This is a genomic window from Streptosporangium sp. NPDC049078 (assembly GCF_040648855.1).
Classification (GTDB): Bacteria; Actinomycetota; Actinomycetes; order Streptosporangiales; family Streptosporangiaceae; genus Streptosporangium.
Genome location: NZ_JBEZEL010000004.1, coordinates 57672 through 115342 on the forward strand (window position 1 = coordinate 57672; position 57671 = coordinate 115342).

Annotated in this window: 51 protein-coding genes (2 of these 51 cut by a window edge); 18 read left to right on the forward strand and 33 right to left on the reverse strand. The window is 70.6% G+C overall.

The window, feature by feature from the left end; translation table 11 throughout:
* Both AB0B90_RS07415 and AB0B90_RS07420 read right to left on the reverse strand, forming a co-directional pair.
* Positions 1-918, reverse strand: the 5' portion of a protein-coding gene (locus tag AB0B90_RS07415) for an ABC transporter permease subunit (RefSeq protein WP_362921416.1). 75 nt of this gene lie to the left of the window's left edge; the window shows 918 of its 993 coding nt (coding positions 1-918); the start codon lies at positions 916-918; the stop codon falls past the left edge of the window.
* A 482-nt stretch (positions 919-1400) separates the two neighbouring features.
* Positions 1401-2384 carry a LacI family DNA-binding transcriptional regulator gene (locus AB0B90_RS07420; RefSeq protein ID WP_350946378.1) on the reverse strand — a complete coding sequence of 328 codons (984 nt, stop codon included), beginning with the start codon at positions 2382-2384 and terminating at the stop codon, positions 1401-1403.
* Between the two features lie 294 nt (positions 2385-2678).
* On the opposite strand from AB0B90_RS07420, the gene AB0B90_RS07425 reads away from it, so the two are divergent.
* The gene (locus AB0B90_RS07425; protein WP_350946161.1) at positions 2679-3386 is read left to right on the forward strand and encodes a hypothetical protein; all 708 of its coding nucleotides are present in this window, start codon (positions 2679-2681) and stop codon (positions 3384-3386) included.
* Positions 3387-3789: 403 nt separating this feature from the next.
* A complete protein-coding gene (locus tag AB0B90_RS07430; protein ID WP_350946162.1) occupies positions 3790-6105 on the forward strand; it encodes an RICIN domain-containing protein in 2316 nt (771 codons plus the stop codon).
* Positions 6106-6319: 214 nt separating this feature from the next.
* Here AB0B90_RS07430 and AB0B90_RS07435 read toward each other — a convergent pair whose 3' ends face one another.
* The 8 genes from AB0B90_RS07435 to AB0B90_RS07470 form a co-directional block, all read right to left on the reverse strand.
* The gene (locus AB0B90_RS07435; protein ID WP_350946163.1) at positions 6320-6940 is read right to left on the reverse strand and encodes an L-threonylcarbamoyladenylate synthase; all 621 of its coding nucleotides are present in this window, start codon (positions 6938-6940) and stop codon (positions 6320-6322) included.
* 174 nt (positions 6941-7114) lie between these two features.
* Positions 7115-8242, reverse strand: coding sequence for an NlpC/P60 family protein (locus AB0B90_RS07440; RefSeq protein ID WP_362921419.1), 1128 nt, complete (start codon positions 8240-8242; stop codon positions 7115-7117).
* A 5-nt stretch (positions 8243-8247) separates the two neighbouring features.
* The gene (locus AB0B90_RS07445) at positions 8248-8556 is read right to left on the reverse strand and encodes a hypothetical protein (RefSeq protein WP_350946165.1); all 309 of its coding nucleotides are present in this window, start codon (positions 8554-8556) and stop codon (positions 8248-8250) included.
* 234 nt (positions 8557-8790) lie between these two features.
* A complete protein-coding gene (locus AB0B90_RS07450; RefSeq protein WP_350946166.1) occupies positions 8791-14274 on the reverse strand; it encodes a carboxyl transferase domain-containing protein in 5484 nt (1827 codons plus the stop codon).
* Positions 14275-14734: 460 nt separating this feature from the next.
* On the reverse strand, positions 14735-16684 hold the full coding sequence (locus tag AB0B90_RS07455; protein WP_362921422.1) for a DUF6807 family protein: 1950 nt from the start codon (positions 16682-16684) through the stop codon (positions 14735-14737).
* Positions 16681-17724, reverse strand: coding sequence for a mandelate racemase/muconate lactonizing enzyme family protein (locus tag AB0B90_RS07460; protein ID WP_362921424.1), 1044 nt, complete (start codon positions 17722-17724; stop codon positions 16681-16683). Before AB0B90_RS07460 ends, AB0B90_RS07455 begins: the two co-directional genes overlap by 4 nt.
* A complete protein-coding gene (locus tag AB0B90_RS07465) occupies positions 17721-18587 on the reverse strand; it encodes a 5-dehydro-4-deoxyglucarate dehydratase (RefSeq protein ID WP_362921426.1) in 867 nt (288 codons plus the stop codon). Before AB0B90_RS07465 ends, AB0B90_RS07460 begins: the two co-directional genes overlap by 4 nt.
* Before the next feature lie 23 nt (positions 18588-18610).
* Positions 18611-19498, reverse strand: coding sequence for an NAD(P)-dependent oxidoreductase (locus AB0B90_RS07470; RefSeq protein WP_350946170.1), 888 nt, complete (start codon positions 19496-19498; stop codon positions 18611-18613).
* A 146-nt stretch (positions 19499-19644) separates the two neighbouring features.
* On the opposite strand from AB0B90_RS07470, the gene AB0B90_RS07475 reads away from it, so the two are divergent.
* The 10 genes from AB0B90_RS07475 to AB0B90_RS07520 all read left to right on the forward strand — a co-directional run bounded on the left by AB0B90_RS07475 (position 19645) and on the right by AB0B90_RS07520 (position 30940).
* Positions 19645-20607, forward strand: a complete 963-nt coding sequence (locus AB0B90_RS07475; protein WP_350946171.1) for a LacI family DNA-binding transcriptional regulator — start codon at positions 19645-19647, stop codon at positions 20605-20607.
* 457 nt (positions 20608-21064) lie between these two features.
* Positions 21065-22045 (forward strand): sugar ABC transporter permease, encoded by a 981-nt coding sequence (locus AB0B90_RS07480; protein WP_350946172.1) that lies wholly within the window; start codon positions 21065-21067, stop codon positions 22043-22045.
* Complete coding sequence (locus AB0B90_RS07485; protein WP_350946173.1) at positions 22029-22889, forward strand: carbohydrate ABC transporter permease; 861 nt, start codon at positions 22029-22031, stop codon at positions 22887-22889. Before AB0B90_RS07480 ends, AB0B90_RS07485 begins: the two co-directional genes overlap by 17 nt.
* A gap of 33 nt (positions 22890-22922) precedes the next feature.
* Positions 22923-24185, forward strand: a complete 1263-nt coding sequence (locus AB0B90_RS07490) for an extracellular solute-binding protein (RefSeq protein WP_362921430.1) — start codon at positions 22923-22925, stop codon at positions 24183-24185.
* A gap of 74 nt (positions 24186-24259) precedes the next feature.
* Entirely contained in the window at positions 24260-25555 is a 1296-nt protein-coding gene (locus tag AB0B90_RS07495) for a Gfo/Idh/MocA family oxidoreductase (protein ID WP_362921432.1), read from the forward strand.
* A gap of 97 nt (positions 25556-25652) precedes the next feature.
* The gene (locus tag AB0B90_RS07500; protein ID WP_362921434.1) at positions 25653-27347 is read left to right on the forward strand and encodes a serine hydrolase domain-containing protein; all 1695 of its coding nucleotides are present in this window, start codon (positions 25653-25655) and stop codon (positions 27345-27347) included.
* 6 nt (positions 27348-27353) lie between these two features.
* Positions 27354-28028 (forward strand): response regulator transcription factor, encoded by a 675-nt coding sequence (locus AB0B90_RS07505; protein ID WP_350946177.1) that lies wholly within the window; start codon positions 27354-27356, stop codon positions 28026-28028.
* Complete coding sequence (locus AB0B90_RS07510) at positions 28025-29086, forward strand: HAMP domain-containing sensor histidine kinase (RefSeq protein WP_362921437.1); 1062 nt, start codon at positions 28025-28027, stop codon at positions 29084-29086. The genes AB0B90_RS07505 and AB0B90_RS07510 overlap by 4 nt, the downstream gene beginning before the upstream one ends.
* 19 nt (positions 29087-29105) lie before the next feature.
* Entirely contained in the window at positions 29106-29612 is a 507-nt protein-coding gene (locus tag AB0B90_RS07515; protein WP_362921439.1) for a MarR family transcriptional regulator, read from the forward strand.
* On the forward strand, positions 29609-30940 hold the full coding sequence (locus AB0B90_RS07520) for an MFS transporter (protein ID WP_362921441.1): 1332 nt from the start codon (positions 29609-29611) through the stop codon (positions 30938-30940). The genes AB0B90_RS07515 and AB0B90_RS07520 overlap by 4 nt, the downstream gene beginning before the upstream one ends.
* Positions 30941-31043: 103 nt before the next feature.
* Here AB0B90_RS07520 and AB0B90_RS07525 read toward each other — a convergent pair whose 3' ends face one another.
* The 7 genes from AB0B90_RS07525 to argG form a co-directional block, all read right to left on the reverse strand.
* Positions 31044-31790 (reverse strand): hypothetical protein, encoded by a 747-nt coding sequence (locus AB0B90_RS07525; RefSeq protein ID WP_362921444.1) that lies wholly within the window; start codon positions 31788-31790, stop codon positions 31044-31046.
* A 64-nt stretch (positions 31791-31854) separates the two neighbouring features.
* A complete protein-coding gene (locus AB0B90_RS07530) occupies positions 31855-32628 on the reverse strand; it encodes a hypothetical protein (RefSeq protein ID WP_362921446.1) in 774 nt (257 codons plus the stop codon).
* Positions 32625-33425, reverse strand: coding sequence for an ABC transporter permease (locus tag AB0B90_RS07535; RefSeq protein WP_350946183.1), 801 nt, complete (start codon positions 33423-33425; stop codon positions 32625-32627). Before AB0B90_RS07535 ends, AB0B90_RS07530 begins: the two co-directional genes overlap by 4 nt.
* Positions 33422-34135: an ATP-binding cassette domain-containing protein gene (locus tag AB0B90_RS07540; RefSeq protein WP_350946184.1), complete on the reverse strand. Its 714-nt coding sequence runs from the start codon at positions 34133-34135 to the stop codon at positions 33422-33424. The genes AB0B90_RS07535 and AB0B90_RS07540 overlap by 4 nt, the downstream gene beginning before the upstream one ends.
* An 85-nt stretch (positions 34136-34220) precedes the next feature.
* Positions 34221-34880: a response regulator transcription factor gene (locus tag AB0B90_RS07545; RefSeq protein ID WP_350946185.1), complete on the reverse strand. Its 660-nt coding sequence runs from the start codon at positions 34878-34880 to the stop codon at positions 34221-34223.
* On the reverse strand, positions 34877-36064 hold the full coding sequence (locus AB0B90_RS07550; RefSeq protein ID WP_350946186.1) for a sensor histidine kinase: 1188 nt from the start codon (positions 36062-36064) through the stop codon (positions 34877-34879). Before AB0B90_RS07550 ends, AB0B90_RS07545 begins: the two co-directional genes overlap by 4 nt.
* Before the next feature lie 182 nt (positions 36065-36246).
* Positions 36247-37695, reverse strand: a complete 1449-nt coding sequence (gene argG, locus AB0B90_RS07555; RefSeq protein ID WP_350946187.1) for an argininosuccinate synthase — start codon at positions 37693-37695, stop codon at positions 36247-36249.
* Positions 37696-37827: 132 nt separating this feature from the next.
* Here argG and AB0B90_RS07560 point away from each other — a divergent pair, with 132 nt between their 5' ends.
* Both AB0B90_RS07560 and AB0B90_RS07565 read left to right on the forward strand, forming a co-directional pair.
* On the forward strand, positions 37828-38325 hold the full coding sequence (locus tag AB0B90_RS07560; RefSeq protein ID WP_350946188.1) for a DUF2975 domain-containing protein: 498 nt from the start codon (positions 37828-37830) through the stop codon (positions 38323-38325).
* Complete coding sequence (locus AB0B90_RS07565) at positions 38325-38546, forward strand: helix-turn-helix transcriptional regulator (RefSeq protein ID WP_350946189.1); 222 nt, start codon at positions 38325-38327, stop codon at positions 38544-38546. The genes AB0B90_RS07560 and AB0B90_RS07565 overlap by 1 nt, the downstream gene beginning before the upstream one ends.
* Positions 38547-38628: 82 nt before the next feature.
* Here AB0B90_RS07565 and AB0B90_RS07570 read toward each other — a convergent pair whose 3' ends face one another.
* Positions 38629-40068 (reverse strand): PLP-dependent aminotransferase family protein, encoded by a 1440-nt coding sequence (locus AB0B90_RS07570; protein ID WP_350946190.1) that lies wholly within the window; start codon positions 40066-40068, stop codon positions 38629-38631.
* A gap of 139 nt (positions 40069-40207) precedes the next feature.
* Between AB0B90_RS07570 and AB0B90_RS07575 the strand changes: the two genes are divergently transcribed.
* Entirely contained in the window at positions 40208-41443 is a 1236-nt protein-coding gene (locus AB0B90_RS07575) for an MFS transporter (RefSeq protein ID WP_362921450.1), read from the forward strand.
* A gap of 131 nt (positions 41444-41574) precedes the next feature.
* Positions 41575-42063 (forward strand): GNAT family N-acetyltransferase, encoded by a 489-nt coding sequence (locus tag AB0B90_RS07580; RefSeq protein ID WP_350946192.1) that lies wholly within the window; start codon positions 41575-41577, stop codon positions 42061-42063.
* A gap of 189 nt (positions 42064-42252) precedes the next feature.
* On the opposite strand, the gene pcaG is transcribed toward AB0B90_RS07580, so the two are convergent.
* From pcaG to AB0B90_RS07615, 7 genes are all read right to left on the reverse strand, one after another.
* A complete protein-coding gene (pcaG, locus tag AB0B90_RS07585) occupies positions 42253-42777 on the reverse strand; it encodes a protocatechuate 3,4-dioxygenase subunit alpha (RefSeq protein ID WP_350946193.1) in 525 nt (174 codons plus the stop codon).
* A 49-nt stretch (positions 42778-42826) separates the two neighbouring features.
* A complete protein-coding gene (pcaH, locus tag AB0B90_RS07590) occupies positions 42827-43588 on the reverse strand; it encodes a protocatechuate 3,4-dioxygenase subunit beta (RefSeq protein ID WP_362921453.1) in 762 nt (253 codons plus the stop codon).
* Positions 43589-43594: 6 nt separating this feature from the next.
* Positions 43595-43729 carry a hypothetical protein gene (locus AB0B90_RS07595; protein WP_362921455.1) on the reverse strand — a complete coding sequence of 45 codons (135 nt, stop codon included), beginning with the start codon at positions 43727-43729 and terminating at the stop codon, positions 43595-43597.
* Entirely contained in the window at positions 43726-44355 is a 630-nt protein-coding gene (locus AB0B90_RS07600; protein WP_362921457.1) for a CoA transferase subunit B, read from the reverse strand. Before AB0B90_RS07600 ends, AB0B90_RS07595 begins: the two co-directional genes overlap by 4 nt.
* On the reverse strand, positions 44352-45131 hold the full coding sequence (locus AB0B90_RS07605) for a CoA transferase subunit A (protein WP_350946197.1): 780 nt from the start codon (positions 45129-45131) through the stop codon (positions 44352-44354). Before AB0B90_RS07605 ends, AB0B90_RS07600 begins: the two co-directional genes overlap by 4 nt.
* A 165-nt stretch (positions 45132-45296) precedes the next feature.
* Positions 45297-46199: a serine hydrolase gene (locus tag AB0B90_RS07610; RefSeq protein ID WP_362921460.1), complete on the reverse strand. Its 903-nt coding sequence runs from the start codon at positions 46197-46199 to the stop codon at positions 45297-45299.
* Positions 46196-47089 (reverse strand): LysR family transcriptional regulator, encoded by an 894-nt coding sequence (locus AB0B90_RS07615; protein WP_350946199.1) that lies wholly within the window; start codon positions 47087-47089, stop codon positions 46196-46198. The genes AB0B90_RS07610 and AB0B90_RS07615 overlap by 4 nt, the downstream gene beginning before the upstream one ends.
* A 173-nt stretch (positions 47090-47262) precedes the next feature.
* Here AB0B90_RS07615 and bla point away from each other — a divergent pair, with 173 nt between their 5' ends.
* Positions 47263-48132 carry a class A beta-lactamase gene (gene bla / locus AB0B90_RS07620; RefSeq protein WP_362921463.1) on the forward strand — a complete coding sequence of 290 codons (870 nt, stop codon included), beginning with the start codon at positions 47263-47265 and terminating at the stop codon, positions 48130-48132.
* Positions 48133-48228: 96 nt separating this feature from the next.
* On the opposite strand, the gene yjfF is transcribed toward bla, so the two are convergent.
* The 5 genes from yjfF to AB0B90_RS07645 all read right to left on the reverse strand — a co-directional run bounded on the left by yjfF (position 48229) and on the right by AB0B90_RS07645 (position 54542).
* The gene (gene yjfF / locus AB0B90_RS07625; protein ID WP_350946201.1) at positions 48229-49224 is read right to left on the reverse strand and encodes a galactofuranose ABC transporter, permease protein YjfF; all 996 of its coding nucleotides are present in this window, start codon (positions 49222-49224) and stop codon (positions 48229-48231) included.
* Complete coding sequence (locus AB0B90_RS07630) at positions 49221-50369, reverse strand: ABC transporter permease (protein ID WP_362921465.1); 1149 nt, start codon at positions 50367-50369, stop codon at positions 49221-49223. Before AB0B90_RS07630 ends, yjfF begins: the two co-directional genes overlap by 4 nt.
* Positions 50366-51877 carry a sugar ABC transporter ATP-binding protein gene (locus tag AB0B90_RS07635; protein WP_350946203.1) on the reverse strand — a complete coding sequence of 504 codons (1512 nt, stop codon included), beginning with the start codon at positions 51875-51877 and terminating at the stop codon, positions 50366-50368. Before AB0B90_RS07635 ends, AB0B90_RS07630 begins: the two co-directional genes overlap by 4 nt.
* Before the next feature lie 33 nt (positions 51878-51910).
* The gene (locus AB0B90_RS07640; RefSeq protein WP_350946204.1) at positions 51911-52909 is read right to left on the reverse strand and encodes an ABC transporter substrate-binding protein; all 999 of its coding nucleotides are present in this window, start codon (positions 52907-52909) and stop codon (positions 51911-51913) included.
* Positions 52910-53963: 1054 nt separating this feature from the next.
* A complete protein-coding gene (locus AB0B90_RS07645; RefSeq protein WP_350946205.1) occupies positions 53964-54542 on the reverse strand; it encodes an XRE family transcriptional regulator in 579 nt (192 codons plus the stop codon).
* 86 nt (positions 54543-54628) lie between these two features.
* On the opposite strand from AB0B90_RS07645, the gene AB0B90_RS07650 reads away from it, so the two are divergent.
* Positions 54629-55063, forward strand: coding sequence for a DUF1801 domain-containing protein (locus AB0B90_RS07650; protein ID WP_350946206.1), 435 nt, complete (start codon positions 54629-54631; stop codon positions 55061-55063).
* Positions 55064-55189: 126 nt separating this feature from the next.
* Here the strand turns inward: AB0B90_RS07650 and AB0B90_RS07655 are convergent, their stop codons facing one another.
* The 3 genes from AB0B90_RS07655 to AB0B90_RS07665 form a co-directional block, all read right to left on the reverse strand.
* On the reverse strand, positions 55190-56182 hold the full coding sequence (locus AB0B90_RS07655; RefSeq protein WP_362921468.1) for a nitroreductase family protein: 993 nt from the start codon (positions 56180-56182) through the stop codon (positions 55190-55192).
* A 31-nt stretch (positions 56183-56213) separates the two neighbouring features.
* Positions 56214-56876, reverse strand: a complete 663-nt coding sequence (locus AB0B90_RS07660; RefSeq protein WP_362921470.1) for a CBS domain-containing protein — start codon at positions 56874-56876, stop codon at positions 56214-56216.
* A gap of 168 nt (positions 56877-57044) precedes the next feature.
* Positions 57045-57671 carry the 3' portion of a phosphoketolase family protein gene (locus AB0B90_RS07665; protein ID WP_350946209.1) on the reverse strand. Its footprint extends 1689 nt past the window's final position, so the window shows 627 of its 2316 coding nt (coding positions 1690-2316); the start codon falls outside the window, past its right edge; its stop codon occupies positions 57045-57047.

The following is a 57671-nucleotide window of genomic DNA, read 5'->3' on the forward strand; positions in this document are numbered from 1 at the left end:
CTCGAACAGGCCGATCGCCGTGGCGTAGCTGAAGTTGTTGGAAACGACGCCCATGCGGTACAGGTACGTGGAGATCACGTCCGCCGTCGGGTACGTCAGCGGGTTGTAGAGCAGCAGGACCTTCTCGAACCCGACCGCCATGAACGCGCCGATGTTCAAGATCAGCAAGGTGACCGCGGTCGGCCGGATGCCGGGGAGGGTCACGTGCCAGGTCTGCCGCCACCGGCCCGCGCCGTCGATCCTCGCCGCCTCGTACAACTGGTCGTCGATGGTGGTGAGCGCGGCGAGATAGAGGATCGTCCCCCACCCGACGGTCTGCCACATCTCCGAGGAGACGTAGATCGTCCGAAACCACTCCGGCTGCTGCAGGAACGAGATGGGATCGTCGCCCGCCGCGCGCAGGATCTGGTTCACCGGCCCGTCGACCGAGAGCAGCTCTATGACGAGACCGGCCACGACCACGATCGACAGGAAGTGCGGCAGGTAGGAGATCGACTGGACGAACCGCTTGAGGCGCCGCTGCCGCACCTCGTTGATCAGCAGGGCGAGCACGATCGGCATCGGGAAGCAGAACAGCAGGGTCAGGGCGCCGAGCACCAGTGTGTTGGTGAACACCTGCCAGAACGTCGGATCGTTCAGGAACATCCGCACGTAGCGCAGGCCCGCCCACTCCTCGCCCAGCACGCTGCCACCGGGCTCGAACTTCCGGAAGGCGATCACGTTGCCGATCATCGGCAGGTACCGGAATATCGCGAAGAACAGCAGTGGGAGGATCGCCAGCGAGTACAGCTGCCAGTCGTGACGCAACGCCTGCCGCCAGGTGCGGCCCGAAGTGCGCTTCCGGCGGACGGGGCCGGGACTCGCCTCGCGCGGATCCTGATCGCCGGGCGAGGCGTCGATCGTCCTGGTCGCGCTCATTCGCGAGTCCCCGGCCTCATCCGGCATCCTTGGCGGCTCGGCCCGCCCGGCAGGAGAGGTCTGCGCTCCCCGGGGCCCCCTTCACCGGACGAACCCACTCGACGCGGAATCCAGGTCGTGGAGTTCCCTTTCTCGCATGCCATCCTTTCGGCCTGCGACGGCGTCACCTGACGCTGCCGGACAGAAGCATCGGAGATCCGGAGACTGAAACTTTCAAGATTTTTTATTAATATTGCGGAAATATAAGCGCCTTACAAAGGCTCGTCAAGGGACCAGTCAGATGACCCTGTCACCTGTGAAGGTCGCGCACGCCTTACCCGCAGCTCAGACGTGAGCGATTTGACGACGCCGTCGCGCCCGAAATGTTTCAGCCCGATCAGCGAGCCGGTCTTTTCGCCGGTACACGCCCCGACATCGCGGCGGTCAGAAAGATCGCGGCCCCCGCGCCGACCGCGTCCGGCCGAGGACGACCGGGCGGCACGTCAGCCCCGTGAGGGTCCGGTGCTCTCCCTCACGATGAGTTCGGGCTCCACCAGCCGCCGTACCTGGCTCGACCTGCCCGCCATCTGGTCGAGCAACACGTGGAAGGCGTGACTGCCGACCTCTTCGAAATCCTGCCGGACCGTCGTGAGCGGAGGCCAGAAATAGGCGGACTCCGGCACATCGTCGAAACCCACCACGCTGACGTCCTCGGGAACGCGCCGCCCGGCCTCGCGCAACGCCCGCAGCACCCCCAACGCCATCTGGTCGTTGCCCACGAAGACGGCCGTGACCTCGGGGTCCTGCGCCAGACGCCGGCCGAGCTGGTAACCGGAGCGCGAACTCCAGTCCCCGCGCGACACCTCGGGAACCCGATGCCCCCCGGCCTCCAGCACCTCGCGCCAGCCCTCGACCCGGCCGTTGGCGTCGATCCAGCTCGCCGGGCCCGCCAGATGCCACACCGTCTCATGGCCGAGGCTGAGCAGGTGCCTGGTCGCCCGCGCGGCTCCCGCCCGCTGATCCACCGTGACGACGGGAACGGAAAGGCCCGCCCCGGCGTCGACCGCGACCACCGGAATCTTCGACGACAGGTGACGTAGGCCGTCGGCCGCCGACTCGTGCGGCGCGACGATGATGACGCCGTCCACCGACTGGGACTGAAACTGGCGCAGGCTTTCCTCGATCGAGCGACGGGTGAGCATGCTCAGGCTCGCGATGCTCACGGAGTAGTCGTTGAGCCTGGCGGCGCGTTCGATGCTGTAGAGGGTCGAGGCCGGACCGTACAGGGTGGTGTCGATGCTGACCACGCCCAGCACCCCGGAGCGGCCGGTGGCGAGCTGACGTGCGGCGGTGTTGGGCCGGTAGTCCAGCTCCCGCACCGCGGCCAGCACCCGCTCCCGGGTTTTCGCCTGCACCCGCTCGGGCGCGTTCAGGGTCCGCGACACGGTCATCGCCGACACCCCGGCGAGCGCGGCGACGTCTTCCAGCACAGCGGGCCTGGAACGTGGCAGGCCGTCATTCGATTTCGCCTTCAAAGCAGCTCAACCCCCATGCGGTAACGCTAACAGGACTTCGAGCCTCGCTCCGCTCCGGGCGATACCGTTCACGCGCCGTCGGCGGTGATGTTCTCCCCCGCTCACCGGCCTTTCGCCGTCTCGGCGGCGAAGGCGCTGGATGATACGCCCAAAAATGGACGGAGATCCTGGAAAACAGTAATCTCGGCGTCAGCTGTCCACCGGGTTCCCGGAGGAGAGCGAGCAGATCAGGGAAAGGAGTCGTCAGTGGCTCAGAAGGTGGCTCGAAAGACGGGCGGGCCGGCGGCGGCCCGATCCCAGACCGACACCCGCCGGTCGAAAGCGACCGGCTACGTCGCCGCCGTCCTCGCCACCACCCTGATAGCCGGATCCCTCGGAGCCCTGATCGGCTACAACAGCGGCCGCCCCGACGCCACCCAGAACGCCATCGCCGAGATGCGAGAGGCGGAGTCCAAGCGAGACGTCCAGCAGATCACCGAGCTGACCACCCTGGCGCGCACGACCGCCGACGACCTGAACAAGATCCTGGCCGGGCTCGCCGAGGCACTCCCGGTGGAAGGAAACTCCGACGCGCCACCGGCGGCGCGCGAGCGGGTCGAGGAATGGCAGCGGATCCTCCGCGAGACCGCGGAGAAGCACGCCCCCACCCCCTCGGGAGCGACCGGGACCAACGTGGCGCGCGGCGGACTCCGCACCGCGGTGACCGCTCTGGTCACCGCGGTCGACACCTACGCGGCCGGCCTGCGGCTCCCCGAGGGGTCCCGCAAGGACCTCCTCGACCTCGCCGCACGCCAGCGCTCCACCGCCGTCACGATGTGGTCCGTCGCGGCCACCCAGCTCGACCAGCTCAACGTCGACGCCGGCAACGGCCACCAGCACACCTACCTGACGAGCACGCCGGGAGACGGCGCCATCACCTCCGACGGCGTCCCGGAGGGCCACCACGACGACTGAGCGCCCGAACTCCTTTGAGCCGTCCAGGACGGGACGGCTCAAAGGAGTCACGCTCCCGGCCGGGCCGCACTGAAACTTTCAGTACCGAGCCGACTCCGCCGCGAAGCGGGAGGACGACGTCGGCCCGCGGCTCCGGCCGCCGGGGAAGCGCAGGTGACGCGCAGGTGACGCGCGCAGTGGCCACCGGCCGACGATGACCGCGAGAGCCGTGCGGAACACCGGCCGCGCGTCAGGGACTCCGGGAATCTCGCACCTCTCTTGACGGCCGTGACGCCGATGCCAACACTTGGCACACATCCGCCTTCCCGCCTGTGAGGTTCCAGGCATCCGGCGGAAACATCGGCGCCATCAGCATCCGTCGCGCGTTCGTGGACCTATCGTCCGTAACGAGAGGTACCCCCCCGTGAACAGACCCGCCAGCCCTCCCCCGCGACGCGTGCGCCGCCGTACCGGCATCGCCTGCGCGGCAGCCGTCGCGCTGCTGCTCGCGTTGTGCCAGTCACTGGTGGCCGCCGGCCCAGCCGCCGCCGCGACGATCGACACCAGTGCCTGGTATCTCCTGGTGAACCGGCACAGCGGCAAGGCCATCGACGTCCTCGACCTCGCCACCAACGACGGCGCCCCCCTCGTCCAGTGGTCCCGCAACGACGGCGCCTGGCAGCAGTGGCAGTTCGTCGACTCCGGCGGCGGCTACTACCGGCTGCGCTCCCGCCACAGCGGCAAGGTCATCGACATCGCCTCCCGCTCCACCGCCGACGGCGCCAACGTCGTGCAGTGGAGCGACAACAACGGCACCAACCAGCAGTTCCGCGTCGTCGACAGCGACGCCAACCATATCCGCCTGATCAACCGCAACAGCGGCAAAGCCCTCGAAACCTGGGAATGGTCCACCGCCGACGGCGGCCGCGTCTCCCAGTACACCGACCTCAACGGCGCCAACCAGCAGTGGCAACTCGTGAAGATCGGCGGCACCGACCCGGTGCCCGGCGACGCCAAGCAGATGGAGAAGCTGAACCGCGGCCTGATCAGCGTGCGCTCCGGCAACGGCAACCTGGTCTCCTGGCGCCTGCTGGGCACCGAGTCCCGCGACACCACGTTCAACGTCTACCGGGGTGGCACCCGGATCGCCGGCGTCACCGACTCCACCAACTACCTGGACCAGGGTGCCGCGGCCGACGCCTCGTACACGGTGCGCGCCGTGGTCGGCGGCACCGAGCAGGCGGACTCGGAGACCTCGCTGCGCTTCGGCAACGGCTACCTGGACGTGCCGATCAGCCCGCCCAGCGGCAATCACACGGCCAGCGACGCGAGCACCGGCGACCTGGACGGCGACGGCAGGCTGGACCTGGTGCTCAAGTGGGAGCCCAACGACGCCAAGGACAACTCCCAGTCGGGGACCACCAGCCCGGTCTACATCGACGGGATCAAACTCGACGGCACCCGGCTGTGGCGGATCAACCTGGGCCGCAACATCCGCGCCGGCGCCCACTACACCCAGTTCCAGGTGTACGACTACGACGGCGACGGCCGGGCCGAGGTGGCGATGAAGACCGCCGACGGCACGGTCGACGGCCGCGGCACCACCATCGGCAACGGCGGCGCCAACCACGTCAACTCCTCCGGATACATCCTGGCCGGTCCCGAGTACCTGACGATGTTCAACGGCCAGACCGGCGCGGCGATGTCGACCGTCAACTACGAGCCGCCGCGCGGCACCGTCTCCTCCTGGGGCGACAACTACGGCAACCGGGTGGACCGGTTCCTGGCGGGCACCGCCTACCTGGACGGACGGCGGCCGAGCCTGATCATGGCGCGCGGCTACTACACCCGATCGGTCGTCGTCGCCTGGGACTTCCGCAACGGCTCGCTGACCCGCCGCTGGACGTTCGACTCCAACTCCTCGGGCAACGGCGGCTACGCCGGGCAGGGCAACCACAGCCTGTCCATCGCCGACGTGGACGCCGACGGCAGGCAGGAGATCATCTACGGCTCGGCCACGATCGACGACAACGGCGTCGGCATGTACCGCACCGGCTTCGGGCACGGCGACGCGTTGCACGTGGGCGACCTGATCCCGAGCCGGGCGGGCCTGGAGGTGTTCACCATCCACGAGGCGGGTGACCAGCCCGCGGCCGACGTACACGACGCCCGCACCGGGCAGGTCATCTGGCAGCGTCCGGGCAACGGCGGCGTGGAGGGTCCCGGCCGCGGCGTGGCCGCCGACATCTACGCGGGCAGCCCGGGAGCGGAGTTCTGGGGCGCGGGAACCAACATGGGCAACCTGTACAACTCCTCCGGGGCCTCGGTCGGCCGCACCCCCTCCTCGGCCAACTTCCTCGCCTGGTGGGACGGCGACCCGGTCCGCGAGCTGGTGGACGCCACCCGCATCGACAAGTACGGCACCGGCGGGGACACCCGGCTGCTGACCGCCTCCGGGGTGCACTCCAACAACGGCACCAAGTCCACCCCGTCCCTCTCGGGCGACCTGCTCGGCGACTGGCGCGAGGAGGTCATCTGGCCCACCTCGAACAACACCGCGCTGCGGATCTACAGCACGCCGATCACGACCACCACCAAGATCCACACCCTGCTGCACGACCCGCAGTACCGGGTCGCCCTGGCCTGGCAGAACACCGCCTACAACCAGCCGCCGCACCCGGGCTTCTTCATCGGCGACGGCATGTCCACCCCGCCGCAGCCGAACATCTACCTGCCCTGACCCTTCGCCCCGTCCGACCCGACCTCCGTGGCCCGGCCCCGGCACCGCCTGACACCGCGGACCGGGCCACGGACCGATGAGCGGGTGCCCGCGTCCGCGGCCACCCGCCCATCGCCGCTCCACCCGAGATCACCGGCCATTGACGTGGCAGTGGACCGCTGTCCTGCAACGCCACTCGCCACCCCACAGATCGACCGCGCCACGCACGGCATCCCTACTCGAAGAGGGACGGGTCTCCGGTGCCCCGGCGGAGGATCTCGGGCTCGTCCTGCGAGAGATCGACGACCGTTGTCGGGACGGCGCCGCACTCGCCGGAGTCGATGACGGCGTCCACCGCGTGGTCGAGCCTCTCCTTGATGTCCCAGCCCAGTGTCAGGGGCTCGGTCTCGTCGGGCAGCAGCAGCGTGCTCGACACCAGCGGTTCGCCGAGCTCGGCCAGCAGCGCCTGCACGACGACGTGATCGGGGATCCGGACGCCGACCGTCTTCTTCTTGGGGTGCAGCAGCCGCCGCGGCACCTCCTTGGTGGCGGGCAGGATGAACGTGTAACCGCCGGGGGTCGCCGCCTTGACCGAGCGGAACAGCGCGTTGCTCACATGCACGAACTGACCGAACTGCGCGAAGTCCCTGCAGACCAGGGTGAAGTGATGGTCACTTCCGAGGTCGCGGATCTCTCTGATCCGGTCGATGCCCTCCTTGTTGCCCAGCCGGCAACCCAGCGCGTAGCCCGAGTCCGTCGGGTACGCGATCAGCCCGTCGGCACGCAGAAGATCGACCACCTGCCCGATGAGCCGGGGCTGGGGACTGCTCGGATGCACATCGAAGTATTTCGCCACCCCCCGAGCTTAGAAGCAGGAAACCGCCCCGTACGACACACGGGCCCCCGGACATGACACGCGTGCCTCCAGGAATGGCCCGAGGCCGGTCGCCCGCCGAGGCGGTGTCGGGCCCGGCGGCACCGCGGCGCCCCGGCCGGGCCGGTCGTCCTCACCCGATCCTCGTACGGACGCTCAGGTGAAGCGCCGGTAGGTGATGGGGTGCGCCCCGGCCACCGACTGGATCTTGACGTGGTCTCCCGGCTTCGGGGCGGCGATCATCATGCCGTCGCCCAGGTAGACGCCGCAGTGGCTCGCCGGATATCCGAAGAAGACGATGTCGCCCGGCTGCGGCGGACCGGTGATCGGCTTGCCGCTCGCCTGGTATCCGGCGGCGGTGTTGTCCCCGATCCTGATTCCCGCCTCGTTCAGCGAGACGTGCACCAGGCCGCTGCAGTCGAACGCGTCGGGGCCGTCCGCGCCCCAGACGTAGGGCTTGCCGATGTGGCTCCTCGCGGCGGCCACGATGTCGGCTCCGCTGCCGTCGCCGGTCACCGTGAACGGGATCGCCCGGCCTCCTCCGCCTCCTCCGCCGCCACCGCCCGAGCCGCCCTCGTGGTTCCCCGACGACGATCCCCCGCCACCCTGTCCACCGCCACCGCTGCCGCCCTGCGAGCCGGGTTCCGTACCGGCGAGCGTGGTGGTGCGGGGCTCGTCCTCCCCCGCCACCGGCACCCACGGGGTGACGCGCCCGGGGCCGGGGACGAAACCCTGGTCTCCCGCGGCCGGGATGGCGGAGAACACCGTGGCGTCACCGAGATGCTTGTCGATCTCGCGCCGCGCGATGGACAGCGCGGTCTCGGCCGAGCCGACGTGTCCCCGCACAAGGAACACCGCCCTCTCGACCTCCTCGCCGATGCCCGGTTCGAGCTGCTCCGGGGTGGCGTGCGGGTTGCGACGCCGGTATTCCGCCACCCGGGCCAGCAGGTCGTCGCAGACACGCTCGGCGTTCGTCCTCGCCGTCTCGACGGCGCCGGCGGCGGCCTCCAGGGAGGTCGCGCAGTCGCCCATCGTGTCCCGCAGGGAGGCGCCCGCACTGTGGTAGCGCCGCATGTACGCCACGAAGGCGTCGGCGGAGGCGCCCTTCCAGGCGGTGTCCACCTGGTCGACCGCCTTCTTCAGGAGCGTGAACGGCTCGGCGGACGAGCCGGCCGCCCCGCGCCAGCGGGTGGCGATCGCCCGGATCGCGGCGGGATCCCCGTCCGTCCTCTTCACCAGCGCGGCCAGGACCTGCCCTCCGGGCAGCGCCGCCACGGCGTTCATGTCGGTCATAGGACGGGCAGGTGGTTACCGGTGTTCCGCTCGGCCCTGGTCACGTTCTCCTCGATGGTGTCGAGGGCACGCTCGACGCCGTCAAGGCGGCTCTTCACCGTGCCCAGCTCCCGGTCGGCGTACCCTTCGACCCTGCCGATCGCGTCGGCGAGCTCCTGGGCACCTGCCAGGGTCCCGAAGATCGAGGAACTCGCGCCGCCCTTGGCCGGGAAGTCGTCGCCGACGCCGGCGAGTCTTCCCCCCTGGGTGTTCACCGTGACGCGCAGCTTGGCCAGCGCCTCACGGTTCAGGTCGAATCTTCCCACCGGAGCCGACTCCCCTCCGCGGTCGCCGGGAGACCGGCTGCCCGGACGACGATCTGGCTCGTTGGCCGGTTGCCTGCCCACCGTCCGGCCATGTCCACCAAGAGGCGATCCTATCCGCCCGACAACGATCATCGCAGCACAGAAGCACACCCGTCATCTCGGGTCGCCCCCCGCGACGCGAACGCCCCGGACACCCGCCGGAAAAGACGCGGGCGTCCGGGGCTTCGGAGCGGGTCAGACCTGTCGGGCGATGCCCTTCTCGACCGCCTCGATGATCCGGGGCCGCAGCTCGGAGCAGCTGATGATCGCGTCCACCGAGCCGACGTCGACCGCCCGCTGGATGCTGTGCACGCGGTCGAACTCGGTGGCCACCTCGGTCAGCTTCTCGGCCCGCACCGACGAGCGCAGCTCGGCCAGCTCGGCGGCGAGCGCGGCCCGGGTGGCGGCCGGCGCCTCCGCGACGCGGGCGGCGAGCGCGAGCACCCTGGGGTCGTTGCCGGTCCGCTTGTCGACGTCTCGCGCGAAGACCACCGCGGCGGCCGGGGCGCCGCCGAGCACCGAGGCGAACGAGCCCTCGACCGCGAGCACGGTCAGGTTCGGGTTGAGCGCCTTGGAGAACACCACGAAGGCGCCACCGTGATAGCGCGAGATCACGCAGAACACGATCGGGCCCTTGAAGTTCACCACCGCGCGGCCGATCTCCGCGCCGTACTCCAGCTGCAGCTTGCGCATCGACTCGGGGGAGCCGTCGAACCCCGACAGGTTGGCCAGCACGACCAGCGGACGGTTCCCGCTCGCGGCGTTGATGGCCCGGGCGGTCTTCTTGGACGACCGGGGGAACAGGGTGCCCGCGGTGTAGGTGTCCGGGCCGTCGGTGGGCGGGAATCCGCGGCGCGGCACGGACCGCGACTCGATGCCCAGCAGGCACACCGGCCGGCCGCCGAGGTGGACGTCCCAGACCGCGGCGGTGTCGGCGTCGGCCATGCCCGCCCACCGCTCCAGCACGGGGTGGTCCTGGTCGGACAGCGCGCGCATGACCGTGCGGATGTCGAACGGCTTCTTGCGGTCCGGGTTGGACTCGGCGGAGAAGATCTGACCCACCGTCGTGAAGTCGCTGTCCGGCACGGCGTGCGGGAACGTCGACACGTCGCGGTCCACCGGGTCGCCGGTGATCGCCTTGCGCGGCCCGCTCTCCCCCGGCGCGACGTAGCTGTGGTCGTAGTGCGACATCAGGATCTCCCGCGCGCCGCGGATGTCCGGCGCCCAGTACTGTGCCTGGCCGTTCGGGCCCATGATCCGGTCGTAGCCGCCGATGCCGTGGTTGTCCTCGGCCGACACGCCGCCGGAGAAGTCGAGCGACTGCTTGCCGGTCAGCACCATCGCGGAGTCCGGCGTCATCACCAGGATGCCCTTGGTGTGCATGAGCATCGTGGCCTCGGCGTTCCAGTACGGCTGGGCGCCGACGTTGATGCCCGCGACCACGATGTTGATCTCACCGCCGTCCTGGGTGAAGGTCACGATCCGCTTCAGCGCGGCCGCCACCCAGTCCATGTTCTCGGTGCCGGACGACATCGAGATCCGGGCGCCCGCGGAGAGCGCGAACCACTCCAGCGGCACCCGCATCCGCTCGGCGAGGTCGAGCGCGGCGATCACCCGTGCGCACTCGGGCTCCGACAGCGCGCCGAGTGCCTTCGTCGGGTCGCCCAGCAGCACGACGCGGGTCATGCCCTCCGGGTGGCGCGGCGTGGGTGTGCTGACGACACCCGCGACGAGCGCGGCGCCGTTGCGCCCCTTGGGCCGGTTCACCGGCACCAGCCTCGCGTACTCGTCCAGGTCGTACTCGGTGAAGGAGCCGAACGGCCCGGCGAGCATGTCGGTCAGCTCGTACGGGTGGTGCGTGCCGCGGCTGTGCGCGCGCAGCACCTCCTGGCGGTAGTCGTCCAGTGGCTCGACGGGCTCGGTCGGCGGCGGCACGATGGACAGCCGCACGCCGGAGCCCACGTCGTAGCCGATCCGGACGGCGATGTCGACGAGCTCGCCGGTGACGCCGTCGCGGCGCCTGCCCAGGAACAGCACCTCCTCCAGGCCCGCGCCCGCCGTCGTCGGCAGCACGCGCTTCGCCACGGTGTTCAGGTCGTCCGGCGAGAGGTCGTTCGGCGGCCACACGTAGATGACGATCCGGTTCGTGGCGGAGGTCTTCGCGCCGGGCTTCTTGGCCCGGCGGATCGCGTCGAGGCAGGTGGCGAGCACGTTCTCGGCCGCGGGCAGCGCGACGAGCCCTCCCTCGTCGTCGCGCAGCGGGGTCAGGTCGCGGACCTGCCCCAGGGCGACGAGCCGCTCGTCGGACGGGTTCTGCCGTGCCGAGGCCCGGAAGAGGTAGACCTCCTCGTCGGGCGCGGGCAGCCGGGTGAGGTCGAAGTCGCGCAACCGCTCCAGCTGCATGCGCTCGGCGATGCGCGGGTGCAGGCCGCGCAGCAGCCGCTCCTCCACGAAGCCGTCCGCGGACGGCCGGAAGGTGAAGTGGTGGTGCATCACGGCGCCGCTGTCGCCCGTGACGGTCGCGGCGATGCGGCCGATCCGGTGCGACGGCTGCTGCGCGGCCATGACCTCGCGCAGGCGCGCGGCCATCTCCTCGGGGTCGTCGGGAGCGTCCGGCCAGGTCAGGTAGATGTCGGCCACCAGCTCGCCGGTGCCGGCGAACTCGTCGACCGCCTTGACGGCCTCGGCCAGTGCCAGGAAGTCGACCGCGGTGGCCACGACGCGGCCCGCACCGCTCGTGGTGCGGTGGTCGGCGACGACGAACGTGCAGCCCGCCACCTTGCTCGTCCGGATGCCGCTGAGCGCGCGGTTGCCGTAGTAGCGGCGGATCAGCACCTCGAGCAGCGGCACGGGGTCCACGTCCTCGCGGCCGATCCGCTGGCCGACCAGCCGGACGAGCGGCTCGGAGCTGGCGACCATGGCGGAGATCCGCTCGGCGCGGTCGGGCGAGTCCGGGTGCTGGTCGAGGTGGCGCAGGTGCTTGCGTACGGCCGTGTAGACCTTGGCGCGGGTGCGGCGCAGCAGCGGCTGGACGAACCAGGCGAACACCACGCCGCGCGCCAGGTCCGCGACGGCCGGGAACCTGATCTGGGTGGCGGCGATCAGGTGCTCCAGCACCACGCCGACGGCGACGCGGTCGGCCTGGGCGGGCGGGGCCTCCTTGGCCCACTGGCGCAGCAGGGTCGTCACCACGGCGACGTCGGCGGAGGCGCGCCGCTGGGCGAGGAAGATCCGGAAGACCGCGTCCTCCAGCTGCGGCGTGCGCTCCAGGCCTTCGACGCCGTAGCGGGACAGCACGTGCGTGAGCCGCTGCTGGAAGCTCTCCGACAGCCCGGACCGGTCGGGGTCGAGGTACTGCAGGTAGGTGTGGAAGTACTCGCGGGGGCTGTGCACCGAGGAGTCGGGCTTGGACTCCTCGCCGGCGGGCCGGTTGCGGCTCAGCTCGCTCAGGTCGGCGAACAGGTGCAGCAGCTCGACCTCACCGGCCGGCTCGTGATCGCCCTTCGCGACGAGTTCGGCGCGCGCGGCGAGGTAACCGGTGAGCAGGCGCTTCTCGTCCTGCGGGTCGATGTCGAACCCCAGCAGGAGGCCGCGCAGGTCCTGCAGGCCGCGCGCGGCCCGCTCCGCCGCGGGCACGTCCACCGGCTCCGGCGGCAGATCCAGCTCGATCTCCCGCACCTCGGCGACGGGACCTGCCGTGCCGTCGCCCAGCGGTTCCAGGCGGAGCAGGCGGGCGCCCGCCTCCACCTGGCTGCCGACCGAGACCGCGAGCTCCCGCAGGCGTCCGCGGAACGGCGCGCGCAGCACGGTCTCCATCTTCATGCTCTCCACCACGAGCAGCGGCGCGCCGGCCTCGACCTCGTCGCCCGGCTGCAGTGGCGTGGCCACCACGAGCGCCGGCACGGGCGAGCGCACGATGCCGCCCTCGTCGCGGCTGATCCGGTGCGTGACGCCGTCGACCTCGACCAGGTGGATCGGACCGTGAGTGCTCGTGACGACCTTGAAGCGGACGCCGTTCACGGTGATCTGGCCGCTGTGCTCGTCGAAGCGCTCGATGTCGACGTCGGCCGTGTGCCGCAGGCCGCCCGCCGAGATGCCGACGCGGAACCGGTGGCCGCCGGTGCGCGCGACCTGGACGCGGTAGCCGATGTCGCGGAGCTTGAGTTCCAGCGCGCGGCCGCTCTCGTGCTGCGACTGCGGGCGGCCGCCGTGCGCGGCGGCCAGGAATCGCTGCCGCGTCACGGTCTCCTCGTCCTCGTACGCCTCGACGGCGGCGGCGATCAGCGCGATCGCGGAGTGCCGGTGTGACACGAGGGCGCCCTGGGCGCGCACGCGGTCGATCCAGCCGGTGTCGGCCGAGCCGTCGATCACCTCGGGCTCGTCGAGCAGCATGCGGACGAAGCCCTTGTTCGTCACGCCGCCCTCGATGATGACGGTCGTCTGCGTCATCGCGCGACGCAGACGGGCCAGTGCCTCGGTGCGGTCACGGCCGTGTGCGATGATCTTGGCGATCATCGAGTCGAAGTCGGCGGGGATCGTGTCGCCCTCGCCGAACCCGGTGTCCACCCGGACGCCGGGACCACTGGGCAGCGCGAGCCGCGCGATCCTGCCGGGTGAGGGCGCGAAGTCGCGGTCGGGGTCCTCGGCGTTGAGACGCGCCTCGACGGCGTGTCCCCACTCCTCGGGGGCCTCGCCCTCCAGCCTGCCGCCCGCCGCGACGTGCAGCTGGGCCTTCACCAGGTCGACGCCGGTGGTGATCTCGGTGATCGGGTGCTCGACCTGCAGACGCGTGTTGACCTCGAGGAACGCGAACAGCCGCTCGCCGGGGTGGTAGAGGAACTCGACGGTGCCCGCGCCCTTGTAGTCCACCGCGAGCACGAGCCGCTCGGCCGCCGCCTTCAGCTCGGCGACCTGCGTGGCGTCGAGGACCGGGGAGGCGGACTCCTCGATGATCTTCTGGTTGCGCCGCTGCACGGAGCAGTCGCGCACGCCCAGCGCCCACGCGGTGCCCTGACCGTCCGCGATGACCTGTACCTCCACGTGCCGGGCGCCCGTCACCAGGCGTTCCAGGAACACGACGCCGCTGCCGAACGCGCGCGCCGCCTCCTGGCGCGTCAGCTCGTAGGCCAAGGTCAGCTCGTCGGGGCCGGAGATCATCCGGATGCCGCGGCCGCCACCGCCCGCGGTCGCCTTCAGCATCAACGGGTAGCCGATCCGCTCCGCCGCCGCCTTCGCCTCCTCCAGCGTCTCCACCGGGCCGCGGCTCCACGGCGCGACGGGCACACCGACCTCTTCGGCGATCAGCTTCGAGCCGATCTTGTCGCCCAGTTTGCGCATCGCCTCGGCGCCCGGGCCGACGAACGTCACGCCGATCTCGGCGCACAGCTCGGCGAACGCCGGGTCCTCGGCCACGAAGCCCCAGCCGACCCAGGCCGCGTCCGCACCGGTCTCGACCAGGGCCTTTCTGAGGACGGCGTGGTCCAGGTAGGGCCGGTTCGCGGCGGGCCCCAGGTCGTAGGCGATGTCCGCCTCGCGGACGAACGTGGCCGTCCGGTCGGAGTCGGTGTACAGGGCGACGGTCTCGATCCGTGTTCCCGTCTCCGCGGCTAGGTCCTGAACGGCATAGATGAGCCGCATGGCGGCTTCACCGCGGTTGACGATGGCGACACGACTGAACACTGAGCGAACCTTTCGAAGCGGTGAACACGGCGGCCGTCCCCGCCCCGATCGTGGTACATACTCCCGGTCGCCCCCCGCTACCGGAAATGGCGGGGACTGAGCGTCTTTCGCGACCGGAGTTGTGAGGCTCGCACAAACGTACCCGCCGGGATGGCGTGGCATGCGACCGACATGATCCCTGACTCGGACTTCCCGGGTACGCGGCCCAACGGCCGTGCTCTTCGCGGGGGCGGTTCAACGGCAGGTCGGCGGCGCGGGCGAGGACCTGTGCCCGGGTGTGGCCGGCGGCGAGAAAGTGCCCGCCGATCGCCACGCGGAAGGCGGGCACGCTGCGGGCCTCGACCTCTCCGGGGGCGGAGCGGAAGGTGCCGATCGGTTCTCGCGGCCTCGCGCGTGACTCACCGTCGCGCGCGAGGTCCACCGTCGAGGTCGTCGTCGAGGCCGCCCGCGGCGAGGTCCGTCACGAGGTGAGGAGCTCCGCGGCGAGGGCCGAGGCTCGTCGCGTGGTGAGCCGCCCGTCGGCGACCACGACGGTGATCGCGCGTTCCAACCGGTCCGGCACGCTCAGCGGCGCGTCCCAGGCCAGGGCCGGTCCGACGCCCGGGTACTCGGCGACGCGCACGAACCACGGGTCGAGCCCGAGGGTCTGCACGAACAGCAGGCTCCAGTCGTCACAGGTGAGCGCGAGCCAGGGCGAGAGGCCACCGTGCACGGCCCGCTCGCCGGAGGTGCCTTCGGTGAAGACCTCCAGCCCGGTGGAGTCCTTGGGCGCCCGCCAGAAGAACCCCCCGTAGCCGGCGCCGGTCCTGCCCTTGCAGGCCGAGCTCTGGATCGACAACGGCGCGCCGGTCCGGTTGTCCAGCGTGAAGGCGACGTCCAGCGCCCAGGCGCCGGGCAGGACGCGGGTGGTGAGGGTCCGCTCCTCGGAGGCCAGGACGGTGCCGTCCGGTCCGACCCAGTCGAGGCTCTCGGCGAAGCCTCCGGGCACGGGACGCAGGGAGCGCCGCCGCTGGCGCCCGTGGTTGGGCAGGATCCGCGGGCCGGCGCCCGGTACGTAGGTGGAGCCGCCCCAGAAGTTGACCCCGTTGACATCGGAGATCGCCACGCTCGCCCCGAAATGATGCACGTGGTCGGCGGGCCGGCTCTCGGTCACGACCGTTCCGCCAAGGGTGCGGACCGGATGCAGGTGGGGGCGCGGCGCGTCCGTCGGCTGCAGGTCGCCCCGCTGGAGGTAGGTCGCGACCTGCCGCGAACCGGCCCTCAGCACCGTCTCGGGCCAGACCGTCTCGGGCCGGACCGTCTCGGGCCGGACCGTCTTCGGTCCGGTCGCCGCCCGGGAGCCGGGACCGCCGGGGAAGCCGAGTTCCGAGAGGGTTTTCAGCTCGGCCGCCGCTCGCGCGACCAGACCCTCGATGCCCGGCAGCACCAGCCGGGACGGCTCCGTGCGGAAGCCGTCGACGGGCAGCGGATCGGGAGCGCGCCGGATCTCGTCGAGCAGCCGGGTGAAGCCCCCGGTCCGCTCCAGCGGCACCAGCAGCTCCGCCCCCTCCCTGATGTGCGCCAGGAGGTTGCCGAGCAGATCGACCCGGTCGAAGCCGGTGCGGACACCGTCCACCTCGATCTCGTCGAGGGTGTAGAAGAGCAGGGCGGAGCGCGTCTCGCCGTGCAGGTGCAGGTAGGGCTCGGTCCTGCGGTCGCCGCACAGGCTCACGGTGATCGCGATGACGGTGCCGTCGGCGAGGCGGAGCCGCGCGCTGGAGGTGTCGTCGCAGCAGATCGCGTTGGCCCGGTACAGCTCCAGCTCGACGCCCTCGACCGAGGAGGCCGTGTCGGCACCCGCGACGGCCAGCGCGGTGGCCGTCGCGTGCGCGAACGGATTGGTGAGCGCGCCGTCCATCACGTCCACGCCGTCCAGCCTGCGGTGTCCCGCCCAGGGGGCGCGTGAGTAGTAGGTGAACGGGCGTGTCCAGGATCCGGCGACGCCGACGCCCCGAAGTGGTTCGCCCAGCGCTCCGGCCGCGGCGGGGACGGCGGCCGAGCCGAGCGACTGGAAGCCCACCTGGCAGGCGAGCCCCGTCTCCGCCACGGCGGCGGAGATCCGTTCGAACTCCTCCATCGACGGCGCGGGCGGTTTTTCCAGCAGCACGTGCGCGCCGGCCCGCAGGGCCGCGACGGCGAGCGGAGCGTGGGTGTGGATCGGCGTCGCGATCACCGCGACCTCCGCGCCGGTCTCGGCGATCAGCGACGGCAGGTCCGCCGAGAACGGTACGTCGAGGCCGGGCGAGGGTGGCAGGGTGTCGCATACCCCGGCGAGCTCGGCCCGGCCCGCCGCGGCGAGCCGCCGGACGTTCGCCAGGTGGTTCCTGCCGTAGCCGTGCACTCCGGCGACCACCACTCGCACCGGCTTCACGACGCCCACCTCGTCGGCGCCCCGGTCGCCCGCAGCTCCGGCCCGCTGATCTCCACCGGGAAGGGCGGGGCGAGCAGCCCGAGGTCGGTCAGCGCGGCCTCCTCCACCCTCTCCACCATCGCGGGGTGGTGCAGCGCGAGGGCGAGCTGGCCCGACAGCTCGGTGAGCAGGTGCGGGTAGACGGGGACGCCGAAGGCGCGGGCGAGCTCGGCGATCCGCAGGAACGGTGTGATGCCGCCGACCCGCACCAGGTTCGGCTGGACGACGTCGCAGGCGCCCCCGGTCAGCAGGTCGCGGAACCCGTGGACGGTGGCGACGTTCTCGCCGACCGCGATCGGGACGGTGACGCCGCGCCGCAGTTCCACGTGGGCGGACAGGTCGTCGGCGGGCAGCGGCTCCTCGATCCAGAACAGGTCGTAGCGCTCCAGGGCCCGCAGCGCGACGCGGGCCCGGTGCAGATCCCAGCGCTGGTTGGCGTCGACCATCAGCAGCCGGTCGGGGCCGATCACCTCACGGACCGCCGCCACCCGCTCGACGTCCTCGGCCGGCGAGGGGCGCCCGACCTTGATCTTGACCGCGGTGTATCCGGCGGCGACCCATCGCCGGGCCTGCGCCCGGAGTTCCTCCAGCGAGTAGTGGAGGTTGACCCCGCTGCCGTAGACGGGGACGCTCTCGCGCCGCGCGCCGAGGATCTCGACCAGCGCCCGCTCCCCGCAGCGCAGGTCCCAGAGCGCGACATCCACCCCGGCCAGGGCGATCGGGACGATCCCGGACCGGCCCGCCTCGCCGAGGTGAGCCGACAGCCGGTCCCACACCAGCTCCGGATGCGCCGGCAGGCCGATCACCGCCTCGCGGATGTCGTGCTCCAGCAGTGCCCTGATCGCCTGGGCCCCGATCTGCGGTGTCCACGCCATCCCGGTGCCGCGCCGCCCGTCGTCCAGCGTGATCGTGACGAGCAGCACGTGGTTGTGGGAGACGTCCGGGCCCCAGGGCCGGCTCAGGGGTACCGACCGTGGCGTGACCGTCAAGTCCTTGATCATGGCGCTACCAGGGCGAGCCCCGACTTGATCAGCGCCTCCAGTTCGGCCTCGTGCTCGGGCGCGACGGGCACCAGCGGCGGCCGGACCTCGCCCGCGTCCAGCCCGCGCAGCCGCACCCCGGCCTTGACCAGCGACACCGCGTAGCCCGGAACCCTGGAACGCAGCCGCACCAGCGGAGCGTAGAACTCGGTGATCAGCCGCTCGTCGCCGTTCAGGTAGGCGTTGGCGATCTCGGGGGCGAAGCAGAACACCGCGCTGGAGTACAGGCCGACACCGAGCGCCCGGTAGGCGGGCTGGGTGAGCTCCGCGGTCGGCAACCCGTTGAAGAACAGGAAGTCCCGGTGGGTCTCCCTGACGGCCAGCACGATCCGCTGCATCCGGTCGATGTCACCGAGGCCGTCCTTCAGCCCGATGACACCGGGGATCGCGGCCAGCTCGACCGCCGCCTCCGGTTCGAGCGCGATCGGCCCGCGCTGGTAGATGATCACCGGGAGTTCGGCGGCGATCGCCCGTACGTAGGCGGGGAAGCCGGGCCCCTGGACGAGGTAGGGCGGCATGAGCAGCAGCCCGTCGGCGCCCGCCTCCCTGGCGGCCCGCGCCTGGGCGAGTGCCGCGCCGATCGGCCCGCCCGCTCCGGCGAACACCGGGACGGCCCCGGCCGCCGCCTCCACCGCCACCCGGACGACCTCGGCGTGCTCGGCCTGCGACAGCGCGGTGAACTCGCCCGTCCCGCAGGCGGCGAACACGCCGCCCGGCCGGTGCTCAAGGCCTCGCCGGACGTGGTCGGCCAGCACGCCGGGCGCGAGGTCGCCGTCCGCGCCGAAGGGGGTGACGGGGAAGAAGAGGACACCGTCGAGATTCATGATCAGGGTCTCTTTCTGGAGAGTCAGGAGAGTTCGGTGCGCCAGCCGCGCTTGGCGGTCCAGCCGAGCAGCCGCTCGGCCTTGGCGGAGGAGAAGGCGGGGGCGGTGCCGGTCAGATGGGCGGCGAACGTCTTCGTCTCCGGCATGACGGCCGGCAGCAGCTCGGCCAGCGGCTCGCGCGCCAGGGCGTCGCCGGCGCCCGCGAAGAAGACCTCGCCGTTCGTCTCCAGCAGGGGGAGCCTGGTGAGCAGTGTGTCGACGAAGTCGCCGGCGTCGCGGGCGTCGAGGTAGTTGAACAGCGAGGCTCCGCCTATCTCGGGCCGGTTCAGCCGTTCGGTGATCGTGTGCCCGGACTGGGTGGGCGCGCCCTCCCACTCCTCGGGCGCGACGACGAAACAGGGGCGGAACGCGGCCATCCGGGTGGTCTCGGTGGTGCGGGCGAAGGTCCGCACGGTCTGCTCGGCCACGACCTTCGACAGGTTGTAGGCGTTCCAGGGCTCCGTCGGGTGGTCCTCGTCGAGCGGCAGGTAGGCGGGGGTCCATCCGCCCGGCGCGCCGTATCCGATCACCGTGGGGCTGCTGGCCACCACGAGCTTCTCCACCCCGAGGGCGACCGAGGCCGTGCAGACGTTGAAGGCGAGCTGGGTGTTGACGCGGAACGTGGTGGGCTCGGAACGGCTGAACGGCACCGCGATGGCCGCCAGGTGGACCACCGCCTGCGGCCGGAACCGTGCGATCACCGAGTGGGCCTCCCCCAGGTCGGTGAGATCCGCGGGAAGGGCCGAGGCGGCCTCTCGCGGGGTGCCCGGCGCGCTGTCCACGCCGATCACCTCATGTCCGGCCGCCGCGAGCGAGGTGACCACGCTGCGGCCGAGCCGGCCCGCGCTACCGGTGACGAGCACTCTGCTCACCGTGTGGACTCCTTCTGAAGACTGCAATCAGTTGCAGTAAACAATCGCGTCAGGCGAGACAATACGTCAAGTGAGCGGGGTCAATCGCCCGCAACCGGTCTCAGGATGGTTAGCTGATCTGCAAACGATTGCGTTAGGGTGTGCGCATGTCAGTGACCATTCGGGACGTCGCCCACGCCTCAGGTGTTCACGTGTCGACGGTCTCCCGAACCTTCTCGGCACCTCATCTGGTGAACGCCGAGACCCGGACCCGGGTGCTCGCGGCGGCCGAGAAGCTCGACTATCGGCCCAACCGGGCGGCCCGCTCCCTCAAGACGGGCCGCACCAACAACATCGGGCTGATCGTGGCCGATCTGGCCAATCCGTTCTTCCCTCCGCTGATCAAGGCCGCGCAGGCCGCCGCCCGCCGCCAGGACTACCACCTGTTCGTGGCCGACACCGGCGAGGACCCCACCGAGGAGGAGAACCTCGTCCTGGCCTTCTCCAAGCAGGTCGACGGCATCGTGCTGTGCAGCCCGCGCCTGTCGAACAAGGCTCTGGAGAAGCTCTCGGAACGCGTCTCGTTCGTGCTGGTCAACCGGCGTATCCGCGGGCTGACCACGGTCGTGATGGACGTCGCCCACGGCGCCCGCGTCGCGATGGAGCACCTCGTGCGACTCGGTCACCGGCGCGTCGCCCTGGTGACGGGCCCGGCCGGATCGTGGACCAGCGGGGAGATCCGCAAGGCCGTCGCGGAGATCCCCGGTCTCGACACGGTCGTCATCGGCCCCAACTCCCCCACCGAGGAGGGCGGCATCGCCGCCGCGGCCAAGGTGGCCGAGGCCGGGGTGACCGGCGTGCTCGCCTACAACGACCTCGTCGCCATCGGCCTCATCGGAGGACTGGAGGTCCTCGGCGTCGACGTGCCGGGCGACGTCAGCGTGATCGGCTTCGACGACAGCATCACCGGGCGGCTGCACCGCCCCAAACTCACCACGGTCGCGATGCCCGCGAGCGACGCCGGCCGGATGGCGGTCGACCTCCTCATCCAGTCGATGAGCGCCACGACCGTCCTGGAGACCCACCTGGTGGTCCGCGAGTCCACCGCGCCTCCCAGACAGGCCCCGTGAACTTCCCAGAGGCAGCCGGGCGGGCACCGCGCCCGCCCCACCGGCCGATCGGCTGAGACGGGCGCCGCCCTCGGCGACCACACCGCCGGGGGAAGGCGCGTCCGCCCGCAGGGGTGACTCCCCGGCCGATGAGACCCGGGCCGCCGCAGGCACCCCGCCCGGGACCCCTGCCGGAAACGGGTGCGCCGGGAGCCGCCCGCACGGCGTTGACCAGGCGTTTTCCGCTCGCCACAACGGGGGCACGCGTATGCCCGCAACTGCAATCGGTTGTACAAACTCGTCTTCGTGCGAGATTTTTCCATTCGGAACCCGACAGGGAATACCTCGTCTGACCTGCGATAATGCCAAAAGCTAACGTTACGATTCGTGATCCAGCTCACTGCAAAGGGTTGACGTATTAGTTCGTGACGCTATAGGAAAAGCGCATCCCATTCACCAACTCCCCGAAGGGCCAGTGATGACGCTGAGTCCCGCACCGGCGGGGACGGCCGAGATACCGGTCGCACCCCGGGAAAAGGCGGGTGCCCCCCGCCCAGGGCGTCTCAAGAGCTCCCGCGGCCGATCGCAGGCGCTGGCCGCCTATCTGTTCCTGGCCCCTTGGTTCATCGGCCTGTTCGCGATCACGCTCGGTCCGATGATCGCCTCGCTCTACCTGTCGTTCACCGACTACAGCCTGCTGAGCGAAGCCCACTGGGTGGGCCTGGACAACTACGAGAAGATGTTCGTCCAGGACGACCGGTTCATGGCCTCGCTGCAGGTGACGACCACCTATGTGGTGGTCTCCGTCCCGCTGCAGCTCGCCTTCGCCCTGGCGCTCGCGCTCGTGCTGGACAGGGGCCTGCGCGGCCTGCCGTTCTACCGCTCGATCTTCTACCTGCCGTCGCTGCTCGGGGGCAGCGTGGCGATCTCGATCCTCTGGCGGAAGATCTTCGGGACCGACGGCATCGTCAACTCGTTCCTCGGCCTGTTCGGCTACCAGGGCCACGGCTGGGTGACCAGCCCCGACACCGCGCTGTGGACGCTGATCATCCTGCACGTCTGGACGTTCGGCGCCCCGATGGTCATCTTCCTGGCCGGGCTCCGCCAGATCCCGCAGAGCCTGTACGAGGCGGCCGCGGTCGACGGCGCCGGCAGGTGGCGGAAGTTCCGCTCGATCACCCTGCCGCTGCTCACCCCGATCATCTTCTTCAACCTGGTGCTGGAGGTGATCAAGTCGTTCCAGTCCTTCACCCAGTCGTTCATCGTGAGCGGCGGCAACGGCGGACCGGTCGACTCGACCCTGTTCTACACGCTCTACCTCTACATCAAGGGCTTCAAGAACTACGAAATGGGTTACGCGGCCGGCATGGCCTGGGTGCTGCTGCTCATCATCGCCGCGCTGACCGCCGTCAACTTCCTCATGTCTCGATTCTGGGTTTTCTATGGCGACGACAAGTAAGCGCGTACCGGCCCTCTTCCGGCCCGCCCCGCGCCTGGTCAGGCACCTGCTGCTCATCGCCGCCGGGCTGCTCATGCTCTACCCGCTGCTCTGGATGGTCTCCAGCTCGTTCAAGCCCGAGGAGCTGATCTTCCGGGAGCCCGGGCTGATGCCGACCGCGGTGACGGCCGAGAACTACACCGAGGGCTGGGGCGCGCTCAAGCACTCCTTCGGCTACTACCTGTGGAACTCGGCGGTCCTCACCGCCCTGGCGGTGATCGGCAACCTGGCCGCCTGCTCGCTCGCGGCCTACGCCTTCGCCCGGCTGGAGTTCCCGCTGAAGAAGATGTGGTTCGCGATCATGCTCGGCTCGATCATGCTGCCGCACCACGTCACGGTCGTCCCGCAGTACATCGTGTTCGCCAAGATCGACTGGATCAACACGATCTGGCCGATCGTCGCGCCGAAGTTCCTCGCGACCGACGCGTTCTTCATCTTCCTGATGGTGCAGTTCATCCGCACCCTTCCCCGGGAGCTGGACGAGGCGGCGGCGATCGACGGCGCGGGCCAGTGGCGCACGTTCACCCGGGTGATCATGCCGTTGTGCGTCCCGGCGCTCGCGACCACCGCGATCTTCACCTTCATCTGGACGTGGAACGACTTCTTCACCCAGAACCTCTACCTGACCAACTCCGACAACCTCACCGTTCCCGTCGCGCTCCGGCAGTTCATGGACTCCAGCGGCGAGTCCTCCTGGGGGCCGCTGTTCGCGATGTCGATCATCTCGCTCGGCCCGATCTTCGGATTCTTCCTGGCGGGCCAGAAGTACCTCATCCGCGGTATGGCGACCACCGGTCTCAAATAACCCTCCCCATCCCCCACCCCCGGAGGTATCCCGATGAAGCGCATCCTGGCGGCCACCGCCATCACCCTGCTCGCCGTGTCGGCAACCGCCTGCGGCAGCGACGACAGCGGTGATTCCGGCGGGAAGACGAAGGTCGTCTTCTCGTACTGGGGCAGCGACGCCCGGCAGAAGCTGACCGAGTCGGCCATCGCCGCTTTCGAGAAGAAGAACCCGACGATCGACATCGAAGGCGACTTCTCCGACTGGGACAGCTACTACGAGAAACTGGCCACCAAGACCGCGGCCGGCGACGCCCCCGACGTCATGTCCATCGAGATCCGCGGCCTCGCCGAGTACGCGGGCCGCGCCACCCTCGCCGACCTCACCGGCAAGCTGAACACCGCCGACCTCGACCAGGAGGTGCTCAAGGCCGGTCAGATCGACGGCAAGCAGTACGCCGTCCCCACCGGCGTCAACACCTTCCCGATCATCGTCAACAGGGCGACGGTGGAGAAGGCGGGCGAGAAGGTCCCCGACGACACGACCTGGACCTGGGACGACTACATCTCGATCTCCCAGAAGGTGACCGAGAAGGGCGACGGCAAGATCTGGGGCACCGAGTGGAACGTGAACCCCGCCTTCCTGCAGCTGTTCGCCGCCCAGCGCGGGGAGCAGTTCTACAAGGACGGCAGGATCGGCATGTCGGAGCAGACCATCAAGGACTGGTGGGCCCTGCTACAGAAGATCGTCTCCACCAAGGCCGGTCCCGGCGCCGCCCAGATGCTGGAGACCGGCACCAAGGTCGACCAGGCACTGCTCGCCACGAACGCCAGCGCGTTCGGCAGTTGGTGGAGCAACCAGCTCACCGCGCTGAACAAGGGCTCCGGCCAGGAACTCGACCTGCTGCGGATGCCCAAGGCCGAGGGCGCGACCACCGCCGGCATGTTCCTGCAGCCGGCGATGTACTACACGATCTCGTCGAAGACCGAGCAGGCCGAGGCCGCGCAGAAGTTCGTCGAATTCCTCGTCAACGACCCCGAGGCCGGCGCCATCCTGCTCAGTGACCGCGGCCTGCCGACCAACGCCAAGGTCGTCGACGCCGTCAAGGACAAGCTCACCCCGACCGACCAGAAGGTGCTCGCCTTCATCGACTCGATCAGGAGCGAGCTGAGCCCGATCGTGATCCCGCCGAAGGGCGCGATGGAGATGGAGGACATCCTCAAGCGCGCCAGCGACTCGGTGCTGTTCGGCAAGGCCTCCGCGGACGACGCGGTGAAGTCCTTCCTCAACGAGGCCAACGCCGCCATCTCCCAGTGACCGGCCTCCCCTGACGTGTGCCGTACGGCTCGCGCCGAGCCGTACGGCACACCCGCCACTTTCCCGTCCCCCTGATGGAGTTCCTGATGCGATACGCCTTCGTCGGACTCGGCCACCGGGTGCAGCTGTACATCGACGCGCTGCTCGGCGAGTGGGGCGACACCGGCGAGATCGCCGCCCTCTGCGACGTCAACCGGACCCGGATCGGCTACTACCTCGACCGGATCGGACGCGACGTCCCGAGCTTCGCACCGCACGAGTTCGACAAGCTGCTCCAGCTCGCCGACGCCGTCGTGGTCGCCACCGTCGACGCCGCCCACGCCCGTTACGTCGTCGCCGCGCTGGAGGCGGGCAAGGACGTCATCGTGGAGAAGCCGCTGTGCACCACCGCCGAGGACTGCGCTGCCATCGTCGAGGCCGCCGAGCGCAGCACCGGCCGGCTCGTCGTCACCTTCAACTACCGCTACTCGCCGCGCAACAGCGCCGTCCGCCGGCTGATCGCCGACGGAGCGATCGGCGACGTCGCCTCCGTGCACTTCGAGTGGGTGCTCGACACCATCCACGGAGCCGACTACTTCCGCCGCTGGCACCGCGACAGGTCCAGCTCAGGCGGGCTGCTGGTGCACAAGTCCACCCACCACTTCGACCTGGTCAACTGGTGGCTGGCCGACACCGCCCGCTCCGTCTACGCCCGGTCGGCGCTGCGCTTCTACGGAGCCGCCAACGCCCGCACCCGTGGCCTGCGCGACCGGCCACAACGCGCTCACGGCGCACCGGAACTCGGCACCGACCCCTACCTCCTCGACATCTCCGCCGATCCCCGGCTCAAGCGCCTGTACCTGGACGCAGAGCACGAGGACGGCTACATCCGCGACCAGGACGTGTTCGGCGAGGGCGTGAGCATCGACGACAACATGGCCGTCCTCGTCGGCTACTCGCGCGGGGCGACGCTCACCTACTCACTCAACGCCCACGGCCCCTTCGAGGGCTACCGGGTGGCCTTCAACGGCACCGCGGGACGGCTGGAGCTGGAGGTCGTCGAACGCGCCTGGACCCCGCCGCGCGCCGCGATCGACCCGACCGCCGCCGACAAGGCCCACGCCCCCGGCGCCTTCGAACGGCTCGTCCTGCACCGGCACTGGAGCGAACCGGAGGAGGTCGCCATCCCCTCGGGCGCGGGCGGCCACGGCGGCGGCGACGCCCTCATGCTGAACGACGTCTTCCGCGGCGCGGGCGAGGATCCGCTGGGCCGCCAGGCGGGGCACCTCGCGGGCGTCGCCGGCGTGATGGTCGGGATCTCGGCGAACCTCTCCGCCGCGACCGGCGCCCCCGTTCTCCTCGACGAGGACGGCACCCGGCTCGCGCGCTGACCCGGTAGAAGCAGGCGCGCCGTCGAAGCGAGCGGATCACCCGGGGACGCGGAGTCGTTCACGTCAGGTTTGCAGGGCGGAGCCTAACTTCGCCCCCATGCGAAAGACTCTTCCAGCGATCACGGCCGTCGTACTGGCGGCGACCCTGGCGGCGTGCGGCGCCGCTCCCGGCGGCCCGCGACCGCCACGGGCCACGGAGGCCGGCGCCACCCGGTGCGACCACCGGCTGGAGGTGGCGTTCGGCGCGTGGGCCGACGCGGGGTTCAGCGGATCGATCGCGATCCTCGAAGGCGGCAGGGCCACCTGCCTCGCCGCCTACGGCACGGCGGACGACGCCACGGGAAGGCAGAACACCCCGGAGACGGTGTTCAGCATCGGATCGGTCACCAAGGCGTTCACCGCGGCGGCGGTGTTCACCCTGGTCGAGGAGGGAAGGCTCGCGCTCGACGACCGGGCGGGGAAGATCCTGCCCGAACTGGGCGGCGCCGCGGCCAAGGCGACGGTGCGGCAGCTGCTGCTGCACACCGGCGGGCTCAACGGCTCACACGGCCGCGGCGACTACGAGCCGCTCGGCCGGGACGCCGCGGTGGCGGCGATCGGCGCGTTGAGGCCGGCCTTCAAGCCCGGCCGCGGCTACCTGTACTCCAACGCCGGCTACACCTTGCTCGCGCTCATCGTCGAGAAGGCGTCGGGCAGGAGTTTTCGCGCCTACCTGGCCGAGAGGGTCCTGCGGCTGCCCGGCGGCCGGGTCGCGGGAGGATTCTGGGAGGGCGAGCCGGCCGTGACGGGGCCTCGGGCCGTCGGGCGGCTCGACAACGGCGCGATCGGCCGCTCAGGCGGCTTCGACGGGCCGTACTGGGCGGTGGAGGGCAACGGCGGCCTCGCGATGACCATGCGGGACCTGGCGACCTGGACGCACGCGCTGTTCACCGGAAGGCTGCTCTCCCGCGAATCGGCCGAGATCATCGGCAGGCCGGGGCACGATCTGGGCGACGGCAGGTCCGAGACCCCGGGGTGGGTGGCGTTCGACGAGTCGCTGTTCGGCGAGCCGTTCCTGAGCACCGCGGGGGGCGGCGGCGACGTCGGCCACAACACCGTCGTCGCGTGGATCCCCGGGCAGGAGCGGGTGGTCGCGATATCGGCGAACAAACCGGAGGTGAGCGCCGAGGACCTGCTGCGGGTGGTGGGGCCGGCGCTGCTCGTCGGCGGCCCGCTGCCCACCCCCACCGCGGCGGCCCGCGGCGGTGGCGATCTCGCCGCTATCGTCGGGTCGTACGAACTGAAGACGGGAGGCTCCCTCGACGTGAGCACCTCCGACGGCGGGCTGACGGTCTCGGCCACCGGCCCCGACGCGGTCGCGGCGCTGTTCCCGCCCCGCGATCCCACCGCGGGCGATCCGCGCGGGCACGACGAGCGCGTACTGGCGCTGCTGGCCGGTAAGACGCAGGAGGGCCGCAAGGAACGCGCGTCCCTGGAGGCCGCCTTCGGGCCCCTCGGCGCCGTCACACCGGCCGGCACGGTGACCAGCGGCGACGAGGTGCGCACCTACGTCACCCTCACCGCGGGAACGCGACAGGTCCTCGGCTGGTACTCCGTCAACGAGCAGGGAGGCATCGAGGCGGCCGAGGTTCCCACGAAGGCCCCGGAACTGACCTTCGTCGCCTCCGGAGACGGCCGCTACCGTCCCGACGACCCGGCCGGCACCGGGCCGCGGGTGAGCCTCTCCTTCAAGGACCGGCAGCTGCTCGTCTCCCGGGCGGACGGGACGACGTCCGCACGACGGACCGGCTGACGCGCCGTGCGTATCCTCCTCGTCGAGGACGACCCCGACCTGGCCGAGGTGGTCGCCCTCGGCCTGCGCAACGAGTCGTACGCGGTCGACCTGGCGGCGACCTACCGTGAGGCGGAGGAGGCGCTGCGGACCACGGCCTACGACGTGGCCTGCTTCGACCTCTCCCTGCCCGACGGCGACGGGCTCGACCTGGTGCGCCGGCTCGCCGGCGATCCCGACCTGCACCGGCCCCGGCGCACGCTCGTGCTGACCGCCCGCGACGCCGTCGCCGACCGGGTGGCCGGGCTGGACGCCGGCGCCGACGACTATCTCGTCAAGCCGTTCCACTTCACCGAGCTCGTCGCCCGGTTGCGGGCACTGGGCCGGCGCGCCGACGAGCACGGGTCGATCCTGCGGGTGGGCGAGCTCACCCTCGACCTCACCGCTCACCGGGTCTGGCGGTCCGGCGTCGAACTCGATCTCACCTCGCGCGAGTACGCGCTGCTGCGCTATTTCATGCACCATCCCGGCGTGACGCTCTCAGCCGAGGACCTGCTGGAGCACGTGTGGGACGCCCACGCCAACCCCTTCACCGCCTCGGTGCGGGTCATCCTCAGCCGGCTGCGCAGGAAGCTCGGCGAGCCCGCCCTGATCTTCACGATCACCAACGTCGGCTATCGGCTGGAGAGGCCTCCCTCATGACCCGTCCCTGGCGGTCACTGCGCGCGCGCCTCGCCGTGCTCGGATTCCTCGCGATCTACCTCCCGGTTCTGCTGCTGTTCGGCGTGATCCTCGTGACCGACACCGAGACGACCTTCCAGACGCTCGACGGCGCACAGAGCGTCCGGAGCACCTCGGTGCACAGGTCCGCGTGGGTCAGTTGGACCATCCTCGCGCTCGCCCCGGCCGCCGCCGCGCTGGCCTGGTGGTGGGCGGGCCGGGCGACGGCCCCGATCGAGCGGGTCCGCGCGGCGGCCGACGACATCGGCGGAACGGACCTGAGCCGGCGTATCGCCCTGGAGCGCGGGCCGGCCGAGGTGATGGCCCTGGCCGCCGCCTTCGACGCCATGCTCGACCGGCTGGAGCAGGCCGCCGCCACGCAGTGGCGGCTGATCGACGAGACCAGCCACGAGCTGCGCGTACCGCTGTCGGTGCTGATGACCAACGCCGAGGTGCTCCTCGACCACCCAGCGCCCACCGTCGAGATCTACCGGCGAGGGCTGGAACGCTCGCGAGCGGCGTCCGAGCGGCTCCAGACGACGATCGACCACCTGCTGGTCGACGCCCGCGCACGGGCCCGCGCCGTCGACCGGCGGCCGGCCGACCTGATGGCCCTGGCACGCGGCGTCGTCGAGCAGGCCGGCGTGCCGGCGGCCGGCAAGAAGATCGGCCTGTCGGTCACCGGCCCGCCCACCGCCGTGTGCTCCGTCGACGAGCCCACCGTGAGCCGCGCGATCTCCAACCTCGTCGACAACGCGATCAGATACGCCCCGGCCGGATCGGAGGTGGATATCGGCGTCGAGGTCACCGACACCGAGGCGACGCTGGTCGTGACCGACCACGGCCCCGGCATCCCCGCCGACGAGAGGGAACACGTCTTCCAGCGCTTCTGGCGCGGCCGGCGCGACGTGCCCGGCACCGGTCTCGGCCTGCCGATCGCCAGGCAGATCGCCCTGGCCCACGGCGGCGACCTCACGCTGGATCCTCCCCACCCGGCCGGCGGCTGTGCCTTCCGGCTCACCTTGCGCCGCTTTGTATGAGCACTGTTATATTAGTGCTATGACATCTTTGGATCCCACCGCCTCCCCCGGACGATGGGACGCGGTTCACGCCATGCTGGCCGCCCTGGACGCCCAGATCGAGACCGTCTACGTCGAACGCGGCATCGAGGGAGTGCGCCCCCGGTTCGCCTATCCGCTGATCCGCCTCGCGCACACCGGCCCGCTGACGATCCGTGAACTCGCGGACTCACTGGGCCGCTCGCACTCGGCGATGAGCCAGACGATCACGGCGATGCGGCGCGAAGGGCTGGTCGACTCCGAGCTCGGCACCGACGCCCGCACCCGCCGCATCACCCTGACCGGCCGCGGCCGCGCCCTCATCCCCTTCCTTGAGGCCGAATGGCGCGCGACCGAGGCCGCCGTCGCCGAACTCGACGACGAGATCCCGCACGCGCTCAGTGCCGTCGTCGCCGAGCTGGAGCGCGCCCTGGCGCGGCGGCCCATGCGAGAGCGGATCCTCGCCCACCTCCACGAGCCGCCCGCCCCGGCGGAGCCGTCCCCGTGACCTGGCGCGAACGGCTGATCGACCTCCGCCCGCTGCGCACCAGCAGGCCTTTCCGCGACCTGTGGATCGGATCCTCCCTCGCCTCAATCGGCCGGCAGGTCGCCGGGGTCGCCGTCCTCCTGCAGGTCTGGGACCTCACACGCAGCCCGCTCTGGACCGGCGCCATCGGCCTCGCCACAGCCGTACCCCTCCTCGTGCTCGGGCTGGCCGGCGGATCGCTCGCCGACGCCGTCGACCGCAGGAACCTCGTCCGCGCCACCACCGCGGGTCAGGTCCTGGTGTCCGTGGGCCTGGTGGCGCAGGCCGCCGCGGGCAACCGTTCCGTCCCGCTGCTGCTCGCCCTGATCGCCGCGCAGTCCGGCTGCGCGGCGCTCGGAGCCCCGGCGAAGCGCACCTTCCCCGTCCGGTTGCTCCCCGCAGACCAGGTCGCCGCCGGGCTCGCCCTGCAGAACGTCGCCTTCCAGGCATCCATGCTCGCCGGACCGGCCCTCGCCGGCCTCGTGCTCGCCCAGTGGCACTATCCCGCCGCGTACGCGATCCAGGCCCTCGCCGGCGTCGCGTCACTGATCGCCGTGATGCGGCTGCCCGCGATGGCCGTCTCACGCACCGGCGACGATCGGCCGCCCGTCGACGGCACGCCCCCGCGGCGCGGTCCGGCCAGGGGAGGCTGGCGGATCATCCTGCGGCGCCCCACCCTGTGGGGCGCCTTCGCCACCGACCTCGCCGCCACGCTCCTCGCCATGCCGATCGCGCTCTTCCCCCTGATCAACGAGATCCGCTTCGAGGGAGACCCACGGACGCTGGGGCTCTTCCTGTCCGCGATCGCGCTCGGCGGGCTCGGTGCGGGCCTGCTGTCCGGAACCGTCACCCGGTTGCACCGCGGCGGCCTCGTCCAGCTCTTCGCGGCCACACTCTGGGGTCTCGCCCTGGCAGGCTTCGGCCTGGCGGGGCCGCTCTGGCTCGCCCTCGGCTGCCTCGTGATCGCCGGTGCGGCCGACACGGTCGCCGTGGTCACCCGCAGCGCACTGGTCCAGCTCGAGACACCCGACCGTTACCGGGGGCGGGTCTCCTCGGTCGAGCACGTCATCGGCGTCGCCGGACCGGAGGCCGGCAACTTCCGCGGGGGACTTCTCGCCTCCCTCACGTCCGCACCCGTCGCGCTCGTCGCGGGCGGCCTCGCGGCCGCGCTCTGCGTCGTCACCATCGGCCTGGTCAACCGGCCCCTGCGCGGCTACCGCACCCCGTCCGGACACGAGGAACACGAAGCACGTGAGGCGCCGCCACTCCCCGACGCGGCACCCGATCGCGAGATGTCACCCGGGTGCTGAGCCGCACGTGGTTCGCCGGAGACGGCGGACGGCACGACCCCGCTATGAACCACCGTCACGAACGCCGTCACGAACGCCGTCACGAACGCCGTCACGAACGCCGTCACGAAGGAGTTTCGCGCGACGCGGCCCGCAGAGAGGCGGGCAGTTCACCGCCGCCTGCCACATGCTCGACCAGTTCGAGGACGGCTCCGGGACCGCCGTTCACCCGAAGCCACCGGCTCACCCGGCACGCGGCCTTGGCGTACGCGTCCGGGTCGGCTTTCGCCGTGCGCAGCCACTCGTCGAGCGTCCGAGGTGGCGCCTCCCCTTCGGGAACCCGGCACCGGTCGCCGGCCGTCTCGGGCTTCAGATAGCGGGGATCGTCGGAGACCACGACGGCCAGCCCTTCGTCGAACCACTGCGGGAGCGGCGCCGCACCGGATCCGAGGCGGGTGTGCACCTCGACGTGCGACATCTCGTGTGAGGCGATCACCGGGTTGACACCGCCCGGTGACAGCATGATCGCACGGTTCAGCACGGCGATCCCACGCTCCCCGCCGCCGCCGATTCTGCGGTAGCACGAGGCGGTGAGGCAGGCCAGGATGTCGGGAGAGCTCCGGCGCCCGCCGTAGAAGTCCGCCACCCGCCGGCCGGCCGCGTCGATCACCTGCGCCACCTGCCGCTCCCTGTCCGCCGTCAGGCCGGACTCCACGTACAGACCCGTCCTGACCTGTCTCATCCCGTAACAGGTCGGGCAGGTCGTGGCCGCGAGCGAGGGGAAGGCGAGCGCGATGCCCGCCACCGCGGCCGCGACCAGTCCCGTGACGACGACCGGCAGCCACCGCCACACCCTGCGTCTCCGACTCATCACGCCATCCTCCGTGTCGACGTCGCCGACGAGCGCGGCGCTCCGCGGTGAATCTTGACGATCATCACGTTGTGTCCCTGCGGACGAAGGTCCACCGGGCGACGGCGACGGAGAGGGTCGCCCAGGCGGCCGACACGAGGAGTCCGGCGGCCGGGCCGAGCGCGGTGGCGGGGTCGGCAGGCATGCCGATGAGGCTGAGGGCCGCCTCGTGCGGCAGGAGGCTCACCACGTGGGGAAGGGTGCCCTCCAACATCGGTGAGACGAGGACGGGCGTGAGGAGAAGTGTGACGAGCGGGGTGACGACCGTTCTCGTGACGACGGCGAGACCGAACCCGACGAGGCCGAGCAGGAGGTAGGCGGCGAGGAGGCCGAGGAGGCCGAGGAGGCCGGCCACGGCGTCACCGGCTTCCGGCTCCCCGGCGCGAATCGCCGACAGGTTACGCAGGAGGTGTCCCGGCAGGACGGCCGGAATCGACGCGACCAGACAGAAGGCCGCGCTCGCGGTGAGTTTGGCGGCGAACAGCAGGTCACGGCCGGGGACGGCGGCGAGGCTGACGCGCAACTGGCCGCCAGGGTACTCACCGCCGGCCGCGAAGACCGCGATCGCGACGAACGCGTAGACCGGCGAGAGGGTGAATGCGCCGAGCTCGGCGATCGGGATCCGACCGTCCTGACCGGCGACACGGACGACGTCCGTGGCCGCGACGATCCCGAGCAGGCCGCCTGCGCCGAAGCCGAGGGCGAGGACGATCCAGGTGGCGGGGAGAGTAGTGATCTTGATCAGCTCGGCGGCCAGGACGTCACGGAACCGGACGGCCACCATCGGCCGGGGACTCATCGCGCCTCCCTCACGCCGAGCGTGACACCCGCGGCGACGGAGGTCGCGGCGGCCCATCCGGTGAGGACGAGCAGGCCGTGCGTCCGTCCGGCCGTGAGGTCGTTGACGCCGGGGTCGAGCATGAGGTTCCTCGCCGCGCTGAGCGGGAACAGGGCGTCCACCTCGGGCGCGATTCCGGCCAGGACCTGGGTCATCGTGACGGTGATCAGCACCACGGTGACGACGACGCCGGTCAGGGTGCCGCGCACGGTGAGGGTGACGGCGAACGCGGTGAGGCAGAACAGGACCGCGAAGGCGACGAACCGGCCATGGCCGAGGAACGCCTCCCCGGTGACGAGCAGGCCCGGATTCCAGTCCTTGACAGCGACGTAGGTGAACGCGGCGCTGATGCCCGCGATGAGGATCGCGACGACGGACACGTACAGTGCCGTGGCGAGGAGCTTGGCGACCAGCAGGGGAACCGTGCGCGGCATCGCGAGCACGGTCAGGCCGAGCTGCCGCGAGCGGAACTCCTGCCCCGCGATCACGGAGGCGAGCACGGGCAGGAACAGACCCATCTGCAGCGACGCCCCGGTGCAGAGGCCGAGGATCGCCTCGGCGGCGGGCTGAGGCTGCCCGGTGAAGATCTCGATGACGCCGTCGGAGGTGATGTTCGCGACGGCGTCGGCCAACAGCCCGGCGGGCGGGATCTGGACCAGCACGTGCAGGGCGAGGACGACGCCGGTGGCGATCCAGGCACCGGGCAGAGTGAGGATCTTGCTCAGTTCCGCCCGGGTGGCCGCGGACACCTCGCTCACCGGTGCGCCCCGCTCCGGTCGCCGGTAAGCGCGAAGAACGCCGCCTCCAGCGAGGCGTGTCCGGCCGTCACCTCCGCGAGCGTCCCTCTGACGACGATGCGGCCGCGGTTGATGATCACCACGTCGTCGGCCGTGTCGGCCGTCTCCTTCATGAGATGGCTCGACAGCAGCACGGTACGGCCCAGGGCCGCGTGCTCCCTGAGCAGGTCGCGGACCCAGCGGATGCCGTCGGGGTCCAGCCCGTTCACGGGTTCGTCGAGGACGAGGACCTCCGGCTCACCGAGCAGCGCCCCCGCGATCCCCAGTCGCTGCCTCATGCCCAGTGAGTAGTTCTTCACCCGGTGTCTCGCGGCGTCCGCCAGGCCGACGAGATCGAGGACCTCCCGTACCCGCTCCCGGGGGATCCGGTTCGACCGGGCGATCCACGACAGGTGGTCGATCGCGCGGCGCTCGGGCACCGGCCCCGCACCGTCCAGCAGGGCGCCGACCGTGCGCAGCGGGTATCGCAGGTCCCGGTAGCGCCTCCCCCCGATCAGCGCCCGCCCGCCGGTGGCTGCGTCCAGGCCGAGCAGCACGCGCAGCGTGCTGGACTTTCCCGCCCCGTTCGGGCCGAGGAACGCCGTGACGCGGCCGGGCCTGGCCGTGAACGTGACGTCGTCGACCGCCTTCCTGTTCCGATAGTGCTTGCTGAGCCCGTTGATCTCGATCACCGCGCACCCCGATCCCTCGCTTTGGACGAACGTCCCCAGCCTGCGGCGACGGGGTGCGGGGCCGCGTCCCCCGAAAGGGGACACCTCAGCGGGGCTCGTGCAGCAGACCCGCCTCGTAGGCGAGCACGGCCAGGCGGGTGCGGTCGTTCACGCCGAGTTTGGCGAACACCCGCTTGAGATACGTGCGCACCGTCTCCGTGCTCAGGAAGAGCTCGTCGGCGATCTCCTGGTTCGAGTATCCTCGCGCGACCAGCCGGATCACTTGTATCTCCCTGCCGGAGAGCACCTCGTCCGCGAACGCGTGCCGGCGCCGCGACCGCTCCGGCGCGAACCGGCGCACCAGCCTCGCGGTGACCTCCGGCGCGAGCATGGCATGGCCCGCGTGAACCGCACGGACCGCGTGGAGCACCTCCTGCGGTGAGGCGTTCTTCAGCAGGAACCCCGACGCGCCCAGGGTCAGCGCCTCGTGGACGTACTCGTCGAGATCGAACGTGGTCAACATGATCACCCGGGTGCCCTCCGCCTCGGCGAGGACACCACGGGCCGCCTCCAGTCCGCCGCCGTCCGGCATCTGCACGTCGAGCAGGGCCACGTCTGGGCGCAGCGCGAGGATCAGGCGCAGCGCCTCCACGCCACCGGCCGCCTCCCCCGCGACGCGGAACCCCTCGGTGCGGTCGAAGAGTTTCCGGTACACGCCGCGGAAACGGCCGTCGTCGTCGGCCAGGAACACGCTGACAGGTGTCATCTCTTTCCCCGGTCGCCGCCGTCCGATTCCCGACCGGCTCGATCGTCCCCCAGCGGCAGCCGGGCCTCAACCTCGAATCCCCGCTCCGGCAGGTTCCGCCACGTCACGGTGCCACCGGCCAGCCGTGCCCGCTCCCGCATCCCCAGCAGGCCGAACCCTGACACCCCCTCGCCCTTCCCGCCCGGGCCGTCGTCGCGGACCCGCACGACGAGCGCGTCACCGTCCGGATGGAGTTCCGCGGTGCAGGCGGCGCCCGGCGCGTGCCGCACCACGTTGCTCAACGCCTCCTGAACGATACGGAACGCGACCGCCGCGACGGCCTCACCGAGCTCGCCGACCTGCCCGGGCGTGGCGATCCGCGCCTCGACACGAACTCCCGCGGCCCGCGTGGCGGCGACGAGTGCAGGCACGTCCGAGACGCCGGGGACGGGTCCGGCTGTGTCCGTCCGCTCCTCGCCGGGTCCCGCCCTGAGCGAGCGGACGAGCGACTGGACGTCCTCCAGCGCCGTCCTCGCGTGATCCTCGATGTCGGCGAGCGCGTCACGAAGCTCCCGCTCGCCCGCGTCGGGAAGGCCCCGCGTCACCCCCGCCTCGGCACTGATCAGCCCGAGGGCGTGCCCCACCACGTCGTGTACCTCACGGGCGACCTGCAGCTGCGTGCGAGCGGCCCGCTCGGCCGCCCGGGCGCGCTCCGCCTCCCGAACGGACTCGATCCGCCTGCCCACGGCGACCCCAAGCAACCACGACACGCTCAGCGCCGCGATCGCGATCACCACCCGCTGACCCGAGCCGCCCAGGCTGTCTCGCGGGACGGCCGTAACGGCCGCCAGGACCGCGACGGCACTGACCGCGACGAGGGCGAGCCCGCGAACCCGCGGCGCGCGGGTGAGCGCCGGAGGATACAGGCACCAGGCCGTGGCGAGCATCGGATCCTGGCACACACCGAGCAGGGTCGCGACCACCGTCGCGGCCCCGGCCGCCGCCACCGTGGGCACCGGCCACCGCCAGCGCAGCAGCATCGCCGCCACCGCGACCGCGGCCAGCGCCGTCCCCGCGGCCGGGCGCCAGACCCCGGCCGCGCCGATGATCGGGGGGAGCCAGAGCGTCCCGACGACCAGGAGCGCGGCCGCCGCGTCCACGAAAGGCCGCGGCGCTCCGGCCGCGGCCGGTACGGCCCTGTCCACGCTGGAACGGTATCCCAACGGGGAGCTCTGTCCCGGACGGCGGACACGCGCCCGCTCTCCCCGCGCGCGAGCGGCCGGGAGGCCGGTGGGTGAGTCCTCGAAGGACAGATCCTGTTGAAGACCCGAAACCGGTCAGTCGGTGGGTGAGACCTCGGCGGGAGGTGCTCACCTACGCATCTCCGTCAGTCGGTGCCGAACTCCATCGCGGCGCGGTCGAGCATCTCGTCGTCGTCGGAGACCTCGCCGCGCGAGGCGATCGCCTCCGCGCCGCCGCGCGGCATCGCGCCGATCAGCCCGGTCGAGGCCGCCTGGGCGGCGCCGATGAGCGCGGGATGGGTGGTGCCGACCATGCCGAGGCCGGCGTACTGCTCCAGCTTGGCGCGCGAGTCGGCGATGTCGAGGTTGCGCATGGTGAGCTGGCCGATCCGGTCCACCGGGCCGAACGCCGAGTCCTCGGTGCGCTCCATCGACAGCTTGTCCGGGTGGTAGCTGAAGGCCGGTCCCGAGGTGTCCAGGATCGAGTAGTCCTCACCGCGGCGCAGCCGCAGCGTCACCTCTCCGGTGATCGCCGTGCCGACCCAGCGCTGCAGCGACTCTCGCAGCATCAGCGCCTGCGGGTCGAGCCAGCGGCCCTCGTACATCAGCCGGCCGAGCCGCCGTCCCTCGTTGTGGTAGCTCGCCAGGGTGTCCTCGTTGTGGATCGCGTTGACCAGCCGCTCGTACGCCGCGTGCAGCAACGCCATCCCCGGCGCCTCGTAGATGCCCCGGCTCTTGGCCTCGATCACCCGGTTCTCGATCTGGTCGGACATGCCCATGCCGTGCCGCCCGCCGATCGTGTTCGCCTCCATCACCAGGTCGACGGGGGTGGCGAACTCCTTGCCGTTGATCGTCACCGGGCGGCCCTGCTCGAAGCCGATGGTCACGACCTCGGTGGCGATCTCGACCTCGGGGTCCCAGAATCGCACGCCCATGATCGGGTTCACGGTCTCGATGCCGGTGTCGAGGTGCTCCAGGGTCTTGGCCTCGTGGGTGGCGCCCCAGATGTTGGCGTCGGTCGAGTATGCCTTCTCGGTGCTGTCACGGTAGGGCAGGCCGTGGGCGAGCAGCCACTCCGACATCTCCTTGCGGCCACCGAGCTCGGAGACGAAGTCGGCGTCCAGCCAGGGCTTGTAGATGCGCAGGTGGGGGTTGGCGAGCAGGCCGTAGCGGTAGAACCGCTCGATGTCGTTGCCCTTGAACGTCGAGCCGTCGCCCCAGATCTGCACGTCGTCGTCGATCATCGCCCGGACCAGCAGGGTCCCGGTGACGGCGCGGCCGAGCGGCGTGGTGTTGAAGTAGGGGCGTCCGGCCGAGCGGATGTGGAACGCGCCGCAGGTGAGCGCGGCCAGGCCCTCCTCGACCAGCGCCGCGCGGCAGTCGACCAGGCGTGCGATCTCGGCGCCGTACGCCAGCGCGCGGCCGGGCACCGAGGCGATGTCGGGCTCGTCGTACTGGCCGATGTCGGCGGTGTAGGTGCACGGAACGGCACCCTTGTCGCGCATCCACGCGACGGCGACCGAGGTGTCGAGGCCGCCGGAGAAGGCGATGCCGACGCGCTCGCCCGCGGGCAAGGAGGTGAGAACCTTGGACATGAGACAAGAGTATGCATCACGACGCATGACTATGCAAAATTCCAGCTCTCCACCTCTCAGGGCAGCCCGACTTCTTGCCGAACCTATCGAATATCGATATATTTACATCGTTGCTCGATAGAAGGAGAGACGATGGGAAGATTAACGGTGCTCGCGCTTCGCGCCGTGCTCGTGGTGTTGCTCGCCGGATCGGTGTTCGTCCAGGCGGTGATGGTGCCGCTGTTCGCCGTCGACCTGGAGGCGCTCGACGCGGACGTCGCGTACCTGCGCGCCCCGCTCCTCGTGATCGTCTTCCTGGGCGTCGTCACGATCCAGGTCGTCCTGGTCTGCGTGTGGCGGCTGGTGACGATGGTGCGACGCGGAACCGTGTTCTCCCACGCCGCCTTCCGGTACGTTCACATCGTGATCGGCGCGATCACGGCGGCCGCCCTCCTGGTGTTCGCGCTCGCGGTCGTCCTGGCGCCGGGCGACCCGGTCCCCCCGGGCATGGTCCTGCTGATCTGCGGGGCCGCCACGGCGGTCCTGGGGGTGGCGCTCGTCGTGCTCGTGCTGCGGATGCTGCTCGCCCAGGCCGTCGCACGCGACGTGGAGGCGGCCCGGATGCGGGCGGAACTGGAGGAGGTGATCTGATGCCGATCACCGTCGACATCGACGTCATGCTGGCCAAACGGAAGATGTCCGTGGGCGAGCTCGCGGACCGCGTCGGGATCACACCCGCCAACCTGGCGGTGCTCAAGAACGGCCGCGCCAAGGCGGTGCGCTTCACGACGCTCGCCGCGCTCTGCGAAGTCCTGGAGTGCCAGCCGGGAGACCTGCTGCGCTGGCAGGCCGAGGACGCCGCGGACGGATGAGGCCGGCGCCCGGCGCCGGGATCCGGCGGCCCGTGTCAGCGCCCCTCACGTCCTCCTGCGCCGATCACCGGGATCACCGGGATCACCGGGATCTCAGTGTCTCGCGGAAGCTCTCCGCGAGCAGTCTCAGACCGGGTTCGACCCTCTCCGTGGGGATCGAACCGTACCCGAGCAGCAGTCCCGCCCGCGTGGAGGTCTCGCCGTAGTAGGGGGCGAGGTCCTGCAGCGCGATACCCGCCTTTCGCGCGTACGCCCTCACAGGAGCCGTGTCGGCCCCGGCGTCCGGGGTCAGATAGGCGCAGAGGTGGAGGCCGGCGGCGGAGGGAACCGGCTCCAGCCAGTCGCTGAGCTCATGCCGCAGAACGGTGACGATTCGCTCGCGGCGGGCCGCGTACTCGCGCGTCGCCCTGCGGACGTGCCGCCCGAGCAGGCCCTCGTCGATGAAAGCGGCCAGCGCCGCCTGGCTGGAAAGGTCCCCGCACCAGTCGGTGAGCCGCTTGGCGGCACGCAGGGCGGGCTGGAGCGAGGCGGGGGCGACCAGGAAGCCCAGCCTCAGCATCGGCAGCATCGTCTTGGAGAAGGAGCCGACGTAGACGACGTGGCCGCCGCGGTCGAGGCTCTGGAGCGGTTCGAGCGGACGGTCCTCGAAACGGAACTCGCTGTCGTAGTCGTCCTCGATCACCACGGCCCCGCGCCGCCCGGCCCAGTCGAGCAGCGCGGCGCGGCGGCCGAGGGACATCGGCATCCCCAGGGGGAACTGATGCGACGGTGTGACGTAGACGAGGCGGGCGGAGTCGGGAAGGGCCGCCACGTCCAGTCCCTCCTCGTCGACGGGGACGCCGACGACCCGCGCGCCCAGCGACTCGAACAACAGCCTGGCCGGAGGGTAGCCGGGCTCCTCCACGGCCACGCGGCAGCCGGGCTCGATCATGACACGGCCGATCAGGTCGAGTGCCTGCTGGGCTCCCTGCGTGACGAGAACGTCGTCGGCGCCCGCCCGCACGGAGCGGGAGAGGCCGACGTGGCGGGCGAGCGCCTCCCGCAGTCCCGCGTGTCCTGAGGGGTCGCCGTAACCGGCGGAGCGCGCCAGCGCCGGGCGCAACTCGCGGGTGACAAGCCTGCGCCACGTTTCGAGCGGGAACAGCTGCCCGTCGGGAACGCCCACCCCGAAGTCGTAGACCGGCTCCCCTTCCGGTTCGGCCGGCGGTGCGGTCTCAAGGCGCCAGTGGCGGCGGGGACGTACGCCGCCCGCGGGCGCGTTCCTCGAACGGACTCCGGTGAGGGGCCCGGCGAGAGGCTCGGTGCACACGAAGGTGCCCGCCCCGACCTGGCCGACGAGAATTCCCTCGGCGGCCAGCCGCTCGTAGGCGACGGCCACGGTGTTGCGCGACACGTCGAGCCGCCGCGCCAGCTCCCGGGTCGCGGGCAGGCGCTCCCCCGGGCGCAGGCGGCCGTCGAGGACGGCGTCCAGGAGTTGCCGGTAGATGCGGGCGGACAGGTCGCCGCGCCCGCTGAGGCTCACGTGAAAATCCATCTCGCCCTCTCGGATTGGCCCAATGAGTTGACCTCATATTGGATCTTATGCGGGGTCAATCGGCTCCCTAGGGTTGCCCCTGGGCCGGCGAGGAGCCATGTCGGCCACGTAGCGACCGAGGAGTCCTGTGTTCAGCCGGATCATGCCCCCTGCCGGGCCGCCCAGAGTCCTCGCCCTCGCGCAGCTCACCAATTCCATCGGGGACGGCGCGTACTACGTGTGCTCGGCGCTCTACTTCATCCGGATCGTGGGACTCTCGCCGACCCAGGTCGGCTTCGCGCTCACACTCGGCTGGGCCGTCGGCTTCGTGGCGGGGGTCCCGCTCGGCCACCTCGCCGACCGCCGTGGACCTCGCGGCACGGCGGTCCTGCTCGCCGTCGCCACCGCCACCTCGGTGGGCTCGTTTCTGTTCGTCCGCTCCTTTCCCTGGTTCGTGCTGGTCGCCTGCCTGTACGCGACCTCGCAGTGCGGTCTCGCCGCGGCCAGGCAGGCGCTGCTCGCCGGGCTGGTGGACAGGGAGCGGCGCACCCGGATCCGGGCCCACCTGCAGGCGACGGCGAACGCCGGGCTGGCGGTCGGCGCCGCGCTCGGCGGGGTGGCACTGCACCTCGACACCCGGGCCGCCTACCTGACGGTCCTCGCGATGGACGCGCTGAGCTTCCTGCTCTCGGCCCTGATCCTGCTCCGTCTTCCCCCGGTGCCGCCCACCGCGGCCGCGCCCGCGGGCGAACCGGCACTGGCGGTGCTCAGGGACAGGCCGTACGCGCTCGTCTCCCTGCTCAACATGGTCACGCTGCTGAACATGCCGCTGCTCAGCCTGGTCATCCCCCTGTGGATCGTCCAGCGGACCGAGGCCCCGAGCTGGACGGTCTCGGCCCTGCTGGTCCTCAACACCCTGGGCGTCGTGCTGTTCCAGGTACGGGTGGCCCGGCGGGTCACGGATCTGGAGACCGCCTCCCGGTCCGTACGGCGGGCGGGTGCGGTGCTGTTCGCCGCGTGCGCGGTGTTCGCCCTGTCGTCGGCCTGGTCCTCGGCGTGGGCCGCCGCGTTCGTCCTGCTCCTCGCGGCCTGTCTGCAGGTGTTCGGCGAGATGGCGCACGCCTCCGGCGCCTGGGAGATCGGGTTCGATCTCGCCCCCGCCGACAGGCAGGGCCAGTACCAGGGTTTCTTCGGATCCGGTGCGGCGGTCGCCAGGATGCTCGGCCCCCTACTGCTCACGACGCTGATCCTCACCTGGGGAACTCCGGGTTGGCTGGTGCTCGGCGGCCTGTTCCTGCTGGCCGGCCTCGCCACGGGACCGGCCGTGCGCTGGGCCCTGCGGACCCGGCGCACAGAGCCGATCACGGCGACGGGTGGCCGGTGAGACGGACAGCCCATGCCGCGGTGGAAGCGGTGGCGCGCTGCCCGCGCCGGACCGCCCTCGCTTTCCCGCTTTCCGCTTTTCCGCGAAAAACGGTTTGTGGCTCCACCACCTCGGACAGCATGCTGGACGTCGTGCTGATCAGAGATGCGACGCCCGGCGACTGGCCGGCCATCTGGCCCTTCCTCCACCGGATCGTGGCCGCCGGTGAGACCTACACCTGGGACCGCGACGTCAGCGAGGAGCGGGCCCGGGAGATGTGGTTTCCCGAGCCTCCGGGCCGCACGGTCGTCGCCGTCGACACCGACGGGACCGTCCTGGGCTCGGCCAAGATGAATCCCAACCACATGGGGCCCGCCTCGCACATCGCCAGCGCGAGCTTCATGGTCGACCCCGGCCATGCCGGGCGCGGCGTCGGGCGGGCCCTGGGCGAGCACGTCCTGGAGTGGGCGCGCGCCGAGGGCTACCGGGCGATGCAGTTCAACGCCGTCGTGGAGACCAACACCCGGGCGGTGGCACTGTGGCGCTCGCTGGGCTTCGAGGTGCTGGCGACCCTGCCGGAGGGTTTCGAGCATCCGGACAAGGGCTACGTCGGACTGCACATCATGTACAGGTCCCTCTGATCGCGCGGCGCCGGTGGGGTCGTCGCGGGTGACCGCGACCTCCCGGCGCCGCGACCGTGGAGGTGCTTCTCACGCCAGGTGTCACGCACCGCAGGGCGGACGGACTCGCTCGCGGTGGATGTGCGCTCCGCACCCCCGATGTCGCGCACGGTGCGGCGGACGGACTCGCTCGCGGTGGACGGCCGGTGTTCAGCCGAGGTCGAAGAAGATCGTCTCCTTCTCGCCCTGCAGGTGGACGTCGAAGCGGTGGACGCCCTCTCGCTCCGGCGTGGCCAGCAGTGTGTGCGCGCGCTCGGACGGCATCGAGTCGAGGAAGGCGTCGTGGGCGAGGTAGATCCGGGTATAGAGGTGGTGCAGCAGGCCGCGGGCGAACACGCAGACGCTGATGTAGCCGTTGCCCGGCACGAGGGTGCGCAGCGTCCAGCGGCCGTCGGCGTCAGTGGGAACCCTGCCGAAGCCGGTGAAGTCGACACCGTTCCTGCCGAGGACCGCGCCGTTCACCGCGTCGCGGCGCAACGTGCCCGGCGCGCCGGTGAGGTCGCCGGACGGGGCGGCCTGCCAGAACTCCAGCAGCGCGTCCGGCACCGGGGCGCCGGCGCCGTCGTAGACGTGGCCGTGCACGATGATCCCGCCGGTCGCGATGTCGCCGCCGCCGGGGAACGGGAGCGCGTAGCCGTAGAAGGGGCCGACGGTCTGCGAGGGGGTGGGGTTCATCGAAACTCCTTGGGCGCGGAGACCCCGGGCCTCGGCCCTGGGGAGGACGTCAACGGCTCTCCTCCGTCCAGGTGGCGGCGGGGCCGTCCAGGACGATGTCCCACCGGTAGCCGAGGGACCACTCGGGGACGGACAGGTCGTGCTCGTAGGCGGCGACCAGGCGCTGCCTGGCCCGGTCGTCGGTCACGGAGTTGAGGATGGGGTCGTAGGGGAACAGCGGGTCGTTCGGGAAGTACATCTGGGTGACCAGGCGCTGGGCGAAGGCGGTGCCGAAGACGGAGAAGTGGATGTGCGCGGGACGCCAGGCGTTGACGTGGTTGCGCCACGGGTAGGCGCCGGGCTTGATCGTGGTGAAGGCGTAGCCGCCGTCGCCGTCGGTGAGGCAGCGGCCCACCCCGGTGAAGTTGGGGTCGAGCGGGGCCGGGTGGTCGTCGCGCTGGTGCGGGTAGCGGCCGGAGGCGTTGGCCTGCCATATCTCCACGAGCTGGCCGCGCACCGGGCGTCCGTTCCTGTCCAGGACGCGGCCGTGCACGGTGATGCGCTCGCCCAGCGGCTCGCCGAGATGCTGCCTGGTCAGGTCGGCGTCGAGCGCGGTGACGTCGGTGACGCCGAAGACCGGCCCGGTGAGTTCGGCCGCGTCCGGGTCCTTGAGCGCGATCAGTGGTTGCCCGGGGTGACGGAGCGCGGTGCTGCGGTAGGGGGCGTAGTCGCGGGACGGGTGGTGTCTCTCCCCGCCGTCCCCGGTGGCGCGGAGCTCGCGGAGCTCGGCGATCTCGCGGTCGATGTCGGCCTGCGTGGGCGGTGTTGACATGAACTCCTACCTTCCGGGAGCGAGGGCCGGGTCCCGGCCGGAGCCGGACGCGAGGGGCCTGGTGTCGTGCGCGGCGGGATCGTCGGCGCCCTGACGGCCGGACGGCGCGCGTACGGCGTCCTCGGCGAAGACCGTCCTCACGCTCTCACCGGCGCGCCCGTACGATCGCGCAGTTGCGCCGGGCTCACCCCGGGCGCGGTCTCCACCAGCGCCAGTCCTCGCTCCGTGACGTCGAGGACTCCGAGGTCCGTGATGATCCGGTGCACGCACCCCTTGCCCGTGAGGGGCAGCGAGCACTCCTCGACGATCTTCGGCGAGCCGTCCTTCGCGGTGTGCTCCATGATCACGATGACCCTGCGGGCGCCGTGGACCAGGTCCATCGCGCCGCCCATGCCCTTCACCAGCCTGCCGGGGACCATCCAGTTGGCGAGGTCGCCGCGTGCCGAGACCTGCATCGCGCCCAGCACCGCCACGTCGATGTGCCCGCCGCGGATCATGCCGAACGACAGCGAGGAGTCGAAGAACGACGCGCCCGCGAGCACGGTCACGGTCTCCTTGCCGGCGTTGATCAGGTCGGGGTCGACGTCGCCGGGAGCGGGGTAGGGGCCGACGCCCAGGATGCCGTTCTCCGAGTGCAGGATCACGTCCACCTCCGTCGGCAGGAAGGAGGGGATGCGGGTGGGCAGGCCGATGCCGAGGTTGACGTAGTCGCCGTCGCGCAGCTCGGCCGCCGCGCGCGCCACCATCTGGTCACGGCTCCAGCTCATGAGGCGTCCTCCCCCGGGGAGACGGGAGCGGAGGTGGTGCGCCGTTCGACGACCTTGTCGGCGGCCTGCTCCGGGGTGAGCCGCACGACGCGCTGGACGAACACGCCCGGCAGGTGGACCTCGTCGGGGTCGAGCTCGGTCAGCTCCTCGACCTCGGCGATCGTGATCCGTCCGGCCATCGCGGCCAGCGGGTTGAAGTTCGCGGCGGCCTTGTTGAACACGAGGTTGCCGTACCGGTCTCCCCTGGCCGCCCGCACCAGCGCGAAGTCGGTGGTGATGCCGTACTCCAGCACGTGGTCCCGTCCGCCGAACTCGCGCACCTCCTTGGGCGGCGAGGCGAGCGTCACCGAGCCGTCCGGGCCGTGCCGCAGCGGCAGCCCGCCCTCGGCGACCGGCGTGCCGACTCCGGCCGGGGTGTAGAAGGCGGGGATGCCGCAGCCTCCCGCGCGCAGCCGCTCGGCCAGGCTGCCCTGCGGGGTCAGCTCCACCTCCAGCTCCCCGCTCAGATACTGGCGGGCGAACTCCTTGTTGTCACCGATGTAGGAGGCCGTCACCCGGCCGATCCGCCCGGCCGCGAGCAGGACGCCCAGGCCGCCGCCGTCCACTCCGCAGTTGTTCGACACCACGCCGATGCCGCGTACGCCGGTGTCGTACAGGGCCTGGATCAGCACGTTCGGGATGCCGCTCAGGCCGAACCCGCCCACCGCGAACGACGCGCCGTCGCGCACGTCCGCCAGCGCCTCCGCGGCGTCGGCGACCACCTTGTCCCTGGGCACGACACTCCGTCCCGCCGTGTGTTCGCTCTGCGAACTCTAGTTCACTAATCGCATCCGAGTATGTTTATCCCTGACTTTCCTGTCAAAGCACCCTCGCCGCACGGAAGGGGAACCGGCGCCGACGCCCCGAGCCCCATCACCACACCGACGACCTCGCCACGCCGCTCACAGGTGTCGTAGCCGATCGCGGAGTGTACGCGCGACCTGCGCCATGAGCGCCTCGGCCCCGGGCTGGTCGATGGCCGGCACACGAGACTCGGTGAGCACGACGACTCCGAAGACCTGACCGTCGGCGTGCTCGACGACACCGATCTCGTGGCGGAGGTTGAGAAGCGTTCCGGTCTTCGAGGACCACTTCGAGGCGTCGGAACTGAAATCGGGTGCCAGCCGATGCCGCAGCACGTTGTCGGCCATGAGGGTCCGTACGCGCTCGCTGACGCCGACGTCGATCCGGGACGGCGTCCACAGTGCCTGCAGGAGTTCCATCAGCGCTCGCGCGGTTCCCGAGTTCGCGTGGGTCACGTCCAGGAGCGGGAGGCGATGTCCTCGCCCGGCCGTACCCGCTTCGATGGCGAGGAAATGGGCCAGATGGGCGTCTGTCGGGTCGAGGCGTGCCGTCGGGGTCTCGGAGAGTTCCCGCATGGTGTGACGCACCGCGATGCCCTGAAGCCCCAGTCCGTGCAGCAGCGCCGAGACCTCGGCGGGCGGGGTGAAGGTGAACAGCGCGTCCGCCGCGATGTTGTCGCTCACGGCGATGCTGAGGTAGAGCAGGTCGTCGATGGCGATCCGGGCCGGGTGCCGGAACCTGCTCAGCCCGGTCGGCCCCGAGGTGGTGATCCCGCCCGGTCGCACGATGACCTGCGTGGAACCGTCGAGTTCGCCCCTGCGGATGCGTTCGAGCGTCGCGACGGCGAGCGGGATCTTGACGACCGAGGCGATCGGGAACTCCAGATCCGGCTCGATACCGATCTCCTCGCCGGAACGCAGGTCCCGGACCAAGAACGATCCGTTCAGTCCGGCGTCGTCGAGCGTTCCTCGCAGTTCGCGGATCAGGGTCTCGACGTTCACGGCGTCCCTCCGTCCTGGTCGTGCGCGCCCAGGCAGCGGGCGATCGCGTGCCACAGCCGGGTACGGATGCGTTCCGCGTCGTCCCTGACGGCGGCGACGACATCGAATCCGCGGACGGGCTGGATCTCACCGATGGGGCGCCAGTGCAAACCCAGTTCCTCGGCCTGTTTGGACGAGCACAAAAGGAGATCCGTCGAGCCGAGGACCTCGGCGGTGGCGGCGGCGAGCGCGGTGGAGACGGTGACCTGCGTTGGCTGGAGACCGACGGCGTCCCGGATCCGGAACATCCGGTCGCGGATGTGGGGGACGTCGTCCTCGGGCTGGATCCAGACCCGGCTCCTGCGCGACGACCGCGCGGCTCGACCGGCCCGCAGGGTCTCGACGTAGACGGTGTCCGCGATCTGGTCCGTGGCGCCGGCGAGTCCGAGCCTCACCGACCAGGTCGCGTCGCTCGACGGTACCGCCGCGAGGGCGGCGCGGACCTCACGAGAGCGGACGAGTTCCGTCCGCCCGGCCGGGGCGGCGGCCTGAAGGTCGAGGTAGACGCCGTTGCGGCGCGCCTCCGCGTCGAGCCGTGCCAGATCGCGCGTGGTGCAGACGTCGGGAACGACGAGGCGAAGGGGGTTGCGCCTGGCTCGTTTCGCCTCGTGCTCCATGTCGTCCACCAGGCGCACGAGACGCTTCGCCCACGGCAGCATGTCACGGCCGAACTGCGTGAGCCTCGCTCCGCGCGACGACCGATCGAACAACCGCTCCCCGAGGTGAGTCTCCAGGGCGGCGATGCGGCGGCTCGCGACCGACTGCGGCACCCGGGTGGCCGCCGCGCCCTCCGTGAAGCTCCCCCGCTCGCTCACGTTGACGAACGCTCTGCACGCTCCGACGACGTCCACGCGGCAAGCGTATGCCATTTCAGCATGGAATCGACCATTTCTGTCTTTGACGGCATCAAACGCCAGCGCGAGACTCTCACCGAATCCCATCGACCGCCGGAAGGCATCGCATGCTCACTCGTTCCGTTCGACGCGCCACCCTCTCGGCGCTGGCCTCACTCATGCTCATCCCTGTGGCAGGTGCCCTCTCGGCAGCCCACGCGACCGCCGCTCCGCCGGTGACGACACCGGCGCCCACCGAGCGGGTCTTCAAGGAGTTGCGCGCGCTGGAGACGTCCTTCAAGGGCCGGATCGGCGCGTACGCCGTGGACACGGCCACCGGCAAGACGGTGACGTACCGGGCCGGTGAGCGTTTCCCGCTGCTGTCCACCTTCAAGGCGCCCCTCTGCGCGGGCGTGCTGCACAGGGCGCGCACCGTTGAGCCCGGCCTGATGAACAAGGTCGTCAAGTGGACGGCCGCCGACGTGAAGCCCGGCTCGCCGGTCACCGAGAAGCACACCGACGACGGGCTCACCGTCGCGCGGCTGTGCGAGGCGACCATCACCCGGAGCGACAACACCGCGGCCAACATGCTGCTGAGGCAGATCGGCGGCCCCGCCGGGCTGACCCGCTACCTCCGGACGCTGAAGGACCCGATCTCCCGGCTGGACCGATGGGAGACCGAGCTCAACGACTGGAGTCCCAAGGAGAGGCGTGACACCACGACGCCCGCGTCCATGGGCCGTACCCTGCGCGCGGTCACGGCGGGGAACGCCCTCAACGCCAAGGACCGGGAACGGCTGAACACCTGGCTGGTCGCGAACACGACGGGAGACAAGCGTATCCGGGCGGGCCTGCCCAAGACCTGGAAGATCGGCGACAAGACCGGCACGAACTCCGACGGATTCGGCGGCGGGCACGACATCGCCGTCATCTGGCCCAGGAAGGGCGTCGCTCCCGTCATCATGGCGATCTACACCAACCGCACTCCGGGCCTCGCCACCGACGACAAGGCCATCGCGAAGACCGCCACCATCCTGGCCCGCGGGCTCGGCAAACTCTGAGGCCCCGCCCGGGCAACCTCCGAGCTTGAAGATCCCGACCTCATCCAGGCTCTCAGCCGCGTCGTCCGGGGCGGCTGAGAGCCGGTCACCGCCTTCTCAGGTCCGCCGGACGCCGATGAGCCGCTGCAGCAGGATGAAGGCGAACAGCAGCAGGCCGATGAAGATCTTGGTCCACCAGGAGCTGAGGGTACCCTCGAAGCTGATGATCGTCTGGGTCAGGCCGAGGACGAGGATGCCCAGAACGGTGCCGAAGAGATACCCGGAGCCGCCGGTGAGCAGCGTGCCGCCGATGACCACGGCCGCGATGGCGTCCAGTTCCATGCCGACGGCGTGCAGGCCGTACCCGGACAGCATGTAGAAGGACAGCAGGATCCCGCCGAGCGCGGAGCACAGCCCGCTGATCGTGTAGACGGCGATCTTCGTTCGTCCCACGGGAAGACCCATGAGCAGCGCGGACTGCTCGCTGCCGCCGACGGCGTAGACCGTGCGGCCCAGACGCGTGTAGTGCAGCACGTACGCGGCGACCAGCACCACCACCGTGGCGATCACCACGCTGGGCGAGATCCACATCTCTCCGACCAGGTCGATCCTGGTCTGCGCGAAGGCGGTGAAGAGACCGTCGGTGATCGGGATCGAGTCGGTGCCGATCGTGTAGCACAGCCCGCGCGCCAGGAACATCCCGGCGAGGGTCGCGATGAACGGCTGGACCTGGAAGTAATGGATGATCGCCCCCATCCCTGCTCCCAGCGCCGCGCCGACGGCCAGCACCAGCACGATCACCACCGGCGCCGGCCAGCCCTGGTTCGTGACGAGGCTGGCCGTGATCATCGTGGACAGCGCCACCACCGCGCCCACCGACAGGTCGATGCCGCCGGCGAGGATCACGAACGTCATGCCGACGCCGACGACGAGCAGGAAGGCGTTGTCGACGAAGACGTTGAGTATCACCTGGCCGCTGGCGAACCCCTCGTACCGGATGCCGCCGGCCGTGAACATCGCGATGAGCAGGCCCGCGGTCACCGCGACCGGAACGTACCTGCGGGGGATCGCGAGCCGCCCGGCGGGACCGGCCGTGATGGTGTCCGTCGTCATCTGTTCCTCACCGTCTCTTCCCGTGCCTGCCCGCCCTCTTCCCGCGCCTGCTCGGCGTCCGCGCCCGCGGAGGGACGGCCGTGCTCCTCCTTGGGAACCGGAGGCGGTGGGGCAGGACGTCTGTTCCCCCCGAACACCTTCTGCCGGAAGGCGGGCGACTGCAGCAGGCACACGATGGTCACCACGAGGGCCTTGAACAGCAGCGTCGTCTCCGGCGGCACACCGATCGAGTAGATCGTGGTGGTCAGGGTCTGGATGATCAGGGCTCCCAGCACGGTGCCGCTGAGCGAGAACCGGCCGCCCGCCAGCGAGGTGCCGCCGATGACGACGGCCAGGATGGCGTCCAGCTCGATCCACAGGCCGGCGTTGTTGCCGTCCGCGCTGGACACGTTGGAACTGATCATCAGACCCGCGATGCCCGCGCACAGCCCGCAGAAGGTGTACGCCACGATCAGCACGCCCCGGGAGCGGATCCCCGACAGCCTGCTGGCCTCGGCGTTGCCGCCGACCGCCTCGATGAACATGCCCAGTGCGAGCCGCCGGGTGAGAAAGGCGGTCAGCGCGATCAGCGCGATCACGATGAGGATGCCGAACGGCAGCGTGAGCCAGTAGCCGCCGCCGATCAGCTTGTACGGGCTGCTGTTGATCGTGATGATCTGCCCGTCGGTGATCAGCTGGGCCAGGCCCCGTCCCGCGACCATGAGGATCAGTGTCGCGATGATCGGCTGGATGCCGATGGCGGCCACCAGGAACCCGTTCCAGGCCCCGAGCACGAGTATCACCAACAGCGTGAGGCCGATCGCCGACAGCACGCCGCCGACGGCGTTCTGGTCGGTCAGGTCGCTGATCTGCATGCAGGCCAGCGCCCCGCTGATCGCCACCACCGATCCGACCGACAGGTCGATGCCGCCGGTGGCGATGACGAGCGTCATGCCCAGCGAGACCAGGATCAGCGGCGCCCCGAAGCGGAGGATGTCGATGAGGCTGCCGTAGAGGTGGCCGTCCCTCATCTGCACGTTCAGGAAGTTGTCGGTGAACACCACGTTGAGCGCGAGCAGCGCGCCCAGGATCACGGCGGGCCAGAACAGCCGGTGCCGCGTCAGCGCGCCGAGGGCACCGGAGGTGCCGTTTCCCACAGTGCTCATACCGGTGCTCCACTCGCGATTTTCTGCATCAGGACATCGGTGGTGAGCGCGTCGTCGTTGTCGAGCTGGGCGATGAGCGTACGGTCGCGCAGCACCCCGACCCGGTGACTGAGCCGCAGGACCTCCTCCAGCTCCGCGGAGATGAACAGCACGGCCATGCCACCGTCGGACAACTCGACGACCAGCCGCTGGATCTCCGCCTTCGCGCCGACGTCGATTCCCCGGGTGGGCTCGTCGAGGATGAGCAGCCGGGGTTCCATGATCAACCAGCGGGCCAGCAGCACCTTCTGCTGGTTGCCGCCGCTGAGGGTGCGGACCGGCTGCTCGGGATCACCGGGCCGGATGTTCAGCGCGGTGATGTACTTGGCGACCAGTTCGTCCTGCTTGCGGCGGGACAGCGGCCTGCTCCAGCCGCGCTCGGCCTGCAGCGCGAGGACGATGTTCTCCCGCACCGTGAGCTCGTCGACGAGTCCCTCCGCCCGGCGGTTCTCCGAGCAGAAGGCGATCTTCTGGTTCATCGCCGCCCTCGGTGTGCGCAGCGCGACCCGCTTGCCCTCGACCCGCAGCGAGCCGCTGTCGGCGTGGTCGGCGCCGAACAGCAGGCGCGCCAGCTCGGTACGGCCGGAGCCGAGCAGCCCGGCCAGCCCGATCACCTCACCCTGCCTGATGGTGAGCGTGAAGGGGCTGACACCGCCCGCCCGCCCGAGGTCGCTCGCCTCCACCAGCGGCTCCGCGACCCGAGCGGGCGGCTTTCCTTCGAGTTTCTCCAGATCGGCCAGCTCCCGCCCGATCATCTTGGCGACCAGATCGACCTGGGAGAGCTCACGGGTGAGGTACTCCCCCACGAGCTTCCCGTTGCGCAGGATCGTCATGCGATCCGATATCTCGTAGATCTGGTCGAGGAAGTGCGAGACGAACAGGATGGCGATGCCCTTGTCCTTCAGCCGGCGCATCACCCGGAACAGCTGGGCCACCTCGCCGGCGTCCAGGCTGGAGGTCGGCTCGTCGAGGATCAGCACCTTGGCCTCGATGTCGACCGCCCTGGCGATCGCCACCATCTGCTGAACGGCCAGCGAGCACGACGCCAGCGGCGCCGACACGTCGATGCGCAGATCCAGGTCGCCCATCAGTTCATCGGCCCGGCGGCGCATCTCCCGCCACCGGATGCGTCCGAAGCGGCGGGGTTCGCGGCCCACGAAGATGTTCTCCGCCACCGAGAGGTTCCCGCACAGGTTGACCTCCTGGTAGACCGTGCTGATACCGCCCTGCTGGGCGGCGGACGGACTGGAGAAGGCGACAGGTTTCCCTGCCAGCTCGATCTCGCCCTCGTCGACGCCGTACACGCCGGTCAGGACTTTGATCAGTGTCGACTTCCCCGCGCCGTTCTCTCCCATCAGCGCGTGCACTTCGCCCGGCAGCAAACGGAAGCCGACATCGTCCAGGGCCTTGACGCCGGGGAATCGTTTGCCGATTCCGCTCATCCGTACGATCGGTGCCGGTTGGTCCATGCCGCGCTCTCCTCTCTTTCCCAGGTGGGCGGCTCAGTACTGGCGGTTGGGGAGGGCTTCCTTCGCCTGCTCCTGGGTGAAGGTGGTCTCCTCGGTCACCACGCGCTCGGGGACCTGCTCACCGGCGACGACCTTCTTGGCCAGGTCCATCAGCTGGGGGCCGAGCAGCGGGCTGCACTCGACGATGTAGCTGATCTTCCCGTCGGCCAGGGCCTGCATCCCGTCCTTCACGGCGTCAATGGTGATGATCTTGATGTCCTTGCCCGGCACCTTGCCCGCGCCCTCGATCGCCTCGATGGCGCCCAGCCCCATGTCGTCGTTGTGCGCGAACAGCACGTCGATGTCCGGAGTGGACTTCAGGAACGCCTCCATGACCTCCTTGCCCTTGGCCCGGGTGAAGTCACCGGTCTGCGAGGCGGCGATCTTGAACTTCGAGTCGGCCGCGATCACCTCACCGAAGCCCTCCTTGCGGTCGTTGGCCGGGGCCGAACCGGTGGTGCCCTGGAGTTCGACGATGTTCACCGGGTCGGTGGAGTCCTTGTACTCCTCCACCAGCCACTGGCCGGCCTTCCTGCCCTCCTCCACGAAGTCGGAGCCGAGGAAGGTCTTGTACAGGGTCTTGTCCGCGGAGTCCACCGCCCGGTCGGTCAGGATCACCGGGATCTTGGCGTTCTGCGCCTCCTTCAGCACGGTGTCCCAGCCGGACTCCACCACCGGCGAGAACGCGATGACGTCGACCTTCTGCTGGACGAAGGACCGGATCGCCTTGATCTGGTTCTCCTGCTTCTGCTGGGCGTCGGAGAACTTCAGCTCGATGCCGGCGCTCTTCGCCGACTCCTGCACCGACTTGGTGTTGGCGGTGCGCCACCCGCTTTCGGCACCCACCTGGGAGAAGCCCATCACGATCGTGTCGTTGGCACCGGCTCCGGCGCCGCCGGCGTCGGCGGTGTCCGGTCCTTCCGTACTGCCGCAACCCGTCATCGCCGCGGCCATGACGCCCGCCAGGACGAGCGCTGAGATCTTTCGGAACATGGGGGGATGTCCTTCTATGTGAGCGTTAACATTTGAACGGAGGACCATGATTGGCGCCGGTCGTCCGGGTTGACGGCCGCGTCGACGAAGCGCCGCTCACCCGCAAGGCGATCGAGGGCACGCGATGGATGTCCGCGCACCACGCCCGACGCCTGGACCTGCTATGACGGCACGTCGATACCGCGCCACTTCACAGTTCCGCAGTCTCCGGTCGCGTGTTTTCTCCCACGCGCCCGAAGGTCCGTTGTGTAGCCGGGCGACCGTCTGGCGCGACATGCTCGCCTCGGCCGTCACCGGCGGTTGGAGCTCCACACCTGTCTGCACGGCCGCTCCTCATCTTGCGTTGGACAAGACTGTGAACGCTAACAACCGTGCCGTCAAGCGGTCGCCTTATTACGGTCTAATCACACCGGAAACCTGGGCTCTGCTAGACCTCGACCATCCACTGCCACGGGCAAGGACATTACTCACCATGACTCCCGGCTCCGGGAGAGCCCACCTGGACACGGAGCCGGACCGGGATACCCGCTCACCGGAAACGCCGGAAAACGCGCGGAGGGCGGCGGCACGGGACGGCGATCCGCGACTCTCCCCCGACCACCACGGGCATGCGCTCCGCACCCCCACCCCGATACCGGTTCGGCGCCACCGCGAGCCCGGAGAGCGGAAAAAGGGTATTGACAGCGGTTACGTTAACGACAAAACTCGTGTTTGAAACATATCGGTAACCAGGCCGCCTCTCGCATCGCGACTGCCGCACCGCCACCCGGCGGCGCGCATCCTTCCTTCGCGAGACGTTCTCCCAAGAGCACAATTTTCCAAGAAGGCGGCGTGAAAACCGACGTGAGATGTTAACGCTAACAAAAAGTCTCACCCGGATCGGCGCGACGGGAGCCCGGCCGTGCGCTCCGGAACGTCCGGGCCTGCCGGGCGGCTCCCGGGAAGCCCCGACGGCACCGCCGGCCACCGACGGCCTCGACCGCGACGATTCACTCACCTCTCGTCGGCACCCGCCCTCCGCGGCACCGGCCCCGGGAAACCCTCCCCCGCGGCACTACTCTTTGGCCCTGGGCTGGGCGCGGACGTGCATGCGCTCCCCCTGGGGACCGAAGAGGCTGAGGATCTCCACCGCCCCCGCCCCCGCGCTGCCGAACCAGTGCGGGAGCCGGGTGTCGAACTCGGCGACCTGACCCGCGACCAGCACGAGGTCGTGGTCGGCCAGCACGAGCCTCAACCGGCCGGAGAGCACGTAGAGCCATTCATAGCCCTCGTGAACCCTGGGATCGGGCTCGGTCTGGTCCGCGGGGACGATGATCTTCCAGGCGGCGATGCCCCCCGGCTGGCGGGTGAGCGGGACCACGGTCCGGCCGTGCGCGCGGCGAGGCGTGAGCCGGACCCTGGGATCGCCCACCTCGGGCGTGCCGACCAGCTCGTCCAGCGGCACCTGGTGGGCCAGGGCGATGGGAAACAACAGCTCCAGGCTCGGCTTGCGCTGCCCGGACTCCAGGCGAGACAGCGTGCTCTTCGAGATCCCGGTCGCCTCGGACAGCGCGGCGAGGGTGATCTCGCGCTGGATCCTGAGCCGCTTGAGGCGAGGCCCGACCTCGGACAGAGCTTGAGCGATCTTGTCCATGCCACCAATTGTCACAGGGAAGCAGGCCTCGCGGCGGGCCCGGTCCCTCACGAGGTTTTGTCGTACCGGCGTGGCAGCATGCCTCCATGGCGACATCGAAACAGCCGGTGACGGTTCCGACCGGCGTGAGCGCCGACGACTTTCTGGCCACGGTCCCCGACCCACGCCGACGAGCCGACGCGGAGCGCCTGCGCGCGATCCTGTGCGAGGTGACCGGTGAGCCCGCGGTGATGTGGGGTCCGAGCATCGTCGGTTTCGGCGGTTACCGTCGCACCTACGAGAGCGGGCGGACGGACGAGTGGCCCCTGGTGGGCTTCTCCCCGCGAAAGCAGCATCTCGTCGTCTACCTGGTGGGCGGGTTCGAGGAGCGCTACGCATCGGTGCTCACCCGGCTGGGTCCGCACAAAGCCGGAAAAGGTTGTCTCTACCTGAAAAGGCTCGACGACGTCGACGAGAGCGCACTACGTGAGCTCGTCGACCGCGCGGCCCGGGTGCACAGGGGCGTCGACCGGGCCGGGTGAGCACCGACGATCACCGTTGCCCGTCCCGTGAGGGCGGCTCCGCACGGTACGCCTGCCGACCCGGCGCGTCCGGCGGCGCCGCCGGACGCGCGCGTCCACGGCCTTCCTGGCCGCCTCGCGGTTCGGTCAGCGTTCTTCCAGCATGTCGGTGACCGGCCGGCGGACTCCCTTGCCCTCGTCGAAGGTGACGCCCAGACGCATGATCATCTGGGGATACTCCTGCGAGCACAGCTCCTGTCGCAGGAATTCCCGCAGGTGAAACATCTCCAGAGCCTGGGTGTGGAAGGCCGCGCTGAGACCGTGGGCGCAGGCGCGCAGCAGGACGCGCTGCAACGCCTGACCGGCCGTGATCCAGTCCTCGCGGGAGTCGCCCTTCGTGGTCAGGACCGCCACGACACCGGTGGAGACGGAGAAGAACTGATCGCTCTCGTTGCCCCAGGGATGGCCGTGGGTGTAGTCACGCTGGGCGAAGTGCGGGCGGGTCCGCCGGGGAGTGCGCGGGTAGCCCTCGGCCGGGACCCCGTCCGCGCGGGCGCTACCCGGCGGCCGTGCCCAGCGGATCAGCTCCAGCGACAGCGCCCGGTCCTGCGACTGCACGTCCTGGGCGGCGCAGGTGATCGCGGCGAGCACCCGGATCGCCGCCTCGGAGCGGACCGGCGTCAGCCGCGCCCCCTCACCCTCCGCCTCGGCCACCAGTGTCTCGACAAGACGCTCAGGGACGGGCAGCTCGGTGAAACCGGCCCGGTGGGTGCGGCGGCGCTCGATCTCGGCATACAGCAGCCGGGCGCTCTCGTCGGCGGGTACGGCCGCTCCCGGCCGTATCGTGGCCAGCAGCGCCGGGCGGTCGGGGTCGGGCAGCACGCGCACCTGCGGCTCGTAGCCGAGCGCGCGCAGCGCGAGCCGCACGTTCATCAGGGCCGCGCCACAACTGATCAGCATCTCCCGGCCGGCGGCGTCACCGATCCGCAGTTTCCTGTCGCTGTCGGCGCGCAACGCGATCTCGTCGCCGTCGACCCCGAAGGACCACGGCTGGGTGTTGTGCACCGACGGCGCCCACGTGGCGGCCTGAAGCGCCGTGCGGATCACCGAGGTGATCTCCTCGGCGGTGCGGACGTTCATGATCTTCCCCTTGTCCATGGTCTCGCCCCTGTCACAGGAACGGCGGAACGGGAACGAGGTCATCGGACCGGCAGGTGAGGGCGTTCTCGACCTCGATGACGCCCTCGATCTCGCCGACCGCCGCGACCAGGGGGGCGATCTGCGACCGGAAGGGGAGCCGTCCCCTCAGCGTGACCACCCCCGCCTCGACGGCGACGCTCATCGTCTCCGGGGGGACGGCGAGCCGGTCACGGACCTCGGCGACCTCGCGTTCGATCTCCTCGGGCGGGCGGGCGAAGACCTGGAGCAGATCGCTCTGGTGAACGGTGCCGGTGATACGCCCGGTGACCGCGTCGATCACCGGTAGTTGCTTGATCCGATGCCGGTGCATCAGCCGTGCCGCGTCCCGCACGGCGGTGTCCTTCGTGATGGTGATCGCGGGGGTGGTCATGATCTGCCTGGCCGTGCCGCCCGCGGCCTTACGGTGCTCCTGGCGTCTTTTGTGACTGTCGAAGACGCCGCCGGGGCGCGCGCCCGAATCGGTCTCCCTGAGCAGGAGATCGTCGTCGGAGACCATGCCGATGGGATGATCGTCGGCGTCGATGACGGTGAGCGCGCCGACCTTGAAGCGCCGCATGGCGTCGACCATCTCGGTGAACGTCGCCTCCGGCCGCACCGCGATCGCCGTGCCGCCCATGACTTCCCTGACCTTCATGACGAACCTCCTCGCATCGAGCATCGCAAGGCGGTCCTGGAGACGTCAGCGGCGAAAGTCCCTGATCAGGAGGACTTATGGTCTGCGCACGACGATGATCTCCCGGATCTCCCGTCCCGGCGCCCCACACCCGTCCGAGGGCGGACGCGGGGCGCCGGGACGAGTCCTTTAGTGGGGCCAGGCCCAGTCGCGGATCTCGGGCAGGTCCTCACCGTGCTCACGGGTGTAGGCCCGGGCGGTCAGGCGGGCGTCGGCCATGTGCTGGCGCAGGTGCGCCGACCGCTCGGCCAGCCCGGGAACCCGGTCGATGACGTCCATCACGAGGTGGAACCGGTCGATGTCGTTGAGCATGACCATGTCGAACGGCGTGGTCGTGGTGCCCTCCTCCTTGTAACCGCGCACGTGGATGTTCTCGTGACCGTTGCGCCGGTACGTCAGGCGATGGATCAGCCACGGATAGCCGTGGAAGTTGAAGATGATCGGCCGGTCGGCGGTGAACACCGTGTCGAAGTCCGCGTCCGACATGCCGTGCGGATGCTCCGACGGCGGCTGCAACCGCATCAGGTCCACCACGTTGACCACCCGGACCCGCAGTTCGGGCAGATGCTCACGCAGCAGCGCGGCCGCCGCCAGCGTCTCCAGGGTGGGCACGTCGCCCGCGCACGCCAGCACCACGTCCGGTTCGACGCCGGCGTCGGTGCTGGCCCACTCCAGGATGCCCAGCCCTCGGGTGCAGTGCGCGATCGCCTCGTCCATCCCCATCAGATCCAGCACCGGCTGCTTACCCGCCACGAT

Excerpts from the sequence above, each read along its gene's own strand:
- AB0B90_RS07485 (WP_350946173.1), top strand. The coding sequence starts at position 22,029 with ATGGCGACGACAAGTAAGCGCGTACCGGCCCTCTTCCGGCCCGCCCCG.
- AB0B90_RS07630 (WP_362921465.1), bottom strand. The coding sequence starts at position 50,369 with ATGAGCACTGTGGGAAACGGCACCTCCGGTGCCCTCGGCGCGCTGACG.
- AB0B90_RS07440 (WP_362921419.1), bottom strand. The coding sequence starts at position 8,242 with ATGAACGCCGTGGCGGCGCTGCCCGGAGGGCAGGTCCTGGCCGCGCTG.
- AB0B90_RS07640 (WP_350946204.1), bottom strand. The coding sequence starts at position 52,909 with ATGTTCCGAAAGATCTCAGCGCTCGTCCTGGCGGGCGTCATGGCCGCG.
- AB0B90_RS07635 (WP_350946203.1), bottom strand. The coding sequence starts at position 51,877 with ATGGACCAACCGGCACCGATCGTACGGATGAGCGGAATCGGCAAACGA.
- AB0B90_RS07495 (WP_362921432.1), top strand. The coding sequence starts at position 24,260 with ATGGAGTTCCTGATGCGATACGCCTTCGTCGGACTCGGCCACCGGGTG.
- pcaG (WP_350946193.1), bottom strand. The coding sequence starts at position 42,777 with ATGAACCCCACCCCCTCGCAGACCGTCGGCCCCTTCTACGGCTACGCG.
- AB0B90_RS07645 (WP_350946205.1), bottom strand. The coding sequence starts at position 54,542 with ATGGACAAGATCGCTCAAGCTCTGTCCGAGGTCGGGCCTCGCCTCAAG.
- AB0B90_RS07515 (WP_362921439.1), top strand. The coding sequence starts at position 29,106 with ATGACATCTTTGGATCCCACCGCCTCCCCCGGACGATGGGACGCGGTT.
- AB0B90_RS07465 (WP_362921426.1), bottom strand. The coding sequence starts at position 18,587 with ATGAATCTCGACGGTGTCCTCTTCTTCCCCGTCACCCCCTTCGGCGCG.
- AB0B90_RS07545 (WP_350946185.1), bottom strand. The coding sequence starts at position 34,880 with ATGACACCTGTCAGCGTGTTCCTGGCCGACGACGACGGCCGTTTCCGC.
- AB0B90_RS07480 (WP_350946172.1), top strand. The coding sequence starts at position 21,065 with ATGACGCTGAGTCCCGCACCGGCGGGGACGGCCGAGATACCGGTCGCA.
- AB0B90_RS07500 (WP_362921434.1), top strand. The coding sequence starts at position 25,653 with ATGCGAAAGACTCTTCCAGCGATCACGGCCGTCGTACTGGCGGCGACC.
- AB0B90_RS07655 (WP_362921468.1), bottom strand. The coding sequence starts at position 56,182 with ATGAACGTCCGCACCGCCGAGGAGATCACCTCGGTGATCCGCACGGCG.
- yjfF (WP_350946201.1), bottom strand. The coding sequence starts at position 49,224 with ATGACGACGGACACCATCACGGCCGGTCCCGCCGGGCGGCTCGCGATC.
- AB0B90_RS07490 (WP_362921430.1), top strand. The coding sequence starts at position 22,923 with ATGAAGCGCATCCTGGCGGCCACCGCCATCACCCTGCTCGCCGTGTCG.
- argG (WP_350946187.1), bottom strand. The coding sequence starts at position 37,695 with ATGTCCAAGGTTCTCACCTCCTTGCCCGCGGGCGAGCGCGTCGGCATC.
- AB0B90_RS07460 (WP_362921424.1), bottom strand. The coding sequence starts at position 17,724 with ATGATCAAGGACTTGACGGTCACGCCACGGTCGGTACCCCTGAGCCGG.
- AB0B90_RS07650 (WP_350946206.1), top strand. The coding sequence starts at position 54,629 with ATGGCGACATCGAAACAGCCGGTGACGGTTCCGACCGGCGTGAGCGCC.
- pcaH (WP_362921453.1), bottom strand. The coding sequence starts at position 43,588 with ATGTCAACACCGCCCACGCAGGCCGACATCGACCGCGAGATCGCCGAG.
- AB0B90_RS07600 (WP_362921457.1), bottom strand. The coding sequence starts at position 44,355 with ATGAGCTGGAGCCGTGACCAGATGGTGGCGCGCGCGGCGGCCGAGCTG.
- AB0B90_RS07565 (WP_350946189.1), top strand. The coding sequence starts at position 38,325 with ATGCCGATCACCGTCGACATCGACGTCATGCTGGCCAAACGGAAGATG.
- AB0B90_RS07530 (WP_362921446.1), bottom strand. The coding sequence starts at position 32,628 with ATGAGTCCCCGGCCGATGGTGGCCGTCCGGTTCCGTGACGTCCTGGCC.
- AB0B90_RS07660 (WP_362921470.1), bottom strand. The coding sequence starts at position 56,876 with ATGAAGGTCAGGGAAGTCATGGGCGGCACGGCGATCGCGGTGCGGCCG.
- AB0B90_RS07475 (WP_350946171.1), top strand. The coding sequence starts at position 19,645 with ATGTCAGTGACCATTCGGGACGTCGCCCACGCCTCAGGTGTTCACGTG.
- AB0B90_RS07510 (WP_362921437.1), top strand. The coding sequence starts at position 28,025 with ATGACCCGTCCCTGGCGGTCACTGCGCGCGCGCCTCGCCGTGCTCGGA.
- AB0B90_RS07525 (WP_362921444.1), bottom strand. The coding sequence starts at position 31,790 with ATGAGTCGGAGACGCAGGGTGTGGCGGTGGCTGCCGGTCGTCGTCACG.
- AB0B90_RS07560 (WP_350946188.1), top strand. The coding sequence starts at position 37,828 with ATGGGAAGATTAACGGTGCTCGCGCTTCGCGCCGTGCTCGTGGTGTTG.